Here is a 57,671-nt window from a genome sequence, read left to right as displayed (position 1 = left end):
ACTTCTTCGGCTTGCGGCGCGGATAGACCTCTACATGCTCCGGCAGCTCGACCTTCTCGCGCAGATGGCCGATGACCTCGTCCATGAGCAGGATGACAGGCGTGCGGAAGCGCTCCGCGTAATTGACGGCCATGACCGTCGCATCGTACGTCTCGCGCACGCTCCACGGCGCGAGCGCGATGATAGGATGGTCGCCGTGCGTGCCCCAGCGCGCCTGCATGACATCACCCTGCGACGGCGAGGTCGGCTGGCCCGTCGACGGGCCGACGCGCTGCACATCGACGAGCACGCACGGGATCTCCGCGCAGGCCGCGTAGCCGATGAGCTCCTGCTTGAGGGAAAAGCCCGGGCCGCTCGTCGCATCCATGACCTTGCTGCCCGCCAGCGACGCACCGAGGATGGCGCCCATGCTCGCGATCTCATCTTCCATCTGGACGAACTTGCCGCCGTGTTTCGGCAGCAGGCGCGCCATCGTCTCCGCGATTTCCGTGGACGGCGTGATCGGATAGCCGGCGAAGAAGTTGACGCCAGCTGCGATTGCACCTTCTGCGCAGGCCTCATTGCCCTGCATCAATCTCGCTTTGCTCATTGTGCTGCCTCCTTGACTCTATCCACAAAAATCGCATAATCGGGGCAGCGCAGCTCACACTGGCCGCAGCCGATGCACGCCTCCTTGTTGACGACCTGTATCTTGCCGAGCTCGCTGACCGCCAGCACGGACTTGGGGCAGAACGCCGCACAGATGCCGCAGCCCTTGCAGCGCACCGTCTTGATGGTGATCTCTGACTTCATGGTATTCCCTCCTGAAGATATCACAGCTTCATATGTGAATAATGCATAGTAACTATGTTTCTTTCGCCATATACTTTTACATCATAGCAGATAATTGCCTAAAAATCCAGCTTTATTGTAAATTTATGGTTGTATACAAGACAAATGTGCATAGAACCGAGTACAAATTCCTCTCCTATCACATCCTCTATTGGATAGTTCGCCGCCAGGAGACATTTCCCCTTCTTTTCGGCGGGCGGCAGGATTTTCCTCTACCCGTCGCCAATAATAGAGGTACACATGAGCACAATCCATGCAAGACATATACAGGGGGTTTTCTTATGCAGAGTTTTGAATTCAAGATGCCGACCGAGATCATCTTCGGCCGCCATGCTGAGGACCGCGTAGCCGAGAAGCTGCGCGCGTACGGCGCGAGCCGCGTCTACATCGTCTACGGCGGCGGCAGCGTCGTCAGGAGCGGCCTGCTCTCGCGCATCGAGTGCCAGCTGACGTCAGGCGGCCTGGCCTTCCAGGTCCTCGGCGGCGTCCAGCCGAATCCGCGCGTCGCGCTCGTGCGCGAGGGCATCCGCGAGGCGCTCGCCTTCAAGGCGAACTTCATCCTCGCTGTCGGCGGCGGCAGCGTCATCGACTCGGCCAAGGCCATCGCGCACGGCGTGGCCAACCCGGGCACGGATATCTGGGATTTCTGGAGTGGCCGCGCCAAGCTCGAGAAGACGACGCCCGTCGGCTCTGTGCTGACGCTCGCAGCGGCTGGCAGTGAGACGAGCGACTCCGCCGTTCTGACGAACGAGGACACGATGCGCAAGGTCGGCCTGAACACGCCGCTCAATCGCCCGGTCCTCGCCTTCATGAACCCGGAACTGACCTTCACCGTCCCCGAGAAGCAGCTCGTCTGCGGCGTCTCCGACATCATCATGCACACGCTCGAGCGCTACTTCACCAAGGTCAAGGAGGCCAACGTCTTCACCGACCGCGTGGCGGAAGACCTCATCAAGACCGTCATGGACGCCTCAAAGGCAGCCGTCAAGGACCGCGAGGACTACGATGCCATGAGCGAGATCATGTGGTGCGGCAGCGTCTCCCACTCCAACTTCACGGAGCTCGGCCGCGGCAAGGACTTCTCCGTCCACAAACTCGGCCACGAGCTCAGCGCCCGCTTCGACGCGACGCACGGCGCCTCGCTGACATCGCTCTGGGGCTCCTGGGCCCAGTACGTCTACCAGGATGACACGGCCCGCTTTGCGCAGTTCGCCGAGCGCATCTTCGGCATCGAGGCAAGCGCGGGCACAGAGGAAGAGCGCGCCCGCCAGGGCATCGAGAAGATGGTCGCCTACTTCAAGAGTCTCGGCATGCCCGTGAGCCTGCCGGAACTCCTCGGCACCAAGCTCAACGACAGCGAGCTCTACAGCCTCGCCGACCTCGCCACGGCCGGCGACACGAAGAAGCTCGGCACCTTCCACCCGCTCAATCGCAAGGATGTCCTCGCCATCTACAAGCTTGCCAACAGATAAGAAGCGCACATGCAAAAGCCCCGGCCCTGGATGAAAATCATCCGGGACCGGGGCTTTCTATGACTCAGGGTTATCGAATTACAGTCAGTTCAAACGAACGCGATCATTTGCCAAGAGCAGCCTGACCTTTGTCGAGGAGTTCCTTGCCGCAGTGCTTGACGACGAGGCACGCGAGCGTCATCAGGGCGATGGCGAGCACGAGCTGCAGGCCGTCGACGCCGATGAGGAACTTGCCGGCCATGAGCTTCATGATGCCGCCGTAAACGCTCATGACGAGCGCCGTCATCGTGACGATGAACATGAAGACCATCGGCACGTAGAGCATCCAGCCCTTGCGGTTCGTCATCTTGAGGAAGACGGCGAGCGAGATCAGGACGAGTGCGGAGAGCAGCTGGTTGGCTGCGCCGAACAGCGGCCAGATATTCATGTAGCCAGCGAGGCAGAGGCCATAGGCGAAGATGAGCGTGAGGATCGTGGAGACGTACTTGTCCATGAAGAACTTCTGCGCACCGCTTGCCTCGACGCCATCGCTCGGCTTGATCATCTCCTGGAAGGACATGCGGCCGATGCGGGCGACGGAGTCAATCGTCGTCATGCCGAGTGCCGATACGCACATCGTGATGAAGCAGGCAGAGAAGCCGGCCGGCAGGCCGAAGATGTTCGTGAAGAACGTGCTGATGCCAGCTGCGAAGATCTGGAACGGCGTGCCCTGTGCCATGACACCGTTCGAGGCAGCAGCGCAGGCGATGGCCAGAGCGACGACGCCGAGCATGCACTCGCAGAGCATCGCGCCATAGCCTACTGGCAGCATATCCTTCTCATTGGCGATGGCCTTCGAAGACGTGCCGGAAGATACGAGGCTGTGGAAACCGGAGACCGCGCCGCAGGCGATCGTGATGAAGAGGATCGGGAACAGCGGCTTGCCGCTGACTTCAAAACCGACAAAAGCCGGCATATTGACCGACGGGTTGGCGGCGATGACACCGATGACGCCGCCGGCGACCATGCCGAGAAGCAGGAAGGAGCTCAGGTAATCGCGCGGCTCCATGAGCAGCCACATCGGCAGGACGGCTGCGATGAAGCAGTAGCCGAAGACGATGTAGCGCCAAGTCGGCACATCGAAATAAAGCGGGAACTGCATGCCGACCGCGAACATCGCGATGACGAGCACGACGGCAACGATGAACTTCAGGACGCCGGACGGCTTGACCTTGCTGATGAAGATGCCGAAGCCCATGGCGACAACGATGTAGAGCATGGAAATCGTAGCGGCCTGTGCGCCCGGCGTGTTGAGCGTGCCGTTGGCGCCGAAGCCGTTGAACGTCTTCGCGATGATATCGGCAAAGGCTGCGATGACGAGCAGCGTGAAGAGCCAGCTGAACAGCAGGAACAGGCGGCGTCCCGTGCGGCCGACGTACTGCTCAATCAGCAGGCCCATCGACTTGCCTTCATTCTTGACCGATGCGTAGAGCGCCGTGAAATCCTGGACTGCGCCGAAGAACGCGCCGCCGATCAGGATCCAGAGGAAGGCCGGCAGCCAGCCGAACATCGCTGCGATGATTGGGCCGGTCACAGGGCCTGCGCCCGTAATGGACGAGAACTGATGTGCAAAGACCGTGAAGCGTGAGGCCGGGGAGTAATCCTGGCCATCGTTCTTGCGGACAGCCGGCGTCGGAGCCTTCGGGTCGATGCCCCAAGTCTTCGCGAGCCAGCGCCCATAGAATAAGTACGCACACGCGAACCAGACGAGTGCGATACCGACAAGCATTAATCCTGTCATATGAATCCCTCTTTCCTACCCAAATGAAGCATACAATAAATCCCGTTCGCAATGTTCGCGAACGGGACCCGTTTGTCTTCAAGCAAAATACACGCCGTCGACAAGGTCATTCGCATCGTTGCGATAGACACTTAATGGATAATTTGTATCTTAGCACTCGATTATATAGTTGTCAACTTGTAAAGGAAAGAAATAATTTTCAGAGTGTTTTCATTTTTGCGCGTTCCTTCTTCCAGACCCAGACGCAGCGGATGCCGGGGTGCATGTGCGGCAGCACGAAGCAACGGCTGCACGAGAGGCAGATGGACTTCTCGCCGCCAGAAAGCTCCTTCGTGACGAAATCCGGCTCGGCAATCAAAGCGCGGCCGAGCGAGACGCACGCGATGCCCGCCTCGATGACCGTCTCCATGTCCGCGAGCGAGCGCACGCCGCCGACGAGGCTCAGCGGCATGTCGGGCACCTCTTCGTGCAGGCGCTTGATCTGCGGCAGGTAATAGAGCGTCGCCGTCTTCGGCTGATTGATGAAGTCAACGCCCGAGAACTCGACGAGCTCGACGCCGAGTGCCTTCGCGCGCTGCAGCAGCCAGACCATGTCGCGGTGATAGCCCTCGGCATCCTCCGCCTTCGTGTCGACATTGACCTTGAGCAGCACCGGGAAGTCCTCACCACAGGCCTCTTGGATGCCGCGGATGATCTCCTCCGTCATGCGGAAGCGGTTCTCGATGGTACCGCCGTATGCGTCCTCGCGCTGGTTGAACGTCGGGTCGAGGAAGCGCGAGAGCAGGTACGAGTGGGCCGCATGGAGCTGGACGCCGTCGCAGCCAGATTGCTGCAGGCGCTTTGCCGCTTCAATGAAGCACTGCTCGATGTGGTGGATCTCCTCCACCGTCAGCGCGCGCGCATGGCGGCCCTTCTTGAGCGGGCGCGCGACGACGTCGACGAGGTCCTCGTTGTCGATGGCACGCGGGCCAGCGTGGTTGATCTGCGGGATGAAGCGCACATCGTGCGCATGGGCAATCGCGACAGCCTTGCGGAACTGGTCCGTAAAGCAGTCCTCGTAGATGTTGACCTGTTCCGGATTGGCGCGGCCCAGCGGGTCTACGCAGCAGTGGCCCGTGATGATCGTGCCGATGCCGTTCTTCGCCAGTACCTCATACATGTTGTATTCGGCCGCCGTCATGTAGCCGTCTTCCCCTGCGAGGAAACTGTGCACGGCCGAGCGGATGATCCGGTTCTTCAGGGCAAGGTGCTGCAGCTGCAGCGGCGTTTCGATGATGCTCATGATAACTCTCCTATGAATCCAAGATAAAAGAAAAGGGCTGTCGTTTGTCAACAGCCTCTTGCTTGTTTGATTACTGGTCGACGCGGCAGATGTCCGCGCCGAGGCCGACGAGCTTCTCGACGAGATTGTCGTAGCCGCGGTCGATGTGGTGAATGTAGCCGACCTGCGTCTCACCCTCCGCGACGAGGCCCGCGAGGACCATCGCTGCGCCGGCGCGCAGGTCCGTTGCCTTGACCTGGCAGCCGTAGAGCTTCTCCACGCCCTCGACGATCGAGGTGCGGCCGTCGATCTTGATCTTCGCGCCCATGCGCTTGAGCTCGTCAACGTGCATGAAGCGATTCTCGAAGACCGTCTCCGTGACGACGCCCGTGCCCTCCGAGATGGCCATCATCGCCATGAACTGGGCCTGCATGTCCGTCGGGAAGCCCGGATACGGCATCGTCTTGATGTCGACCGACTTCGTACGGCGGTCGCACGTCACGCGGATGCCGTTGACATCCTCCTCGATCGTCACGCCGGCTTCCTTGAGCTTGGCAATGACCGGCTTGAGGTGCTCGCTGATTGCGTTCTCGATGTAGACATCGCCGCGCGTCATCGCAGCAGCCACCATGTAGGTACCCGCCTCGATGCGGTCCGGGATGATCGTGTAGTCGCGGCCCGTGAGCTTCGGCACGCCGTCGATCTTGATGACATTCGTGCCGGCGCCGCGGATCTTCGCGCCCATGACGTTGAGGTAATTTGCGAGGTCCACGATCTCCGGCTCCTGGGCCGGATTCTCGAGAACCGTCTGCCCCTCGGCCATGGAAGCCGCCATGATGATATTCTCCGTCGCGCCGACGCTCGGGAAGTCGAGGTAGATCTTCGCGCCCTTGAGGCCTTCCGGAGCAGCTGCCTCGATGAAGCCGTGGCCGACGCGGATCTCTGCGCCGAGAGCCTCGAAGCCCTTGAGGTGGAGGTCGATGGGACGCGTGCCGATGGCACAGCCGCCCGGCAGGGAAATCTTGGCCTGTCCGCAGCGAGCGAGCAGCGGTCCCATGATCAGGAAGGAGGCGCGCATCTTGCGCACGAGATCGTACGGCGCCTCGCAGCTGCCGATGACCGTGCTGTCGACAAACAGCTGATGCGTCTCCTTGCGGAACTCTGCCTTGACGCCGAGTTTCTGCAGTACCTCCGTGATCGTATGCACATCTTCAAGCGCCGGCACTTCGTCGAGAAGGCTCGGCGAATCCTGTCCGAGAAGAGTTGCCGCGATAATCGGCAGTACCGCATTCTTCGCCCCGCTGATCTTGACGCGGCCCTCCAGCCGGCGTCCGCCATGTATAACCAACTTTTCCATTTAAGTCCTTTTTCCTCCTATAGCAGCACAGCCACTTCGCCCGCTGTGCTTAAAGCATCATTTTCCAGTGTATCATCATATTCACCTGCTGACAATAGGGGGCGGTCACTTTCTCTCGACCTGCAGGGTGCTATGGATGACATTGTCGATGATATAGTTCGTCGTGAATTTCGTCTCACCTGCATTCTCGTTCTTCGGCTTGTTCAGCGAGAACGAGAACTTGCGCTGCTGCGCGGCCTCGCGGGCCGCCTTGGCCGCCTCGCGTGCGGCCTTGCGCTGCTGCGCTGGCGTCATCACCTGGGCCTGTGCGCCAGGCGCGATGATGATCTCGTTATTGCGGCCCGTGCGCTTGAGGCCCTGGAGCTTGTCCTTCGTCGTCGCCGTCTTGTCTTCCTGCGCGATGAGGTCGAGGCCCGTCTGCTGCAGGAGCTTGAGCTGCGCGATCGGCGCGACACCGCCGCCGCGGATGTCGAGCGTCAGCGGCCCCTCAGGTGCCGTCACGGGCACGCGGTACGGGATGAGCAGCGTCTCCTTGTCGCGGCGGTACGGCTTGATCGTCGTCGTGAACTTGACGAGATCGCCCGGCTTGACCGTCGCCTTGTCGGGCACAGCCGAGAGGAGCGTCGCCGTCTTGCGGCCGTTCTCCATCTGCACATCGACCTGGACATCGACGATGTCCGACTCCTGTTCCGTATTCGAGCAGACGATGCTCATGGCCTGCATGAGCTCGCCGACCGCGATCTGGCCGACGTCGGCCGTGTTGTAGAACATGTTGCTGCGCTCGAACTTGCCGCCTTCTGCCGCATTCGTGCGGATGGTGAAGTGGACATTGGCCGTGCTGCCGGCCAGCGTGTCCGACGTCTTCGTCATCGCCGCATAGGCGATGCCGCCCGAGAGCTCCGGCAGGAAGTCCTCGTCATAGGCGATGCGCGCACCGTAATCATCCGTGCGGCCGAGCGTCGTATCCTTGATGCGGACCTTGACCGGCACGACTGTCGGGAAGTCGCCGATCGTGCCCGCGATGCCCGTCTCGCGGTCCTGGCTGATGCGGCCAATGATGTTGCCGATATTCGCGATCTTCATGCCATTGCTCTGGCCGCTGATCGTGCCGACGACCGTCGCGTCCGTCATGAAGTAGTTGACGTTGCCGCGATGCAGGAACGGATGGCCGAAGCCGAGGATCTTCTTGCCGTCCACAGCCGTGACCGTGCCCGTCGCGCCGACGGCGAAATCGCCGTAGACGATGGCGACGCCGACGGCACTGCCCGGCTTGAGGCTCGCGTTGTAGAGCGTATTGCCCTCGCCTTCCGTGCGGACGCCCATCGGCATGAAGGTCACATCACGACCGACCGGCACATTCTTCTGCAGGAAGTCGATGCCCGGCTGGCTGAAGCCCGAGAGGTACATGACGGCCTTGGGCTGCTTCGTCAGGGCTTTCTCATCCTTAGCCTGAGCCTTATCCTCAGCTGCCGCAGCCGTTTTCGCGGCCGCGGCGTCCTTGACCGGAGTGGACGCTTTGGCCGCCTCGTCAACTGCTGCCTTATCTTCAGCAGTCGCGGCCTCCTCGGCAGGTACATCCGCTGCCTTCTCGGCTTTGGCCGCATCCTTGGCGGCCGCTTGATCCGCCGTCTCTACAGCAGCAGACTTGGCTTTCTCAGCCTCGGCCTTTTCTTTCTCAGCCGTTTCCTTCTCGGCTGCTTCCTGCTTGGCCTTCATCTCCTGGGACGTGTCCTCAGCCTCGTGTATGACGTCCATGATGCGGTTGAGGATGGCATTGCCGCTTGTCTCGGCCTTTTTGTTCTCCTCTTCCTTCTCCTTAGCCGCCTGCTTCTTGCGCTCCTCGACGACCTTGTGCATGTTGACCGTCTTGAGGCGCGTCTTGTTCTTCGTGTCCGGCATCGTCCAGAGCTTCATCATGTCCTCGATCGGCGTGATGAAGAACGTGTATGGCGTCATCTCCTTGATGCCGGCCGCCACGGCGCCGACGAGGCGGCCGTTGACGTAGACGGGGCTGCCGCTCATGCCCTGCAGGATGCCTCCCGCTTGCTCAATCACGGGGCCGCGTGCGCGTGCCATGATCATGCGGGACGACCCCTTGCCATTGTCCATATTGCCCACGATGTCCACATCGAAGCTGCGGATCTCGCCCGAGCTGTCCACTACGGTATAGGCCGTGCCCGTCATGCCACCCTTGACATCCCGGAACGGCAGAATGGGGTCCATCGCATGGGCTGGCACAGCAGCCGTTGCGAAGCACATCGCAGCGATGCCCGTCGCGATGACCTTCTTCATGAATCTATGCAAACGTACTCACCTCGTAAACGCAAAATCAAGAATCAAATAAAATGGGAAAAATACTGTTAGTTTCCATTATAGCATACTCGTCCAGCCCTGTGCATTCCCGATTGCGAAATGTGAGCTGCTGCCAATGTCTCACTTCGCGACGAGGACCAGGGCGTCGCCGACGAGGCGCTCCTGGCCGTCCGACGGAGAGTTCTGGACCTCGCCGTTCACGACGAGGTCGGACGAGCCGCCGCCGTCGAGGTTCAGCGCATCCTGCGCGCCGAACTTCACGAGCAGCCGCGCCCAGTCCGTCAGCGTCAAGCCGACGCTGTGAGACTGGCGGCCGTCGACGACAGCCAAGAGATAGCGGCCGTCCTTCGTGATGCCGACAGCGCTGCGCGGCGCGCGGCCGATGCGGATGTCAGCCGGGAAGTCCTCCTCATCGACCGTCACATTGACGCGGCCGTTCGCGACGAGGCGCGGGCCGCAGCCGATGATGAAGTCCATCCCCTGCCAGCCGCCGCCGAGATTCTCCTCGATGGATACGGGGTCGCCGACCTGCACGCCGGCGAGCTCATCAGCCACCGTGCCGTGCACCGAGAGGACGACGCCGTCCGCGGGAATCGGCGAATCGTTCTGGCGGATGTCTGTGACGCGACCGCCGCGCACGATGTACTCGCGGCCGTACTCATTCGTACCCGTCGAAGCGCCATAAGCGCGATTGTAGATGACGAGACTGTCCGCGCCGCGCTCGCAGTCGACACCGGCCACGCTGACGCTGACGCCGCCCATCGTGACCATGCCGTCATACGAGATCTTGCCGAAGACGGGCGTGCCGTCCTTGCGCAGGCCGAAGGCCGAACGCGTGTAGTACGTCGTGCCGACCGTCTGGCCGTTCATCTGCGTGACGCCGAGGATGTCGCCGGCCGGTGCGAAGTACGAGGCATTGATGCCCGCGACGCCGCCCGCTCTCGCGACGATGCCGCTGACCGCCTCACGCCCCGGGATCCTGCCCTTGGCCAGAGCCGGCACGAGGCGGTAGCGCGCGGGGTCCGCCTCTAAGAGCCAGGCCGAGATCTTGCCGTAGTCGTCCCAGTATACATACGTGTGTTCCGTAAGGCCCGGCGCGATCTCCTGCACGTAGTCGCCGTCGATGGCCCCCGGCATGCCAGAGGCATTGCCCGAAGCAGGCTTGCCCAAAGATGGCTTGCTGGTGGTCGTCTTACTCGAAGCAGTCTTGTGCGAAGGCATGCTCACCGCCGTATCCGGCACGACATCGACGAAGATCCGCGTCGGGTTCTTCAGCGTGCGGACCCGATACGTGAGGCCCGCCTTGAGCTTCATCGTGACGATGAGGTGCTTGCCCTTTTTATTGTAGGCAATCGACTCGATGCGGCTGCCCTTGGCCGGCACGGCCGCAAAGCCCTTGTACGAAGTGTCGGCGAGGTCGAGCGTCAGCGTGCGGCCGTCAGCCGAGACGGCAGTCGTGTAGGCCGGCAAATCCGTGAATTCGTAGACCACGCGGTCGTGCTCGCTGCCGCTGTGGAAGCGCATCGAGGTCAGCCCCGCCGCCATCGCGAAGCTCTGCCCCAGAAACAGCGCCGCAGCCGCAAACACAGCCGCGCGCCGAAGAATCCTGTTCATCATAGTACCCCTTCCCATATAAAAAACCTTCCTCGCACGGCGCAGATGCGCAGATGCGGGGAAGGAAAGCACAGCCTTTATTTCCCGATCTTGAGGTTCATGGCCTTGCCGTCGAACTTCGAGAACGTGTCGAGCGCCTTGCCGCAGCCGAGTGCGACGCAGGAGAGCGGGTCATCCGCAAGTGCCGTCGGGATATCCGTCTCGCGGCGGATGAGCTCGTCGAGGCCGAAGAGCAGCGCGCCGCCGCCCGTCAGGATGATGCCGCGGTCCATGATGTCCGCCGAGAGCTCCGGCGGCGTCTCCTCGAGGACCTTCTTGACGCACTCGACGATGCGCGAGACAGAAGCGCCGATGGCCTCTGCCACCTGCTTCGTCGTGATCTGCACCGTCTTCGGCAGGCCCGTCAGGAGATCGCGGCCGCGGATGTCGAGCGTCTCATCGCGCGCCTCAGGATACGCAGCGCCGACCTTGAACTTGATGTCCTCCGCCGTGCGCTCGCCGATCATGAGGTTGAACGCGCGCTTGACATAGGCGATGATGTCCGAGTCGAACTTGTCGCCGGCGATGCGCAGCGACTCGCTGTTGACGATGCCGCCGAGGCTGATGACCGCGATGTCCGTCGTGCCGCCGCCGATGTCGACGATCATCGAGCCGCACGGCTCCACGATGTCGAGACCGGCGCCGAGCGCTGCCGCGAGCGGCTCCTCAATGAGCTGCGTGTGGCGCGCGCCGGCCTGCTCAGCAGCTTCCTGCACCGCGCGCTGCTCGACCATCGTGCAGCCCGACGGGATGCAGATCATGATGCGCGGGCGGAAGACGAAGCTGCGGCCGACGACCTTCTCGATGAAGTGGCGCAGCATGCTCTCCGTGATGTCGTAGTCCGCGATGACGCCCTCGCGCAGCGGGCGGATGGCGACGATGTTGCCCGGCGTGCGGCCGATCATGCGGCGCGCCTCCTCGCCGATGGCCAGCACACGGTTCGTGTCCTTGTCCACCGCGACGACGGACGGCTCGCGCAGCACGATGCCCTTGCCCTTCACATAGACCAGCACGTTGGCTGTGCCAAGGTCGATGCCGATATCCATTGACATACCAAACATTTTATTGAAATCCCCTTCCAACCGATAAAAGAATGATATCATACCTTCTGAAAAGATTATGGCAGAACTGACTGAAAAGCAGCGGGAAATGCAGCCGCCGCACCATGAACGCCCTCTTTTCTATTGATATACTATATAATAATTCGCGTGCTTTTACAATGGGTGAAATGGTCGAAAAAGCCAGAAATGTGACCATTTGCGGCAGGCGCAGCACTAATTTGCAAAATTTCATGTTATTTACGATAACTTATTTATCGTTTGCCTCTTCATGAGACGCATTGACAACGCTGAAACAGGATGATACGATAAACTCGACTTAGTAAAATTTTATTAGGAGACTTATTCATGAAAAAAGCAATTGCCATCCTGCTCATCATCGTCGCGGCCTTTCTCGGCACGCTGCTCTACTTCCACGCGCACGACACGCGCACGGCCGACAGTCTCTCGGCCTATGCGCGCATCGAGTTCACGGGCCTGCGCGGCTCTGACGGCTCAGCGACGAGCGCTCACTTCACCGTCTGGGATACGCGCTACGACGGCGCCAAGGCCGACTCCAAGGTCACGCTCGTGACCGACTCCAAGGAGTGGCCGCTGATCGCCTCCGTCAAGCAGAAGGACGCTGGCTCCTTCCAGAAAGAGAACGAGATCTCCGTCTTCCTGCCGGCCGCCACGCTCGACGACATCAAGAAGGCCACGACCGTCCGCTTCCGTTACAGCTACAAGGACGGCCAGACGATCGACCTGCCGCTCAATGACGCCGACCTCGCCTACTGGAAGGGCCAGGTCGAGTAAGCCATCGGCTGCATACATGACATAAAAAGAGCATCCCCGCAGTGGGATGCTCTTTTTGCATGCAGTCCATCAGCAATCAGCCTTTATAGACGCGCGGCACGCGCGGCGAGATCAGGCAGGTGACCTCGTAGTTGATGGTATTGAGCCACTTGGCCGCCGTGTCGGCCGTGACCGTCTCATCGCCGAACAGGACGGCCGTGTCGCCCTCCTTGACATCCGGCAGGTCCGTGACGTCGACCATGACCTGGTCCATGCAGACGCGGCCCGCGATCGGCGCCTTGCGGCCGCCGAACGAGACGTAGCCGCCGTTGCCGTAGGCGCGGATGTAGCCGTCGGCATAGCCGATGGGCAGCGTCGCGATGCGGCTCTCGCGCGCGGCGATGAACTGGCGGCCGTAGCCGATGCTCTCGCCCGGGTGCAGGGTCTTCATGAAGACGACCTTGGCGCAGACCTTCATGACCGGGCGGATGTCAATCGGATGCGTGACCTCGTCCGACGGCCACATGCCGTACTGGATGACGCCGGCGCGCACCATGTCATAGTGCGCCTCCGGTATCTCGAGGATGGCCGCCGACTCCGCGATGTGGCGGATCTTGAGCGTCACACCAGCCGCCTCGACCGCCTTCAACGCCTGCTCAAACTTCACGAGCTGGCCCTTCGTGTACGTCTTGTCCTTGCTGTCCGCCATCGCAAAGTGGGAGAACATGCCCTCGATCTCGATGTTCGGCAGCTGCTTGACCGCCGCGGCCAGGGCGCCGATCTCCTCGGGGCGGATGCCGATGCGACCCATGCCCGTCTCAACCTTGAGATGGACCTTTGCCACCTTGTGCTGGCGCACGGCCTCACGCGAGATGGCCTCTGCGAGCGGCAGCTCACAGACGACCTGCGAGACATCGTAGTCGACGATGTCGCGCGCCTCGTCCGGCAGCACCAGGCCGAGGAGCAGGATCGGCGTCGTGAAGCCCGCCTCGCGCAACTCGATGGCCTCGCCGAGCGTCGCCACCGCGAGGTACGAGGCCCCCGCCTCCACCGCGACGCGCGCGACGGCCAGAGCGCCGTGACCGTAGGCGTCTGCCTTGACGACCGCACAGAGCTTCGCCCCGCCGCGAATGTTCTTCTTGATTTCTTCGTAATTATGTCTCAGAGCGCGAAGATCGATCTCCGCCCAGGCTGCACGGTTTGGCATGAAATATCCCCTTTTCTCGTACCGAGTCAGATTCTCTTTTCAGTTTACTACACACCCTAAAAATGTCAAGCATGTTAGTAGTTTGCAAGACTACCGGCAGTGTGTTATAATGAAGTCGAAAAGGAAGCAACGCCGTCATCTGTCTGGATACGGCACTGAAACAGCCCTTGTCAACATGGTGTGGTGACCACTTGACAAGGGCTGTTTTGTCATCCATGAGTGGTGAATCATGGTGACAGTTTAGGCATCGTCGCGACGAGAAATCTTAGCGTAAAGCCAGTTGGAAACAATACCGGCCAGAACGCTGACAAAAAAGGATAGCAACAAATCTGTCATGAAAAACGGCACCTCCCCTCTGGTCGGTTTGCCATTTCACAGGCGCGACATTACTATTATAAGGGAAAGGTATGTCTGTGGCAACAAAAAAGGCCTCCGCCGAAGCGGAGGTCTTTTGTATGCGAGTAAGGTCTGCTAATCGAAGGATTAGAAGAACATCTCGATGCGGCCGAAGAGGTTCTCAATCTTGGTATCGTTCCAGAGATCCTTGCCGTTGCCATAGCGCAGCGTTGCAACAACGTTCTTGAACGGAGCGTAGTTAGCGCCGACTTCCCAGCCCTTCTGGCCAGCAAGCAGAGCATCGTACGTGGAGAACAGTGCCGTGTTGTCGCCGAGGTAGCGATACGCTGCCCAAGCACCCCAGGTGCCCTTGTTCTCAGCCTGTGCGCCCTTGTAGTCGTACTCAGCGCTCCAAGCCTTGTCGAAATCATCAGCCGACGTGTTGTTGGCATAGAAGCCGTTCAGGGCATTCGTCTTGTCGAAGCGATAAGCAGCCTTTGCGAGCCAGATGTTGGCATTATCTTCAACATTGCCCTTCGTTGCGTTGCGATCAACAACATAATCGAACGAATCAGCATTCAGATGATGGTAGTCAACGCCGCCGACGAACTTGCCATCTGCATAGCCGAGGCCAGCATACTGGTAGTTAGCTGCCGAATCCGTCGTAAGATCTTTACGTACAGTCTTCAGATCATCAAGACCGGAGAGACGGCCAGCACCAGCCGTGAACGTTACCTTGTTGCCAAAAGCAACCTGTGCACCGGAGAAGTTCGTATCGAAGATGCTGTCATCATCAATCGGAGCGAACTTGCCGAGTTTGACCTGGAACTTGTTGTAGTCGCCCTGAGCCCAGATACGCTTGAGCGTAACATCCGTGTCCTGGCTATTGCCATGCTTGCCAAGAGCATCAGAGCTATCCGTTGCGAGGTCCGTCGTAGCATCGAGACGAGCCTTTACATGCCAGTTGCTGTTGACTTCAGCCGTCGGCTCGAGACGGAACAGGAGCTGGTCGTCATTTGCCTTCGTGTGCTCGTCCTTGTTGCGGTTGCTCGTGTACGTGTACTCAGCCTTGCCGTTCCACTTAACCATGTCGGCATTGCGCTCGAGGTTGCTTACGCGGACGCCGAGGTTGTTGAGCTCATCGGAGAACTCAGCAGCGAGTTTGTCGATCAGGGCCTTATCAGCAGCGGAGACATCCGTCTTGGCCATAGCCTTTGCGATCATCTGAGCCATCTCATAACGCGTGATGTTCTGGTTGCCACGGAACGTCGTGTCGCCATAGCCTTCGATGACGCCATCAGCTGCGAGCTGGGATACAGCGTCATAAGCCCAATGGTCAGCCGGTACATCAGAGAACGGGTTTGCAGCAGCAAACGTCGTGCTAGCAGCGCCAACAACGAGAGCCGTCGTCAGAGCAGATACGAGAGTCTTTTTCATAAAGAACTCCTCCTTCAAAAAATAGAATGAAACGTTACGTCCTAGTTCTATCGGAGGATTCCTCATGAGTGTCCATGTTTCCTCAGTCTCATCCTTCGACTTCCCTTCGGACGTGATTATTATAGCACATGTTTTTCCTGAAAGTCAAATTAGGTGATGCTGAAAATTATCTGGAGGCCCTGCAAAGCCAGTCACGCCAAGGCTTCCAGAAGTTATTTTTTTTATTTTCCTGCACGTATCCGTAGAACTTCGCGACCATATCCGCCTTCTGGTTGTAGTAGGCTGCCTTCCAGTCACCGGCCTGCGGCTCAGCTACGCGGTAGGCGACGTAATTGCCGCCGAGAAGGTACTGGCGCGAGAGAATGGTCGTGAGCGGCAGGTCAGGGTTCTTCATCATGTCGTACATCGCCATATAGGCCGTCGTGCGCCCCTCGCCTGCCTGACAGTGGAAGTGCAGCCAGGCATCCTTCGGCAGCTTGCGCACGAAGCGGATGAATGCGTCGATATTCTCAGCCGACGGCCAAACGTGGTCTGTCGCCGCAATGCGGAAATAGCGCAGGCCGCGCGACTTGACGAGCTGTTCTTCCTGCATGACCGACTCTGCCTTGACTGTCACCGGGTCCACCGGCTTCTTCGCCTTACCGAGCTTGGCCATCGTGACATCTTTGCCCCGGACGACCTTGAGGCGCGACTTCTCATCGCGCAGCGCAGCTCTCTTGCTCTTGCCGAGATTGCCCCAGTCGCGCTCGCCGTACCAGCTGACCGCCGTGCCGTTGATGAGTCCATGCGATTCCTGCCGGAGATCCACGATGTAGATGGGCCCCTTCGCCTGCGCTTTGAGCACCGGCACCATCTTGTCGAACTCCTTCGCCGAGAACTCCGCACTGCCCGAAGCGTAGAGCGTCGCGAGCCCCTTGCGCGAAGGATTCGCCTCGAACCCTTCGCCCGCCTTCTTCGGGTCGGCATCCTTTCGGTAGGCAGAATTCGCCGTGCGGAAATTGCGCGGCAGCTTGTCCTTGTCCTTTGAGTCAATGCGCCAGATGAAGCCCGCGTATTTCGCCGGGTCTTCCCGAGATAGCAGCGGATTCGCCGCCGCATCCCCAGCCGTCTGTACTGACACAGGTGCCTTGGCCGCAAAAACCGATTGCGGCAAAAATCCCCCGCCGAGCAAAGCCGCTGCTACCAGCGAGCACACCATCTTTTTGTTGAACACATGCATCTAGATCACTCCTCAATGGTTGAATCATAAAATACGCGCTCTATTATAGACCCTTCTGGCGCAAAATGATACCCGCAACGCACCGTTGAGCGACAAAAAACAGGCCGGCCATCTCCAACATATGGAGATGACCGGCCTGCTTATCGACAGACCATCGGCATCGGGATGCTGATGAGTCATGCAGCTAAATTAGAAGAATACTTCCACACGACCGAAGAAGATTTTATCCTTCAGATCATTGTTATAGAGGTTCTTCGTGTCGCCATAGCGGAGCGTGCCGACAACATTCTTGAACGGCGTGTAGTTTGCGCCGACTTCCCAACCTTTATAGCCTTCATGGATGCCATCATAAGTCGGTTTGACCGACGTCAGAGCACCGAGGTAACGATAAGCGACCCACATGCCCCACGTACCAGCATTCTGTTTCTGAGCGCCTTTGTAATCGAGCTCAAACGCATACGATTTGTCCTGACCGTCATCTTCCTTGAGCGTCGAATCATAATCCGTCAGGCTGCGGTTCGACTTTGCATACGATGCATCAAAGGCCACATTCTTGTCAAAACGGTAGTTCGCACCAACCGACCAGATGCCAGCATCATCATTGTCAACATCATCAACGTTCCAGTCAAAATGCTGATAACCAGCACGGCCCGTCAGCTTGCTGCCATTGTCATAGGCAAGACCGACACCCTGATAGCTGGCAGTTTTATCAATAACGTCGCCCAGCGTATCACTCAATTCACCACTACCAACACGGCCGGCTTCCAGCGTTGCCTTCAGATCCTTGCCGAACGTCACAGCTGCGCCAGAATACGGATTATCGAATACGAGCGTGTTGTTGATCGTACTACCAAATTTACCGAGCTTGACCTGGAAGTTATTGTAGTCGCCCTGTGCCCATACACGTTTCAGCGAAACATTGCCGTTATCACCCTCATCGGTTTTGAGGTCTGTCTTCGCTTCGAGACGTGCCTTTACATGCCAATGGCTATTGACCTCAGCCGACGGCTCAAGACGGAGAAGGAGCTTATCCGTTTTTTCTTTATCCTTCTGCCCCTGATACTCGTACTTATCCTGCGTGTACGTGTAACGTGCCATGCCGTTCCACTTGACCATGTCGGCATTGCGCTCGAGGTTGCTGACGCGGACGCCGAGGTTGTTGAGCTCATCGGAGAACTCAGCAGCGAGTTTGTCGATCAGGGCCTTATCAGCAGCGGAGACATCCGTCTTTGCCATAGCCTTTGCGATCATCTGAGCCATCTCATAGCGCGTGATGTTCTGGTTGCCGCGGAACGTCGTGTCGCCATAGCCTTCGATGACGCCGTCAGCTGCGAGCTGGGTTACGGCATCGTAAGCCCAATGGTCAGCCGGTACATCGGAGAACGGGTTTGCTGCTGCAAACGTCGTGCTTGCTGCGCCGACGACGAGAGCCGTCGTCAGAGCGGATACGAGAGTCTTCTTCATGAGAAACTCCTCCTTCTGTATGGTTAAGAAGTGATTTTCTCAAAGCCGATCCAATCGCGACGCAGAGCATCCATGTTTCCTCTATCTGTCGCTTTTTTGAACGCGCTTTGATTAAGCTTAGTGTATCATACCCGGCTGCCCTCCGCAATAGGCTTACTAAAGAAAATTCTAAGAATTAACAATTTATCGTAGAAACTTCTCTAGAAAATAACAAAAAAGCAGCATCCGTGGGCGCAAGCGGTTTACGCACAACAAGAGCAGCGCCCCCGAAGGGACGCTGCTCTCGTTCATTTGATTCATATAGAGAGAAGTGGGATTCGCGTATATCAGAAGTGGAATTCGACGCGGCCGAAGAGCTTCTCGGCATCCTTGCCGTTGTCGATGTTCTCGCCGTTGAAGTACTTGACGCTTGCGACAGTGTTCTTGAAGAGCGTGTAGTCCGTACCGACTTCCCAGCCCTTCGTGCCGGCCCAGGCGCCGTCGTACGACGGATCGAAGGCTACGTTCTGGCCGAGGTAGCGGTAGGCGGCATAGGCGCCCCAGGTGCCCTTGTTCGCAGGCTCTGCGCCCTTGTAGTCGAGCTCGACCGTGCCGGCCTTCTTGTAGTCGTCGGCCTTCGTGTTCTCGGCATAGGCACCGCCGAGGGCGACGTTCTTGTCAAAGGCATAGTGGAGATTTGCGCTCCAGATGTCGGCACTGTCTTCATCCTGCGTGGACTTGTAGCTCGTGCCCATCTTCGTGAACGTATCGCTGTTCAGATGATGGTAGCCGGCGCCGAGGCTGAGCTTGTCTTTGCCGTACTGCAGGCCGACGCTCTGCATATTGGCCGTGTCGTCTTTCTCCGAAGCAGCTTTGTTGACAGCGTTGTTGTTCGTATCACCATTGAGGTCGAAGCGGCCTGCCTGCAGCGTGACCTTGAGGTCCTTGCCCGTCGTGATGGCGGCGCCGGAGATCTCATCATCGAAGAGCAGGTTGCTGTCGAGCTGCATCGGCAGCTTGCCGACCTTGATGTTGGTCGTGCCGTACTGGCCATCTGCCCAGAGACGCTGCAGCGTCACATCCGTGTCCTGCGAAGCGCCGTGGTCATCGTTGCCGCTGTCCTTGGCAAGATCCGTGGACGCATCGAGGCGGGCGTTGACATGCCAGTTGCGGTTGACCTCAGCCGACGGCTCGAGGCGCAGCAGCAGCTCATCGTCATTCGTCTTATCCTTGGAGCCCGTCTCATTCTCCGTGCGCTTGCTCGTGTAGGTGTAGCGGGCCTCGCCGTTCCATTTCACCTTGTCGGCATTGCGCTCGAGGTTGCTGACGCGGACGCCGAGCGTATTGAGCTCATCGGCGAACTCAGCAGCGAGCTTGTCAATGAGGGCCTTGTCGGATGCGGAGACATCCGTCTTAGCCATGGCCTTCGCGATCATCTGCGCCATCTCATAGCGCGTGATGTTCTGGTTGCCGCGAAACGTCGTGTCGCCGTAGCCTTCGATGACGCCATCAGCTGCGAGCTGGGATACAGCGTCGTATGCCCAGTGGTCAGCCGGCACATCGGAGAACGGGTTCGTTGCGGCAAATGTCGTGGATGCAGCGCCAACTACGAGCGCCGTCGTGAGTGCAGATACAAGAGTCTTTTTCATGATGAATTCCTCCCATCTTCCTTCTATGGCTCCTCGCCGATATAGAAGGCATCAAGTCAGTCGAGGCAAGTGCCCCGCGCCGCCTTTGCGGCCATTGTCGGGAAAGGGAGTGGGAGGATCGCGAGTCTCCATGTTTCCTCTGACGTCCCTCGCCCTTTCCTTTTGACACCATCATTATATTACTTGACTGAGTCAATTACAATTACACAGCCGTTAGAAGTCCATTACACTTCACTTAGAATAGTTTGCTCGCTCAACTATCAATGTCATTGAGAATCCGCGTACAAAAAAGCCCTCCGCTGGCATTTGCCAGTGGAAGGCTTTTTCTATAGATATGGGAGCAACCGAGGCTGCGTTATCAGAACCAGAAGTTCACGCGGCCGAAGAGCAGCTCTGCATCATTGTTGTTGTCCAGCTTCTTGCCGTTGAAGTAGTAAGCGGCAGCCGTGACATTCGTGAACGGAACGTATTCCGTGCCGACTTCCCAGCCCTTGACGTTGTTGACGCCGCAGTTGAGGAACGTCTCGTACGTCGGAGCAAAGGCGACATTGCCCCCCATGTAGCGATAAGCCGTGTAAGCACCCCAGGAACCCTTATTGGCTTTCTGAGCGCCCTTGTAGTTGAGCTGGATGTTGTGGGCCGTGCCGAAGCGGTCAGCCTTCTCGTTCTTGGCATAGCCACCGTTGAGGTTCCAGTTCTTGTCGAACGTGTAGCCAGCGCCGACGGACCAGATATCAGCCTCATCCGTGTTTGCTTTGTAGCCCTTGTAGCTCTTTTCAACCTCGTTGACATGCTTGAAGAGGTCGCTCTGGAAGTGACGATAAGCAGCGCCGCCGTAGAGTTTACCTGCCGTGCCATTCAGGCCAATGCCCTGGTAGCTGGCAGCATCGTCACCATAAAGGAGATTATCAGCCGCCTTGTAGATTGCCGACTGATTGATGGCATTGTTGAGGTTCCAGCGGCCAGCCTCAGCCGTGAGCTTGAGCTGATTGCCGAACGTGACCTGAGCGCCGGAGAACTGGTTATCGAGCAGCATGCCAGCCGTCTCCGTGGAGTAGAACGGCAGCTTGCCGAGCTTGACCTGGAAATTCTTGTAGTCGCCCTGTGCCCATACGCGTACGAGCTTGACCGTAGCGTCCGTATCCTTGCTCGGATCCGTGAAGGCATCGATACGGGCCTTTACATGCCAGTTCTGGTTGACTTCAGCGCTCGGCTCGAGGCGGAAGTTCATCTGGTCCGTGTTCTTCTTATCTTTCGAGCCCTTCTCGTTCTCATAGCGCTGGCTCCAGTAACGGTAACGGGCCTGGCCGTTCCACTTTACGTTGTCGGCATTGCGCTCGAGGTTGCTGACGCGGACCCCGAGGTTGTTGAGCTCATCGGAGAACTCAGCAGCGAGTTTGTCAATCAGGGCCTTGTCGGCAGCGGAGACATCCGTCTTGGCCATGGCCTTGGCGATCATCTGAGCCATCTCATAGCGCGTGATGTTCTGGTTGCCGCGGAACGTCGTATCGCCGTAGCCTTCGATGACGCCGTCAGCTGCGAGCTGGGATACAGCGTCATAAGCCCAGTGGTCAGCCGGGACATCGGAGAACGGGTTAGCAGCAGCAAACGTCGTGCTGGCAGCGCCGACAACGAGAGCTGTCGTCAATGCAGATACAAGAGTCTTTTTCATATGGACTACTCCTTTATCAAATCAAGTGGTCATTCTTGGCCGATTTCACAAAGAAAGTGTTCATGAGTGTCCATGTTTCCTCAGTTCTTTTCTTTATGGCCTCGTGCCAATTGGTTATCAGTGTAACACAATCCTGTTCAAATTACAAATTATCCCTAATATGTTTCTATGTTGGCAATCAAATCTATCCTGTCAATTTTCTGTATCTTATGTTCACCAAAAAGACCGCTCCCGAAGGAACGGTCTTTTTATTGCAGAAACATAGATGCCTGACGCTGTAAAGCTGTCTTTCTTGGTATGCCGTTTGACAACATTTCTTTCATGCAGTTGGACAATGTCAATTACGCGGCAGCAGGCATCATGCTATAATTGTAACAGGGCGCGCCCTCACTGCTCTTTCGGGCGGACGGCGCGGACCATCTTCTCGAATTTCGTGCGCGGCATCATGACGAGATGGCCGCATCCCTGGCACTTGAGCCGGAAGTCCATGCCGGTGCGCAGGACTTCCCATTCGCTTGAGCCGCACGGGTGCGTTTTCTTCATGCGCACGATGTCACCGACGGCATATTGTTGTTTTTCCATCATGGTATTTGGAGGCCTCCTATGAAAATCTCGATCCTGCAGATGCCGGTCGCTTTCGCCCGGCCCGATGAAAATATCCAGACGCTGCGCCGCATGGTCGAAGCGTCCATGCGCGAGGAGCCGGATGTGCTCGTGCTGCCCGAGCTCTGGCGGCTCGGCTTCTACCCGCAGCCGATTGCCGTGCACGCGGACCTCGACGGCCAGCAGTCGCGCGCCGTGCTCGCAGAGCTCGCGCGCAAGAACGGCGTGAACATCGTCGGCGGCACAGTGGCCAACCGGCGCGAAGGCAAGGTCTACAACACATGCTACATCTTCGACCGCACGGGTACGGAAGTCGCCTCGTACGACAAGGCGCACCTGTTCTCGCCGAGCGGCGAGAGCGCGGACTTCGCAGCGGGCGATAATGCCGTGACCTTCCGGCTCGACGGTGTGCTCTGCGGCGTCGCCGTCTGCTATGACATGCGCTTCCCCGAATTCATCCGCAAGCTCGCACTCGAGGACATCTCTGTCCTCTTCCTGCCCGCCGCCTGGCCCGCCAGCCGCCTGAGCCACTGGCAGATCCTCACGCGCGCCCGCGCCATCGAGAACCAGCTCTATGTCATCGCGGCCAACGAGGCCGGCACCGACGAGCAGGGCAACCACCTCGCCGGCCACTCAGCCATTCTCGACCCCTGGGGCGAGGCCATCGCCGAAGCGGATGAAGGCGAAGCCATCCTGACTGCCCGCCTGCGCCCCGGCCTGCGCCAGCATATCCGCGAGACGCTCAACGTCTACGCCGACCGCCGCCCCGAGCTTTACTGAACACGGCTATCAAAAAGACTGTCGCAAACGCGGCAGTCTTTTTTCTCTCGTATTGCGGAATCAGATACCGGGTAAACCCCGATGTGCGCAGCACGAGGGGCCAAGAACCTCACCTACCACACAGCAGCGGGCCATGTAAAACGCACCAACTGCGCCCCCATGTAAACCGAACTGGTCAAGAGGGAGTGGGCCTGCATTTCGCCTGCAGGAGTGCAGTGACTGCCCGCAGGGCTGGTCCCCAAACGCCAAGCAAGATCCGTCCGCAATGTCAGGACACCGCGGCAGGCGGCGAAGCGCCAACGATGCGATACAAAATCATGGGGACCATTCAACGGAGCGACGAAGCCGAAATGCAGGCCCCCTCCTGCGCGACGAACGAAACCAGCCCCCACGGCCTAGCATCACACGTTGAAGCGGAAGTTGACGACGTCGCCATCCTGCATGACGTAGTCCTTGCCCTCGACGCGGACCTGGCCTTTCTCGCGGGCGGCGGCGACGCTGCCTGCGGCGATGAGGTCGTCGTAGTTGACGATCTCGGCGCGGATGAAGCCGCGCTCGAAGTCCGTGTGGATCTTGCCGGCGGCTTTCGGTGCCGTCGTGCCCTTGACGATGGTCCAGGCACGGCACTCATCCGGGCCGGCCGTCAGGAAGGTCTGGAGGCCCAGGAGGTCGAAGGCTGCCTTGATCAGGCGGTCGAGGCCGCTCTCCGTCTCGCCGAGGTCTTCGAGGAAGGCCTTGGCCTCTTCTTCGTCGAGCTCAGCGATTTCCGACTCGACTTTTGCCGAGATGGCGACGACTTCGGCGCCCTCTTTGGCCGCGTATTCCTTGACCTGCTGGACGTACGGGTTCTCGTCGTAGGCCGTGGCGACTTCATCCTCGGCGACGTTCGTGACGTAGAGCGTCGGCTTGAGCGTCAGGAGTTTCATCTCCTTGATGATCTCGAGGTCATCCTCGGAGAGGTCGACCTGGCGCGCCGGCGTTCCCTCGTCGAGCGCGGCCTTGATGCGGCGCAGGATCTCGTCCTCGACCTTCGCCTCTTTGTTGCCGGACTTCGCGATCTTGGCGAGCTTCATGATGCGCTTCTCGACGATCTCGAGGTCTGCGAGGCAGAGCTCTGTCTGGATGATGTCGATGTCGCGCAGCGGGTCGATGCCGCCCTCGACATGCGTGATGTTTGGGTCGACAAAGCAGCGCACGACATGGGCGACGGCGTCGACCTGGCGGATGTGCTCGAGGAATTTATTGCCGAGGCCCTCGCCCTTGGATGCGCCCTTGACGAGACCGGCGATGTCGACGAAGCGCACGGTAGCCGGCGTCGTCTTCTTCGACTTGTAGAGCTCATGCAGGACCTTGAGGCGCGGATCCGGTACGGCGACGACGCCGACATTCGGCTCGATCGTGCAGAACGGGAAGTTTGCGGCCTCAGCGCCGGCTTTCGTGATGGCATTGAAAAGCGTGCTCTTGCCGACATTCGGCAGGCCGACAATACCAACTTCTAAATTACTCAAAATGAATTTCTCCCTTACTTACAGTTGATTACAGTGTGCCAAAGATGCGGTCGCCTGCATCGCCGAGGCCCGGTACGATGTAGCCCTTCTCGTTGAGCTTCTCGTCGATGGCGGCGACGTAGAGCGGCACATCCGGATGGTCGTGGTTGATGACGCGGACGCCCTCCGGCGCTGCGACGAGGCACATGAGGATGATGTGCTTCGCGCCCTTCTCCTTGAGCAGCGAGAGCGCGGCCGACGAGCTGCCGCCCGTGGCGAGCATCGGATCGACGACGATGAGCGTGCGCTCGGCGACATCGCCCGGCAGCTTGCAGTAATACTCGACTGGCTTCAGCGTCTTCGGGTCACGGTACATGCCGACGTGGCCGACGCGGGCCGCCGGGATCATGTTGACGACGCCGTTGAGCATGCCGAGGCCGGCGCGCAGGATCGGCACGACGCCGACTTTCTTGCCCGCAAGCATCTTCTCCTTGCACTTGCAGATTGGCGTCTCGATCTCGACATCCTTGAGCGGGAAGTCGCGCGTGATCTCATAGGCCATGAGCATCGAGATCTCCTCGAGCAGCTCGCGGAAGTCCTTCGTACCAGTCTCTTTCATGCGCATGATCGTGAGCTTGTGCTGGATCAGCGGGTGGTCGATGACGTGGACATTCATTGGTTCAGCCATAAAAGATACCCCTTTCTACACATTACAGAGCCCCGCAGAGCGGGGCCATGTCAGATATGGTTCACATGTTATTCACAGTGCTTATTCATAGAGCGGATATTTCGCGCAGAGGGCGGCGACGCGGCGGCGTGCCTCCTCTTTCTTTTCTTCGTTCTGCGGGTCATTCAAGACGAGCGCGATGATATTGCCGACTTCGCGCATGTCGTCTTCCTTGAAGCCGCGCGTCGTCAGGGCCGGGCTGCCGAGGCGGATACCGCTCGTGACGAACGGGGAGCGCGGCTCGAACGGGATCGTGTTGCGGTTCGAGGTGATGTTGACCTCGTCGAGGACGTTCTGCGCCTCTTTGCCCGTGATGTCCTTGCTCGTGAGGTCGACGAGCATCAGGTGGTTGTCCGTGCCGCCCGAGACGATGCGGAAGCCGTCCTGCTGCAGCGTTTCAGCGAGTGCCTTGGCGTTCTTGATGGTCTGCGCTGCGTACTCCTTGAACTCGGGGCGCAGTGCCTCGCCGAGGGCGACGGCCTTGGCGGCGATGACGTGCATGAGCGGTCCGCCCTGGATGCCGGGGAAGACGGCCTTGTTGAACTGCTTGCCGAATTCCGCATCCTTGCAGAGGATCATGCCGCCGCGCGGGCCGCGCAGCGTCTTGTGGGTCGTCGTCGTGACGACGTCGGCGTACGGGACCGGGCTCGGATGGAGGCCGGCGGCGACGAGGCCGGCGATGTGCGCGATGTCGACCATGAGGTAGGCACCGACTTTGTGGGCGATCTCCGCGAGGCGCGGGAAGTCGATGATGCGCGCATAGGCGGAGGCGCCGGCGACAATCAGCTTCGGCTTGCACTCTTCAGCCTGCTTCTCGAGTGCGTCGTAGTCGATGCGCTCCGTCTCCTTGTCGACACCGTACGGCACGATCTTGAAGTACTTGCCGCTCATGTTGACCGGGCTGCCGTGCGTCAGGTGACCGCCGTCCGTGAGGTTCATGCCCATGACCGTGTCACCCGGCGTCAAGAGGGAGAAGAACACAGCCATGTTGGCCTGTGCGCCGGAATGCGGCTGGACGTTGGCATAGGCTGCGCCGAAGAGCTTCTTCGCACGGTCGATGGCCAGCTGCTCGACGACGTCGACGTACTCGCAGCCACCGTAGTAGCGCTTGCCGGGGTAGCCTTCGGCGTATTTATTCGTCAGCACGCTGCCCTGTGCTTCCATCACGACTTTGGAGACGATGTTCTCCGACGCGATGAGCTCGAGCTTCGTGCGTTGGCGATTGAGCTCCAGGTCAATCTCTTTCGCGATTTCCGGGTCCGACTGTTTCAGGGTGTCCATCAGGCTCATGGGTTTCCTCCTATTCTGCTGCTCTTGCAGCATGCCCTATTGTGTGGATGACAGATGGCTGGGAGCTTACTGCTGCTCGATTGCCATGATCTTGTTGACACGGCGCGCATGGCGGCCGCCCTCGAACGAGCTCTCGACGAACGCGCGGACAATCTCGCCTGCCGGGCCGAAGCCGAGCACGCGGCCGCCCATCGCGAGGACGTTGGCGTTGTTGTGCTCACGCGCCTTCTTGGCCGAGTAGACATCGTTGCAGAGGGCGCAGCGGATGCCCTTGACCTTGTTGGCCGCGATCGAGATGCCGATGCCCGTGCCGCAGAGCACGATGCCGAGGTCGGCCTTGCCGCTCGTCACATCTGCGCAGACTTTCTCGGCGATATCCGGGTAGTCGACGGACTCCGTGCCGAAGGTGCCGACATCCGTCACCTTGATGTCTTCGTACTCTTTCAGGACCATCTTGACTTCGTCCTTGAGTGCCACAGCGCCGTGGTCACTGCCAATCGTAATGTTCATGGATTCTCCACCTTTCTTACATGCTCTTTCTTATTCTATCACACATGCGCGCCAAAAAAAACACATCAAGTGGCCGATCATCCCTGGAAAAGCGCGCGGATCTCTTCTTCGGTGAGCTTGGCGAGGAAATTCTCGCCGGGCTGTATCATCTGGTCGATCAGGGACTTCTTCTTTTCCTGCAGCTCGTAGATCTTCTCCTCGACCGTCCCCTTCATGATGAGCTTGAAGACCTGGACGTTGCTGCGCTGGCCGAGGCGGTAGGCGCGGTCGGTCGCCTGGTCCTCGACGGCGGGGTTCCACCACGGGTCGAAGTGGACGACCATGTCGGCGCCCGTGAGGTTGAGGCCCGTGCCGCCCGCCTTGAGTGAGATCAGGAAGACCGGCACAGCGCCCCTGTTGAACTCCCGCACGAGCTTCATGCGCGTCAGGACCGGCGTCGCGCCGTCGAGGTAGAAGTGCGCGAGCCCCCTCCTTCGCAGGTGCTCGGCGATGCGCGAGAGCATCGTCGTGAACTGCGAGAAGATCAGCAGGCGATGGCCGCCCTCGTGCGCCTCCGCGATGAGCTCATCGAGCATGTCGAGCTTGCCTGAGCCGCCGTGGTAGCTCTCGAGAAAGAGCGAGGGGTCGCAGGCAATCTGGCGCAGGCGCGTGAGGATAGCGAGGATCTTGATGCGCTGCTCTCCGGGGCTCGCGAGGCTGACCTCGCGCAGGAAGTCGCGCTGGCTCTTCATGAAGTAGGCCCGGTAGACTTTCGCCTGCTGCGGCGTCATCTCGCCGACGAGCTTGCGCTCGACCTTGTCGGGCAGCTCCTTTAAGACATCCTTCTTCATGCGGCGCAGGATGAAGGGCATGACGCGCTGCCGCAATGCCTTGGCAGCCTTCTTGTCTTCGGCGCGCACGATGGGAAGCTCGAAGCGCTGCTTGAACTTCGACTGGCTGCCGAGGTAGCCCGGCATCAGGAAGTCAAAGATGGACCAGAGCTCCGTCAGCGTGTTCTCGATGGGCGTGCCCGTCAGCGCAAAGCAGGTGTCGGCCGACAGTTTCTTGACGGCGCGCGCACTCTGCGTCGCGGGGTTCTTGATGTGCTGCGCCTCGTCGAGGAAGATGCTGGCAAAGCGGCGCTGCGCGTAGAGGTCGACGTCGCGCTTGAGCGTGTCGTACGTCGTCACGATGACGTCGACGCCGCCCGCCTGCTCGAGCAGAGCGCGGCGCTCCGCCTTCGATCCCGCCACGGCCACCGCCTGAAGCGCGGGCGCAAAGCGGGCAATCTCCTCGAGCCAGTTGTAGAGCAGCGAAGTCGGCGCAACGACGAGCGCAGGTGGCGCCTCGGGCGCTTTCCTGGCGAGCAGGAAGGTGATGACCTGCAGCGTCTTGCCAAGGCCCATGTCATCTGCGAGGATGCCGCCGAGATGATGGTCCGCAAGGCCTGAGAGCCAGTTGAAGCCTGTGACCTGGTAGTCGCGCAGCACGGGCTTCAGCGAAGTCGGCACCTCGTAGTCGGCCTCCTGTGGCTGGCGGATGCCGCGCACGATCTCGCGGAAGCGGCGGCTGCGCGTGAACTGCAATCCCCCGTCGTCGCGCGCGAGTCCGTCGAGGTACATGGCCTCCGAGAGCGGCAGCTCTATCTTGCCGCCCGCGAGGTCCCTCTTCTTGAGGCCCGCGTTCTCCACGAGCGAGGCGATGGCGCGCAGCTGCTGGTCGCCGAGCGTCACGAAGCTCCTGTCCTTCATGCGGTGATAGCGCTTCTTCTGGCGGTAGGAGTCGAGGATGTCGACGAGTTCTTGATAGTCGACATCCTTCATGTTGAACGTGACCTCCAGGAGGTCCATGTCGTTGACACTGACGCCGGCCGTGACCTTCGGCATGGGGCGCACGGGCCGGCGCTCGAAGCTCGCCTCGTAGAAGATCTCGACGCGCTCTGGCAGCTCCTCGAGCCCCTGCGTGAGGAAGTCGTAGCTCTTCTCTTCGTCGAGCTGGACGAACTGGTCGCGCTTCTTCACGAAGCCATAACGCGCAAAGACGGCGAGCACCGCCTGTTCCGCCTCGCTGTCGCGCACGAGCAGGTGACCCTCATCGGCCTCCGGCGCCGCCTGCACGACGGGATTGAAGCGGATGTGGTCGTAGACGAAGACGGGTTTCACGGCGATGCCCTCGCCCTCGTAGTCGAGGTAGAGCTCTGCCGTGAGCGGCACGAGCAGGAATTCCTCCTCGAAGCCCGCGTCGACATCGACGTCCGCGACCTGCTCGACGGCCGGCAGGATGCTGCTGAAGAACGGCGTCATGTCGCCATGCGAGAGCTGCACGCTCGTCGCGCGCGCAAACGCCTGCCAGAGCGGCTGCAGCGCGCGGCCGAACGCATCCGCCACCCGATAGATGGCCTCGTGCTGGTAGAGGATGCGGCAGTCCTCCGAGAGCGGCGTGAGGTCTCCGTCCTCCAGCGTGATGCGGCCGCTCCTGTCAGCGAGGCGGCTGACCTCCAGATGGATGGCAGGCTTTCCCTCGCGCAGATGGGCCGCGATGGCCTCGCTGCCGTCGATGTGCAGCTCGATGGATGTCTCCCCCATGATGGCGAGGAAGTCCTCGAGCAGGCTCGGCGTCAGGTGCATCATCTTGTGCTCAAAGACCGTGCTCTTCTGCAGCGCGTGCATGTAAGAGAGCGCCGGCTGGTGGCGCAGCAGACTCTTCTCGTCGCGGTACGCCTGCTGCATGAAGGCCCAGAGCCTCTCGGAGACGCCGTCGGCCCAGCGCAGCGATGCCGTGTGTATCACATTATTGCGGCCAAGCGAGTAGTCCTCCCCCGCCATCACGCACTGCAAGAGCTCCATGACATTGCGCACGACGTAGAGGCGGCTCATGCCGATGCGGAACTCGAGCCAGTTCTCGACCCTGCCTGGCGCACTCTCGACGAAGAGGCGCGGGATGAGGTAGACGGGCTCCTGCAGCGGAGCAGATGGCAGCTGCGCCGCCAACTGGAAGCCCTGCAGCAGGCGGCGGCCGCCCGCATCCGTTCCCTGAGAGGAACAGCCTGCCATGGATTGCTGCTGGACGGTCTTGAGCACGGCGACGACATGCTTGCAGGCGCCGAGGTACTGCGCCGCGGCCGGGCAGTCGCAGTGGAACGACTCGACTTCATCGCCCACCTCCGTCAGGCTGATGCGGACATGATATGCCTCCGTTCCCTCGACGACGGCCGTGTAGCTCCTGCCATCCTCCTGCCGCTCCAGATGCCCGACGGCGCCGCGCCTGAAATAGCGGACACCGCGCTTGTAGGCGGCATCCGTCGCCACTGCCCGGATCTGCTCCTCATCGATCACCGTATTCCCGCCTTTCTTCTGCTTCTCAACTATGCTAAGATAAAGTAGATTTCATTCCTTTCATCTTAACATATTTCACTCACTGCGAACAGAAAAGAGAGCATCATGAACGAACAAAAACTTCCGCACGGCGCGCGCATCCTCGTCGTGCGCCTCAGCGCCATCGGCGACGTGCTGCACTCGACGGCCGTCGTTCACAACCTCAAGCGGCTCGTGCCGGACTGCCATGTGACCTGGCTCGTGAGCCCGCCGGCGAGCATCCTGCTCGAGAACAACCCCGACATCGACCGCCTGCTCGTCTGGGACCGCCGGACGTTCGACAAGGCGGCAGCGCATCTCGACCTGCGCACCATCCGTCAGACACTCCGGGAGGCCAAGGCGCTGCTGCACCAGTACGAATTCGACATCGCGCTTGACATCCAGGGGCTCTTCCTCTCGGGCATCCTGACGCGCATGAGCCGCGCGCCGCGCCGCATCGGCATCCACGAGCGCCACGAGGGCAACTTCCTCTTCATGACCGAGATGGCACCGGACATCCCCGAACGCCACAAGATCCGCCGCTACATGACGGCACTCGCGCCGCTCGGCATCGGCCCCGAGGACTTCATGCCCGGCCTCGTGCTCAAGCTGCCCGACACCTACGATGGCTTCGCCGAGACGTTCTTCGCGGATAAGAAGGTCACGCTGCACGACCCGCAGCAACCGCTTCTGCTCGTCAACACGCGCACGACATGGCCCGACAAGAACTGGCCGCCCGAATTCTTCGGCCGCGCGCTCGCCAACCTGCCCGAGAACATCCAGATCGTCTTCACCGGCGCGCCGTCCGACCAAATCTACATCGAGCGCGCCCAGCAGGAGATGGAAGGCCGCGCCTCCCTCTCGATTGCCGGCCAGACGAGTCTCCTGGAGCTCGCCGCAATCTTCCGCGAGTCCGACCTGCTGCTGACCGGCGACACCGGCCCGCTCTACATCGCCGAAGCCGTCGGACTGCCGACCCTCTCCCTCTGGGGCCCGACCCATCCGGGCATCTACGGACCGCTGACAAAAGGTCACCACTTCATCCTCTCCCCCCACGAGTGCACCGCCTGCTGCAAGACAAAGTGCCGCCACAAATCAAACGCCTGCATGAACGCCATCAAGCCCGGCACCGTGACAAAAGCCCTGCTCGAACTGCTCTACCACTAAAAAGACCTGTCCTCATCGTGCAGATGACCATGAGGACAGGACCAAAATGAAAATTGACGTTTGTAAATCGCTATTGTATAATATAGACAGATAAAAAGAGCGAACCACTAAGATGGTCAGCTTGGCATATTGTAAGGTGAAAAATATTTCGGCCATACAAACAGCGCCGCTAACGCTGATGGCCACCGTACATCCGAAGAAACCGTCCTTGCCGGGGCGGTTTTTTCACATCTGGATGTACGTCGAAGGTTATTTTCGGAATGCGCGGAGCAGTTCCAGCAGGAACTTACCGTCAATGACGCCGAAGGAAGCCAGCACGACCAAGGCAAGAAAGACCAGTGCAAAAGCACCGCCAATCCACAAGCCGTGGCTACGGTGACCTCCGACGAGAAGAACGCTTCCATAGAAGCAGGCATCCGTTGCGTGATACCAAAGGCATCACGTCCCTTTCTGTCCGGATTTATGCCAAGCACGACGACTCGACTACCGATGACCAGCATATTGCATCGTAGATGACAGCAACATGCTGTGTTCGCTCTTAGGGATATCCCCTGACACAGTATATCAAGAAACGAGAACCCCATCAAGATATCTATCTTGATGGGGTTCTCGCCTTATATTTGCAGATTTACGCTCCTATTGGCCTTAGTCTTTTACATTGCGGAAGGCCAGTGAGTACACCAGGACTACAGCAAAGCAGAAGGCCGGCAGGTAGAACGCCGAACGGATAGCCGTCTGTTCGGCGTTAAAGCCACTGACGAGGAATGCCAGCGTGCTGTTATCGACCAATGCACCCATCATCGGCGTGATGATTGCACCGCCAAGAATTGCCATAATCAAGCCAGCCGCACCGAACTTGACCCCGGGGCCGAGGCCACGCAGGGCAATGCCATAAATCGTCGGGAACATCAGCGACATGCATCCAGAGATGCCAATCAGGCAGTAAATCGAGACATCGATTGGCAGGTAGATCGTGCCGAAACAACAGAGAATGCCACCCAGTGCAAAGACTGCCATCATCTTAGCGGGGGTGATGTACTTCATGAGCCACGTGCAAATCCAGCGGCAGCCGATGAAAAGAAAAATCGAGTAAATGTAGAAATTCGCGGCCTCAGCTTCAATGACATGCAGATTTACCATCGCGTACTTGATGGTCCAGGTCCAGACGGCAATCTGTACGCCAACATAGAAGAACTGCGTCACGACACCGAATGCATAGCGCGGCAGATGGATGAGGCGCGAGAGGGCTTCTTTGACGGTCATCTCTTCGCCAGCGTCCTTATCGTTCAGCTTGCTGCGGAAGAAAGCGCACCAAATAATAAAGGCAATGAGAATCAAGCCGACATACGGCACGCAGACCCAGAAGAGCTCGACATCGCGCACAGCGGCGAGCTGATCCGGCGTCATGGCCAGGCGGTCCTCCAGCGTTGCCGGATTCAAATGCGAGAGAATGACATACTTTGCCAGGAACAGCCCCGCCATCGAGCCTAGCGGATTGAATGCCTGAGCAAAATTCAGGCGACGGACACTCGTAGATTCATCGCCGAGAGAGAGGACAAAAGGATTACACGTTGTCTCGAGGACCGACAGGCCGCCGGCCAGAACGAAGATTGAAACGAGGAACAGATTATAGCTTTGCAGGATGGCCGCTGGGATATAGCCAAAAGCGCCGACCATGTAAAATCCTAGACCGACCAAGACACCGACGCGGTAAGAGTACCGTTTGATGATAAAGGCTGCTGGCAAAGCTAACACAGCATAAGCTCCATAGAAAGCGACCTGTACTAAGGATGAGTCTACCGCTTTTATCATGAATATCTTCGCAAATGACGGCACGAGATTATCCGTCATATTATTGAGCAGGCCCCAAAGTGCAAAGCACGTGACAAGCAGGCCGAAGTACAACCGGTATTCCTTTGGTACCACAGGCGCAGATGCCTCCTGGATGTCTGACTGCACAGCAGTTGCAAAGCCTTCTTCTTTCATATTAGCCCTCCTTTTAGAAATGACTGCCTGAGATTCAGGCAATCATTTTCTTGATTTGCTCTATCGCTATCTCTTCAATTTCACATTCCCATCTAGTCCTGATTATGCTCCTTCAATCTTTGGCATAATGGCGATATCCAGGATGGCGCCCCGTTACTCCGTAATAACTGCGGAGCTTGATCAGCTTATCGATATTATCTTTCGATATCTCCTTCGGTCCCCCGAGCTGGTACGCTACGAGATTAATCTTCGCAAAGAGCTCGACTGTCTCCATTTTGTAATACGCACTGATGAGGTCAGCCCCCATCGTCAGCGCACCGTGATTTTCCAACAGCACAGCATCATGATTCTGGATATATGGAGCAATGGCTTCTGGTACCTCATAAGTAGACGGCGTACCATACGGCGTAATCGGGATAGACCCCAATGAAACGACCGTCTCAATCATATCGTAACGATCGAGTGGAATATGCGCCACGGCAAAGCCCGTAGCCGTGGGCGGATGCGCGTGCAGCACGGCGCCGACATCATCACGATCCTTGTAGCAGCGCATGTGCATCTTGATCTCGGAAGATGGACGATAGCCCTCCTTGGCCTCGAGCACCTTGCCTTCCGCATCAATCCGCACGAGCTTTTCCGGTGTGATGAAGCTCTTGCTGATTCCTGTCGGCGTAGCAAGAAATGTCCCATCCTCCAACTTGACTGTCACATTGCCATCATTTGCTGCTACCCAGCCAAGCTGCCACATTTTATGGCAAACATCACAGATTTCTGCTTTGATATCTTCGTAACTCACGTAATTTCCTCCTCAATCCTGTACGACACCCTTTTGTAGCATGACATTTGCATAGACGGCACTCTCACCCGTTGTCACAATGGCATATGCCGTACTGGCCTCTTTGTAAAACGCAAACCTCTCGATTGTCCCCACAGCTTCAGCACCACGTAGGTCATGATTTGCTATGATGTCCTTATACGTATCCCATATCGGGGTCTTGACAGGATCACCTTTCATGACTTCCATGAGACTGACAGGTTTTTCGACATAGGCATCGAGTGGCATGACCTGCAAGATAGCATCTAAGAGTTCTGGCACACCATGACCATCACAGCGTACAACCTTGCAATTTTTACCGACCGATTCCGCAGGGAAATTGCCATCGCCAATGACAATACGATCGCTGTGGCCCATCTCGCATAGCACCTTGAGTAATTCCGGCGATAAAATATGGGGGATACCCTTTAACATGATGTGACTGCCTCCCATCTCTGATATTCTTCCTGCCAACGTTCAGATTCTTTTGGCCGATACGTCTGGATAGACTCGGAATCCCTGATGATTCGCCGTGCATCGCGCAAATTCCTGATATCACCTGCCGAAAGCAGTTGCATGGCAATATTGCCAAGCACCGTAGCCTCGACGGGGCCAGCCAAGATTTTCTTACCGCAAGCATCTGCCGTCATCTGGCAAAGCAACCGGCTCTGAATTCCGCCGCCAATCATATGCAAGCACGAATACGTGCGGTCTAAGCACCTTTCCAGTTCCATGGCCGCCTGATGATAACGCATGGCCAGGCTCTCATCGATGCAGCGGACAATGGCACCAATGGACTCCGGTACAGGCTGACTTGTCCTGCGGCAGTAGTCACGAATCTGTTCCGGCATATTACCGCTCGGCACGAATTCTGGCGCATCGGGATGAATGAAGGATTGAAAGGGTTCAGCAACCCTAGCCATTTGCTCGAGTTCCCCGAAAGAATACTCATGTCCTTCTCGCATCCATTGACGACGACATTCCTGGATCAACCATAAACCAATGATATTCTTGAGGAACGATGCCTTGCCGCCATAGCCTCCTTCATTTGTGATGTTGGCCCGCTCAGATGCTTCATTGATGACAGGCTCAGCAAGTTCTGTGCCGAGCAGGGACCATGTGCCACAAGAAAGAAACAGAAATTCCTGCTGCTCTGTCGGCACAGCCGCCATGGCACTCTGCGTATCGTGTCCGGCCACAGCGATGACTTCAGCTGGGCCAAGGCCAAGTTCCTTGCAAAGTGCTGTATCAAGCGTTCCGATGCGTGTTCCCGTCGGGATGATCTCAGGCAAGATATGATCTGGCAAAGCCAGGGATTCTAGGAGCTGCTTTGACCAGCATTTTTGCCTGGCATCGAGCATCTGGCTTGTCGAGGCAATCGAATATTCTGCTCTGCATACGCCAGACAGAAAGTAATTCAGGAGATCTGGCATGAACAGCAATGTCTCCGCCCGCTCCAGGATCTCTGGACGCTGCTCCTTCAGCGAAAGCATCTGGAACAGGGTATTGATTGGCATAATCTGATTGCCGGTAATTCCATAGAGTTCTTCTCGCGAGATATGGAGAAATGCCTTCTCTACCATGCCAGCAGTACGCTGGTCCCGATAATGAACGGGATTCTCAAGCAAATTCCCACGTTTATCCAGCAAGCCAAAATCCACACCCCAGGTATCAATACCGATACTTGCAATCGGTCCAGATAAGTGAGCCTTTGTCATGCCTTGCTTGATTTCATGAAACAAACGCAAGACATCCCAATACATCGTGCCGCGAACCATGACGGGATCATTGGCAAAACGGTGTACCTCTTCCATGTGGATGGTGCGGCCATCGAATGTACCGACAACCGCCCTGCCACTGGAAGCACCGAAGTCAAAGGCGAGTACGCGTTTTTCTTCGGTCATCTTATCTCCTCCAACTTACAATTCATATCCGAGGCTCATCACTTATACATCGGGCCATATGCCTTGCATGCGCGATAATCCTGTCCTTCTTTATCCATGCCAAATGCATTCCAGGCTGCCGGGCGGAAAATTTCCTCCTCCGGCACATTGTGCATGCAAACGGGGATGCGCAGGATTGAGCAGAGCGTGATTAGGTCAGCACCGATATGCCCGTACGTGATGGCACCGTGGTTAGCACCCCAATTATTCATGACATCATACGCCGACTTAAAAGCGCCCTTACCCGTGAGTCGTGGCGTGAACCACGTGCACGGCCAGGTGTAATCCGTGCGTTTCCAGATTTTATCCGATACTTCATCCGGCAGATTGACCGTATAGCCCTCTACAAGCTGCAGGACAGGTCCAACACCCTTGACGATATTAACGCGAACCATTGTGGCGGGCATTTCGCCGCGAGTCAGGTAACGAGACGAGAAGCCACCACCACGGAAATAGCCATTGTCTGCGGGACACCACTCAGTGGCATCCAAGCATGCCTTCTGATCGCTCTCCGTCATTTCCCAGAACGGCTTGATGACCGAATTGCCATCGCCGTCCTTGACTTCACCACAGGCATCAAGGCAAGCTGCACCGGAATTGATGAGATGCAGGAATCCCTTGCCTTCTTTAGCCTTGCCTTCGAGTTCATAGCCTGTTGCCTTCTTAACAGCTTCAGGGCTCCAATACGTCCGGACATCAGCAAAAATCTGTGCGCGATTTGTCAAGAGCTTGTTGAAGAGCATCGCCACACCATTAAGCGTATCGTTCTCCGTTGCCAGAATATAGCTTTCACGTGCGCCTTCCCAGTCAAACGACGAGTTCATGAGTGCTTCAGCAAAATCACCATTGGGATAGAAATCCGTCCACTGACGCTGCCCCTGGAAACCACCAGCAATTGCATTATGGCCAACAGCCTCTTCCTCACAGCCCTTTGGCAGGTTTGGATTGCCGTTGTAGAGATCTTTCATGATGCACATCATCTTGACGACAAATTCCCAAGCTTCTTTCTTCTGCTCATCCGTCTTGCGCGCAAAGTCTGGGTTCTTGTCGAAACCTTCCTTACAATGCTTTTTCGTCCAAGCCAGAGCCTTCTCATACTCTTTCTGGTCATAAATGCCTTCTGTCATGCGGCGGATGATTTCAACCTCATCAACCGATTCAATACGCATGCCAAGGTATTCCTCAAAAAATTCCGGGTTGATGATAGATCCTCCGATGCCCATCGTGATGGAGCCAATCTGCAAGTAAGATTTACCTCGCATCGTCGCTGCTGCTACCGCAGCACGGCCAAAGCGAAGAAGCTTTTCCTTAACATCCTCGGGGATCTCCGTTGCATCAGCTTCCTGAACGTCGTGTCCGTAAATACCAAATGCAGGCAACCCCTTTTGTGCATGGCTAGCGAGCACCGAAGCCAGATAGACGGCACCTGGACGTTCTGTGCCATTAAAGCCCCAAATGCCCTTGATTGTCATCGGATCCATATCCATCGTTTCCGATCCGTAGCACCAGCACGGTGTAACAGTCAGCGTGATATCAACACCAGCCTTTTTGAACTGATCTGCGCAAGCCGCTGCTTCCGCCACACGGCCAATAGTGGTATTGGCAATGATAACCTTCACCGGCTCACCGTTTGTATAGCAAAGGTTCTCCTCGAACAATTTCTTGGCAGCCTGAGCCATACCCATGGTCTGCTCCTCTAATGAGCCACGTACATTGAGTACGCCACGACGCCCATCAATTGTCGGACGGATACCAATTACTGGATAATCACCAATCAATCTGCTCTTTGCCATATCTGCTTCCTCCCAATCCATTATCTGAAGATTTCTTTATCTTGATTACACGTTAAGTATATCATTAGGAAGCACTTCATTCTTGTTTTATCTTATGGTATAATAAGATAATATTATCTTTTGTGTATTTTTTATATTCTAAAAAATTATTCCCCCAAAATTACAAAATAGTAAAATAAAAACGGATTTTTACTCACATAGTACAATAATAGCTTTTTTTATAACAATATTATCTTTATGAGAAAGGAGCCACCTATTTTATGCAGCACGATGGATATAATGAATTTCGTCAACGCGGGCGATTTGACTTCCCTATCGAATTCCACCATGTCGATTGCCACCATCCACGTTTCTACATGCCATATCACTGGCACATGGAGTACGAGATTGATTTGGTCATACAAGGAACACTGACTCTTTCCCTGAATGAGACACAGATTCATGCTCATGCAGACGATATCGTCTTCATCCGCGATGGCATCGTTCATGGGGGTCGCCCAGAATCTTCTGATACTATCTATGACTGCATTGTCTTTGATATGAAAAAAATGCTCACTGGCAGTCATTCGTTCCAAGACCAGATTGATGACATTCTCAAGCACATCACACTGATCAGCAAATACATCCCTTCGACCACTCCAGATATCCCCAAAATCATGCAATTCCTCTTCCGTAGCATGGAAGAAGAATATCCAGGATATGAATTGGTCGTTACCGGACTCCTCTACTCATTCCTCGGGCTCATCAGACGGCATGGTCTCTATCATCAAGCAGACCCTCTGGCTCTGCGGGAGCATAAGCGTAAGCGTATTACTCAGCTCAAACAAACTTTCAATCTTATTGACTCTAAATATCAGCAACCGTTGACGCTTGCTGACCTCGCAAATGCTGCCAATTTATCCCCTAACTATTTCTGCCGCTTCTTCCAGAAAATCACACATCACTCTCCTATTGATTATCTCAATCGCTATCGTGTTGAGATGGCCTGCCTCAAGCTTGCGCATACCAATGATTCCGTTACGGATATCGCGCTCTCTTGCGGGTTTAACGATGTAAGCTATTTTATCAAACTCTTTCAGCGCTATAAAAAGACTTCTCCACTCAAGTACAAGCAGCTCATAAAATCGCACAGCAAATAAAACAGTGAGGACCACATATCCCAGGATATGTGGTCCTCACTCATCAGTAAGATGTTCTCATATTACACTGTCATCGTCATTGTGACTTGAACTGCACGGTCACGGTTGTCCCCTTGTCGACCAGTGTATTCGGAGCGATGCTCTGGCTGACGGCGTAGCCGGAGCCGTCGGGGTCGCAGTTCAGACCGCGGTCGGCGGCGAGCTGGGCGGCTTCGCGCATGCTCTTGCCGGAGAAGTCGGGCACGACGACCTTGCCGTCGGGCACGGTGCCGGAATACGACTTCTGCGTCTTAGCCGAGGGCTTCGCCTTCGACTCCATGCCGGCGAACGGGTCGCTCGACGGCTCGATGTGCAGGTAGCGGAAGAGCTGCGTGAAGATGCGGCTGGCCACCGGCGCGGCGATCTGGCCGCCGTAGTAATTGCCCGTGCCGGGGTCGTCGATCATGACGAGCACGGTGAGCTGCGGGTCCTCGACGGGAGCGAAGCCGCAGAACGAGGCGATGTAGTGGCCTTCCATGTAGCCGGAGCCGTCGGGGCGTATCTTCTGGGCCGTGCCCGTCTTGCCGGCGATGCGGTAGCCCTTGACGGCTGCCTTCTTGCCGCCGCCGCTCGCGACGACCTGCTCGAGCAGTCCGACGAGCGTCTTGTCGGTGGCCGACTCAATCGTGCGGCGCACCTCTGTCGTGCCCTTCTCCTCGTAGATGGAGCCGTCGACATTCGTGATGGTCTTGACGATGTGCGGCTTTAAGAGCACGCCGTCGTTGGCGATGGCCGACATGGCCGTCACGAGCTGCAGCGGCGTCACAGCGATACTCTGGCCGATGGCCATCGTCGCGACGTCCGAGTCGCGCATGTCATCCGGGTTGAAGAGCAGGCCGCCCTCCTCGCCCGGCAGCTCGATGCCCGTCGGCGAGCCAAAGCCAAAGAGCTTTGCGTAATCCGTGAGCTTCTGTGCGCCGAGGCGCAGGCCGACCTGGGCAAAGCCCGTGTTGAGCGACTGCTTGACGACGTCGGTGAAGGTGACGGTGCCGAAGCTCGTGCCGCTCCAGTTCTGGATGCGGCGGCCCGAAACCATGACGTAGCCCGGGTCGACGAAGACCTGGTTCGGCGAGACGACTTTCTCCTGCAGGGCGGCCGCGGCGACGACCGACTTGAAGGTCGAACCCGGCTCGTAGATGAAGGAGACGGCGCGGTTCTTCCAGACCTCTGGCGAGTAGTCGTAGAAGCTGTTCGGGTTGTACGACGGACGCGAGGCCATCGCGAGGACCTCGCCCGTCTTCGGGTTCATGACGACGCAGGTGATGGCCTGCGGATTGTTCTCAGCCATCGCGCGGTCAAGCTCCTGCTCGACGATGAACTGGATGCCGGCATCGAGCGTGAGCTCGACGTTCTTGCAGTACTCGCCCTTGTACTGGCGCTGGCTCGAGAAGATCGAGTCGAGGATCGGCCTGTTCTGGCGGTCCGTCGTCAGGTACTTCTCCTTGACCTCTCCCTTCAGCAGACCGTCGAGGCCCTGCTCGATGCCGTCGAGTCCCTTGTCGTCCGTGCCGACAAAGCCGAGGACGTTGGCCCCGAGGATGTCGTTGGGGTAGTAGCGCTTGGCCTCGTCGCGGAAGCCGACGCAGTCCGTGTACGACTTCTCGCGGACCATCTTGCGCACAGCCTCGTACTCGTCGTGCTCCATGCGCCGCTTGACCCAGACGAAGCCGCCGCCTGCCGAGATATCATCGAGGATCTCCTGCTCGGGCATGTTGATGAGCGGCGCGAGGTCCGAGGCAAGTGCATCGGGATCCGAGACGTGATTCGGGTCGATGTACAGCGACTTCGTCATGAGGCTCACGGCCATCTCGCGGCCATTGCGGTCGGTGATCGTGCCGCGCGGGGACTGTATGGCCAGGTCGTACCCGACCTGGCTGCGCATGCGCTCCGACAGCTCATCTCCCGCTACGAGCTGCAGCCAGGCGTAACGCAGCACCATGACACCAAAAAGGATGCCCATCACGTACACCATCGCCAGGATGTGCTTCTGCAGCCAAACACGTCTATCCATCTTCATCTCATTCGTTCACTCCAACTAGCCGGGATCACCGCCTGATGGCAATCCGCCTCTCGTTTTTTCTCATCCCTGTATTGTACCACATTTTTCACGGCTTCGCCTGACCAGCTTCACTCTGACCACTCCTGCCGCTGTGGCGTAAGAGTGTCTCGCGCAGACGGTCTTCGATGGAGGCGAGCTCTTTCTCGGCAGCCTGGCGCTTGGCGCGTCCTTCCTGCTGGATGCGCACCGTGTCCTCGATCGTCTGGATGAGCTTCTCGTTGACTTCGCGCACCGTCTCGACATCGACAATGCTGCGCTCGTTTTCCTTCGCCGTTTCGATGGAATTCTGCTTGAGCAACTCTGCATTGCGCTTCAGGAGCTCGTTCGTCGTGTTGTTGACGGCCTGCTGCATGCGCAGGACTTTCTGCTGGGCCGAGAGGCCGAGCGCGATGACGAGCTGGTTCTTCCAGAGCGGGATTGTCGAGTAGATGGCTGTTTGCACGCGGTCGATCAGCGCCTTGTCGTTGTTCTGGATCAGGCGGATCTGCGGTGCCGTCTGGATGGCGATCGTCTTGCTGATCTTGAGGTCGTGCAGCTTCTTCTCGAAGCGGTTGACGCCCGCCTCGAAGTCCGCGACGACCTGCACGGCCATCGGGTCGTTGGCCGCGGCTGCCTGCGCGTGGAGCTTCGGCAGCGTCTCCGTGCGCATCTCCTCGAGCTTCTCCTCACCGGCCCGGATGTAGAGCTGCAGCTCCTTGAAGTAGGCAAAGTTCTCGTCGTAGAGGCGGTCGAAGAGCACGACATCCTTCATCATCTTGAGGCGCGACTGCTCGAGCGCGCCGGCGATGCGCTCGACCTGCACCGAGAGCTTCTCGTAGCCCTGCTTGATGTTGTCCGTCTTATTGACGAGGCTGCCGAGAATCGGCACCTTGCGCAGGAAGCCGCCCTGGCTCTTCTCGTCGTACTCCTTGACCTCTGTCACGAGACTGCCGAGCAATTGGCCGACCTCGCCGCTGTCCTTCGTGCGCACCTGCGCGAGGACGCTGTCGGAGAACGCCGCGATCTTCTTCTGTGCGGGCGCGCCGTACGTCAAGAGGGCCTCGGAGTCGGTCATGTCGATGCTGTCCTTGATCTGCTCGACTTTCTCCAGTTCCTCCGGTGAGAGCGCATCCACAGCCGCCTCGACCTCGCGCTCGACTTTCTCCGGCACGATGGCCTTCGTCGTGGTGCCCTGCTCTGCCTGATGGCGCGTCATGAGATCCGAAAGATCAATATCCTTTGCCATAAAAATCACCGCCTGTTGCCTTGGTAGTACATATCATAGAAATCATCCATCGACATGAAGAGATAGCGCATGCCCTCGAAGAAGCCGACGATGCCGGGGATGGCCGTCCACCAGAAGAGCAGGTAGAGGATACCCCACTTCGTCTTGCCCTGATAGAACTTGTGGGCGCCGATGCAGCCGCCGAAGATGGCGAGCGCGCTCATGATGAGCTTGTCCTTGAGGACGCTGCCGCGCAGTTCTTCCGGCATCGTGACGTGGAACGTGCTGGCCGCGCGGAAGGCGCGGCGGCGCGGATGCTTGCGGCCGCCGCGGTTCTGGAGGCCCGTTCCCTTGTGCACGACTGGCTCCTGCTTGTCGAAGAAGCGGCGCACATCCGCGAGGACGGTCGTCTTCTCCATCTCATTCTCCTGCACTGATGCCGCCGTCTTCTTCTCCTCATGACTTGGCAGGTTCTCGATGCCGTCAGCGGCCATCGTCTTCCGCAGGACGGAAAGCTCGGCGTCCATGTCGAGTAGCTTGTCGCTGAGGACGCGCTCGAATTCCTTCTCATACGCTTCGTCGAAGGAAGCGAGCGTATCTTTGATGTTCTCGCGCGTCTCGGCGACCTGCTCCGTATCGAGGCCCGTCTTCTCGAGCTCGCGGTACTCCTCGGCGAGTCGCGCCGCCCTGTCCTGGTACGTGTCGATGAAGCGGCGGGCAGCCGGAATGGCCTTCGGGTGCTTCTCGAGGTAGTCGAGCAAGTTCGCAGCGACCTGCTGCATCACGGCGAGCTGTTCGCGCAGCTCGCCGTCGCGTATCGTCCTGCGCGCCGCATCGACGCGCGCGTAGTCGCCCACGGCCTTCTGCCAACTCGTCTCGATGAGCTGTGCCTCGTCCTCTGAATACTCCTTGAGCTCGAGCTTGTGGTGGCGGTCAATGGCCTGACCGCTGTACGTCTTCGCCTTGTAGCCGAAGTAGACGCAGAGGACGAGAGAGATGGCCGTCATGCCGGCCGGCAGGAAAACGTAGTCCGGATTCTTGAGCAGATAGTCGATGCTGCCGCAGCCGAACAAGAAGAACACGGCGCTCCAGAACCACAAAAAGCCTTTCATACTGTCACCGCCTTTCACCAGTGGTACTTCTCACCGCGGTTGATCTTGAACGCGCGGTAGATCTGCTCGACGAGCAGCAGGCGCACCATCTGGTGCGTGAAGGTCATCGGGGAGAAACTGATGCGCACGTCAGCTTTTGCGCGCACTTCCTTCGAGAGACCGAAGGCCCCGCCGATCAGGAAGGTGATGCTGCTCCTGCCGCGCAGGCCGAGCGCATTGATTTCCTCGGCGAGCTGCTCGGAGGACTTGAGCGCGCCGTAGACGTCGAGCACATAGAGGTAGCTGCCGCCCGGCACGAGCTTCAGAAGCTTCTCGCCCTCTCGCGCGAGCACCTGCTCCTTCTCCGCAGGCGACGGATCCTCTGGCATCTTCTCCTCGTGTATCTCGCGGATCTCCACCTGTGCATATGGCTTGAGCCGCTTGAGGAACTCTGCGATGCCGACACTCAAATACTTCTCCTTGATCTTGCCGGCGCAGACAATCGTTATCTTCATGTTATCTCTTCTTATCCTGCGGCATCTCGTCGAGCGTGACGTCGACCGTGCGCTCATGGTCGTTGCGGTCGATTGTCAGCGTGATGGTGTCGCCAACCTTGTGGGCACTGACCTTGGCGCGCAGGTCCGAGACGCTGTTGACCTCCTCGCCGTCTGCCTTGAGGATGATGTCGCCGCGCTGCAGCCCTGCCTTGTCACTCGGGCCGCCGAGCACGAGCTTGAAGATATAGACGCCCTTATCGATGTCGAGCGAGTAGCCGAAGCGGGCTGCCGTCTCGGGGTCAAAGACCGAGACGCCGAGATACGGGCGCGCGACGTAGCCCTTGTCCATGAGCTCCTTGATGACGGACTGGACCGTATTGCTTGGGATGGCAAAGCCCATGCCCTCGACGCCGCTGGCCGCGAGCTTGACGCTGTTGATGCCGATGACCTCACCGTCGGCGTTGACGAGAGCACCGCCCGAATTGCCGGGGTTGATGGCCGCATCCGTCTGCAGCAGCTTGACGCGGCTGTCACTGTTGTCAAGCGTGCGGTTGAGCGCGCTGACCACGCCGCTCGTCACGCTGCCCTTGAACTCGAGGCCCATCGGGTTGCCGATGGCGATGGCGGGCTCGCCGACGACGATCTGGTCGGAGTCGGCGAATTCAGCCGTCGGCAGGTCCTTGGCGTCAATCTTGACAACGGCAAGGTCCGTGACCTCATCGGCGCCGATGACCTTGCCGCGCATCGTGCGGCCGTCAGACAGCGAGACGATGAGCTCCTTGGCGCCGTTGATGACGTGGTTGTTGGTGACGATGTAACCGTCGCTCTTGAAGATGACGCCCGAGCCGACGCCCTCCGTCTCGACGGGATTGTCGAACCAGTCGCGGGCAACGGCCTTGTTGGTGATGCCGACGACAGCCGGGCCGACCATCTTGGCCGCGCGCACGGCAGGCGTGTTGCGCGCGCTCGAGATGTTCTCCGTCGCAGCCTGCGCGGCGGTCTGGGCGGCAGACTGCTCGGCAGCGCTCGAGACGGCCGAGCTGCCGGCAAACGAGATGGCCGAAGCGGCAAATGCCGCGGCTACGAGCAGGGCGATGCGTTTATGGTTCTGATGGCCAAGTTTCGAAACAATGCTCTTCATTTTGAGATTCCTCCGTTACCATGTTGTGCAATATGCGATCTATGATGATGCCTCAGTGAAGGCGGACGGTCCTGTCCTGCGCCGTCATGCAGATGGGGATATCGAGGCCCTGGCGGTGCAGGATTTCCTCCACCGTGTTCTCTGCAAGCTCCGGCGTGTTGTTCTTCTCCGAGAGATGGGCGAGAAAGACGTGCGCAGGGCGCTTCTTCATGCGTACGAGCGCCCAGGCGGCATCGGCGTTGGCCAGGTGGCCGCGGTTCGACAGGATGCGCCGCTTGAGCGGCCACGGGTAGTCGCCGTGCTTGAGCACCTCGGGGTCGTGATTGGCCTCGAGGACGAGCACGTCGGCCCCGTCGATGGCCTCCTGCACACTCGCGGTCACGAAGCCGAGGTCCGTCGCGAGCGTGCAGCGCGAGGAGCCCGTGATGCGGTAGCCCACCGGGTCCGCCGCATCGTGCGGGATGTTGAACGGGGCAATCGTCAAATCCCCGATGCGAAAGGCTCCCTCGATGGCGTGGAAGCGCTCGGCGGGGATGGCGCTGCGGCAGCTCATGTGCTCGATGGTCGCGCGCCGCGTGAAAATCGGCAGCTCATACCACTTCGAGAGCGTCACGAGGCCCGCGATGTGATCGCGGTGCTCGTGCGTGATGAGCACACCGTCGAGCGTGGAGGCGTCAACACCTTCTGCCGCCAGCCCCTTCTTGATGCGCGTCGCGCTGATGCCCGCGTCGATCAGGAGACGCACGCCGTCCATTTCCACATAGACGGCATTGCCCCTGCTGCCGCTGGCGAGTACCGATACCTGCATGTCTCTTCCCCTATCTTAGATCAAAATCCTGTAAACGGCCTGCAATCGCTAGCAGGCCAATTCTTATTATACACTATCACGGATAGAAAGGGTAGCAATGGGAGACTACTGCCTGCCGATGCAGAGCAAGTGTGTTATACTGGATTATACTGATTCTGGAACCTAGAGAAAGAGGTGTTTCCATGCTGGAAAAAGACATATATCCGCTGATTGCGTCTGAGCTCAAGGCACAGACGCACCAGGTCGAGGCGGCGGCCAAGCTGCTCGACGAGGGCAATACCGTGCCGTTCATCGCGCGCTACCGCAAGGAGGCGACGGGGTCGCTCGAGGACGAGCAGCTGCGCGAGCTCGAAGAGCGCCTCGCCTACCTGCGCGGCCTCGTCAAGCGCCAGGAAGAAGTCCTTGCCAAGATTGAGGAGCAGGGCAAGCTGACAGACGAGCTGCGCCAGTCCATCGAGAAGACGCGCAAGCTGCAGGAACTCGAAGACCTCTACCTGCCCTACAAGCAGAAGAAGCGCACGCGCGCGCAGATTGCCCGCGAACGCGGCCTCGAGCCACTGGCGAACCGCATGCTGCTCGCCAGCGACCAGCAGGGCAGTCCGGAGGCGATTGCGGCCACCTTCTGCGGGGAAGACAAGGGTGTCAAAACTGCCGAGGACGCCCTGCAGGGCGCGCGGGACATCGTCGCAGAGACCGTCATGGAGGAGGCAAAGGTCCGCCAGTCCATGCGCGAGCACATCGCGCGGACGGGCAGCCTGCAGACGGAGCTTGCCAAAGACGCCCCTGAGGAGAGCTGCCAGATCTTCCACATGTACGAGTCGTACGAGGAGCCTGTCCACCGCCTGCCGCCGCACCGCATCCTCGCCATCAACCGCGGCGAAAAGCTCGGCTGCCTCAAGGTCACGCTGCTGACAGACCACGAGGCGAACTGCCAGCGCATCGAGCGCCAGCTGCACCGCCCGAAGTCCATCTGGTCGGAGCACCTGCAGCTCGCCATTGAGGACGGCTACAAGCGCCTGCTGCTTCCTTCCCTGACACGCGAGATCCGCGCAGAGCTGACGGAGAAGGCCGAGAAGCACGCCATCCACCTCTTCGGCGTCAACCTGCGCCAACTGCTGCTGCAGGCGCCGCTCGCCGGGCACACGGTCATGGGCCTAGATCCCGGCTACCGCAACGGCTGCAAGATGGCTGTCGTCGATCCGACAGGCCGCGTGCTCGACTACGGCGTCCTGCAGATCACGCAGAGCGACCGCGCGCGCAAGGCGGCTGCCGAGACAGTCCTGCGCTCCATCAAGGAGAACGGCGTGACCCTGCTCTCGATCGGCAACGGCACGGCCTCGTACGAGACGGAGCAGTTCGCCGCCGCGCTCATCCGCGACAACAAGCTCAGGGATGTCCACTACCTCATCACCAACGAGGCCGGCGCCTCTGTCTACTCGGCCTCCAAGCTCGCCAAGGAAGAACTGCCCGAGTACGACGTCGTCATCCGCGGCGCCGTCTCCATCGCGCGCCGCGTGCAAGACCCGCTGGCCGAGCTCGTCAAGATCGACCCGCAGGCCATCGGTGTCGGCCAGTACCAGCACGACGTCAACCAGAAGGAACTCGCGAGCACGCTCGACGCGACGATCGAGGCGGCCGTCAACCACGTCGGCGTCGACCTCAACACGGCCTCTGCCGCCCTGCTGCGCCACATCGCCGGCATCAATGCAACAACAGCCAAGAACATCATCGCCTACCGCAACGAGCACGGCGTCTTCACGAGCCGGCGCGAGCTCTTGAAAGTCCCGCGCCTCGGTCCGGCGGCCTTCACACAGTGCGCAGGCTTCCTGCGCATCCACGGCGGCAAGTCGCCGCTCGACAACACGCCCGTCCATCCCGAGTCGTACGCGCTTGCCGAGAAAATCCTGCAGAAGCTCGGCTTTGCGCTCAAGGATCTCAACGATCCCGATAAGCTCACCATCATGAAAGCCAAGCGCCGCCTCTTAGATGAGCGCCGCGAGCGCGAGCTCGCCGCATCTCTTCAGGCCGGCCTGCCGACGGTCCACGACATCCTCGACGCCCTCGCGAGCCCAGGGCGCGACCCGCGCGCCGACCTGCCGGCCCCGCTGACGCGCCAGGCCATCGTCAAGCTCTCCGACCTCAAGCCGGGCACCATCCTGCGCGGCACCGTCCGCAACATCACGGACTTCGGTGCCTTCGTCGACATCGGCCTGCACGACGACGGCCTCATCCACATCTCTGAGCTCTCGAAGCGGCGCGTCAAGCACCCGCTCGAAGTCGTCTCCATCGGCCAGGTCCTGCGCGTCATGGTCATCAGCGTCGACGAGAAGCGCGGCCGCATCGGCCTCTCCCTCAAGCAGGTGCCACAGGAGGCGAGCGTATGAATCTGTTGCAAGACCGCCTCGCCGGCCTCTCCCTCGAAGATGTCCTGACCCGGATAGAGGCCCCGGGCCATGCGATCTCGCGCGAGGCGCGCCCGCTCCTCGATGCGTACCTCGCGAGCATGGGAGCTACGGCAGAGGACCTCGGCCAGCTCGCGCCCCTCTTCCTGCGCTGGCTCGACATCAGCGGCACGATAGACCCTAAGCCGCCGCGCAAGGCCGTCGTCATCTGCTGCGCCGACCACGGCGTCGCGGCGGAGGGCGTCAGCGCCTACCCGCAGGAGACGACGCTCGAGATGATTCGCAACTACACAGTGCGCCAGGGCGGTGCGGCCAACGCCTTTGCCGCCTACGCCGGCGCCCACCTCCTCATCGACGACATGGGCATCGCCGCCGACACGGGCGACCTGCCGGGCCTCTTCCTGACGCGCATCGCCAGCGGCACGAGAAACATGGCCAAAGGCCCCGCCATGACGCGTGAGCAGGCCGCTGACTCCATCAAGGTCGGCCTGGTCATCGCGAAGTCCCTGGCCGAGCAGGGCTTCGACTGGTTCCTGCCCGGCGAGATGGGCATCGCCAACACGACGGCGAGCGCCGCAATCGCCGCTGTCTGCTGCCAGGAATCGCCCGAGGAAGTCACGGGCCGCGGCACGAATATCTCCGACGCGCGCCTCCAGAAGAAAGTCGAGGTCGTGCGCCGCGCCCTGCAGGTCAATCGGCCCGACCCAGACGACGCCATCGACATCCTCGCCAAGGTCGGCGGCTTCGAGTTCGGCTGCATGGCCGGCCTCATCCTCGGCGCAGCGCTCCACCGAAAGCTCGTCATATTAGACGGCGCCAACTGCGGCGCGGCCGCCCTGCTCGCCCAGAAGCTCGCTCCGGCCTCCATCGCCTACACGATGGCCTCACACCTCGGCTCCGAGAAGTCCCACCGCTTCATGCTCGAATCGCTCGGGCTCCAACCCATCCTTCACCTCGACCTGCGCCTCGGCGAGGCCATCGGCTCCTCCATCGCGAGCAACATCCTCGAGGGCATGATCGCCAGCTGGCAGGCGCTTCTCCGAGAGAAGTCAGGCACTGACAGCCCTGCCAGCGACCACTGCGAGATGCGCGAAGAAGAAGTGAAGCTGACCGACAAGACCTTTGACTTCTACCTCACGACGATGCCCACGCCCGACAGGGAAGCCATGGAATCCTGCAAGCTGCGCATCGACAACCTGACGAAGCCAGTTGACAGCCTCGGCTGCCTCGAGCAGATTGCCGCAGAGCTGGCCGGCTGCTCGGGCAATGAGCGCCCTGATATCGAGACGAGCCGCATGGCCATGATCTGCTTCACAGCGCAGGACTCTGTGCCGCCCGCTATGGAAGAGACGATGGCCGCGCAGGCAGACCTGATCGGCGCGCGTCTCGCCATCGCCCAGCTGTCCCCGGGCAAGCGCGCAGCGGCCGCCTTTGACTTCGGACGCGAGGAGGGCGAGCGCTATGCCGTCATGAACGAGGTCATCGCCCTCTCGGCCACCGACGGCGAGGGCGAGCCTTGCGGCGCGATGAGCAGCGCCCTGCGCCAAGCGCTGCTGACCGAAAGCGGCGCGCTGCGCTTCAGAGGCGACGACTTCCTCGGCCATGTTCCCCCGCGCTATCAGGGCATCGTCTCTTCGCTGCTCGGCGCGATGATCGCTGCCGCCCACAACGGCGCCATGATCGTGCTCGACAGCGAGGCCGTGCAGATTGTCGCGCGCTACGCCGCGAAGATTGTGCCCGAGCTGCGCAGTTTCCTGCTGCCCGTCGAGCCCCCACTCACCGGCATCGGCGCGCAGCTGCCGGGCCTGACAGCCGCCTGCGGCCTCCAGATTGTCAGGGCCTCACTCTTCATGCTCAACGAGATGAAGACCTTCGACGAAGTCAATGTCTCGACCGCGAGCGACGGCCCCGGCGCCAAGCGCCAGCACCGCTGAGCCCCTTCATCAAGAGAATCCAGATACAAGAAAAGCTATGGCCTCGTGCATCTGCACCGCCATAGCTTTTCTTGTATAGGACCGTATCTTCAGAAGCCCAGCTCTTCTTTATGTGCCTGCATGCCGTCGATGCAGCACTGCATGACCTCGCCTGCCTCCATGCCGAGCATCTCGAAGCCCTGCTTGATGATGTCACGGCTGCACTTCGCGGCGAAGCGCTTGTCCTTGAATTTCTTCTTAAGGCTCTTGACCGCCATGCCATCGAGGCCTTCGGGGCGCATGAGCGCGTAGGCCTGCACGATGCCCGTAAGCTCATCGACCGCAAAGAGGCTCTTCTCCATGTCCGTCTCCGGCTTCACTTCCTGCGTCGTGATGCCGTAGCCATGCGAGATGATGGCGCGGATGTCCTCTTCAGGCACGCCCTCCGGCTCCAGGAGCTCGCGGACGTGCAGGCAGTGCTCATCCGGGTACTTCTCGTAGTCGACATCGTGGAGATAACCGACGGCCTCCCAGTGCTCCTTGTCGGCGCTGAAGTGGTCTGCCATCGCGCCCATGGCAGCGCTGACCGCCGCCGCATGCGTGAAGAGATGCGCCTCCGTCGTGTGCTTTGCCAATATCTGTCTTGCCTGTTCCAGTGTCAATTCGCTCATGAGAAAACCTCCATCTGTAAGTTGCTGTACTTCCTATTGTAACCATCTGTCCGCGAACATGCAACCATTTCGCCCGCCCGACTTATCCACATTGTGCACAGACTTTCCTGTGGATACTGTGGATAAATCGTTACCATGCGCAATATGCATCGTTGCTGCTCCCCAGATGCTGTGGATAACCTTGTGGAACAAAAAAGAGGGGCTGAAATCCCCTCTCTTCATCCGATACAGTCAGCACGTATGGCACTTATCGTACAGGCCGTGCTCCTTGAGTGTCTTGACGACCGTCTCACCGATGTGGGCGACCGTGTCGGCCACATCGATGCCGACCGCGTGGAGTGCCTCGATCTTGTCGGCAGCCGTGCCCTTGCCGCCTGAGATGATGGCACCGGCATGACCCATGCGCTTGCCCGGAGGCGCCTGACGGCCGGCGATGAAGGCCGCAACCGGCTTATCCGGCATGTTCTGTGCGATCCACTTTGCCGCGTCTTCCTCGGCCGTGCCGCCAATCTCGCCAATCATGAGTACAGCGAGCGTCTCGGGATCTTCCTTGAAGAGCTTCAGCGCATCGATGAAGTCCGTGCCCTTGACGGGGTCACCGCCGATGCCGATGGCCGTTGTCTGGCCGATGCCAGCGGCCGTTAGCTGGAACGTTGCCTCATACGTCAGCGTGCCCGAGCGGGAAATGACGCCGACATGGCCCTTGCGGTGGATGTAGCCCGGGATGATGCCGAGCTTGCACTCATCGGCCGTCAGGATGCCCGGGCAGTTCGGCCCGATGAGCTGCGTCCTGTGACCTTCCATGTAGCGGCGCACTTTGATCATGTCCTGGACAGGGATGTGCTCTGAGATGCAGACGACGACTTCGAGGTCGGCATCGACGGCCTCCATGATGGAGTCCGCCGCAAAGCGTGCCGGCACATAGATGACAGAGGCCGTGGCCCCCGTCGCCTCGACGGCCTCGCGCACCGTATTGAAGACGGGCACGCCACAGGCGACCTGGCCGCCCTTGCCCGGCGTCACGCCGCCCACGATCTTCGTGCCGTAGTCGAGCATCTGCTGCGTGTGGAACGCCGCTGCCTTGCCCGTGATGCCCTGAACGATGACCTTTGTGTCTTTATGAACTAAGATTCCCATCTTGCGACCTCCTCATGCTCTCTCGTCGGCTTCTCGGACGAGCCGGACAATCGTTTCGGCGCCGCCCTCCATCGTCGGGGCCATGATGACGTTGGCGATCGGCGTATCCTGGAGGATCTCGCGGCCGCGCTCCACATTCGTGCCCTCGAGGCGCACGACGACGGGGACCGGCAGGGAACGGCCGTCCTCAGAGATCATCTTGGCCGCGTCGACAATGCCCTCCGCGACGAGGTCGCACTTGTTGATGCCGCCGAAGATATTGACGAAGATACCCTTGGCCTGGCCGCCGTCGAGCATGATGCGGAAGGCCTCCGCGATCTTCTCCGGCGTCGAGTCGCCGCCGACATCGAGGAAGTTCGCCGGCTCGCCGCCATAGTACTTGATGATGTCGACCGTGGCCATCGCCAGGCCCGCGCCATTGACCATGCAGGCGACGTCGCCGCCGAGGTTGACGTAATTGAGGCCGGCCTTGGCCGCGCGGCGCTCCTTCGGGTCCTCCTCCGTCTCATCGCGCAGCTCTTCGATGTCCGGATGGCGGAAGAGCGCACTGTCGTCGAAGTTGAGCTTGGCGTCGAGTGCCATGACATCGTCATCTTCGGTGACAACGAGCGGATTGATCTCCGCGAGGCTGCAGTCCTTGCCGACAAAGGCCCGGTAGAGGTTCATCATGAGCTTCGTGACCTTGCGAACGGCATCGTGCGGGAAGTGCATCCCGTAGGCCATGCGGCTCGCCTGGAACGGCAGCAGTCCGACGGCCGGGTCGATGTACTCCTTGAGGATCTTGTCCGGCATCTCAGCGGCGACCTTCTCGATCTCCATGCCGCCCTCCTCCGAGCCCATCATGACGATGCGCGCCGTCTGGCGGTCGATGACGAAAGAGAGATAGTATTCCCTCTTGATGGCCGCTCCGGCCTCGATGAGCAGGCGGTTGACGCGCTTGCCGGCAGGGCCCGTCTGATGCGTGACGAGGACCTTGCCGAGGAGCTCCTCCGCCGCTTTCTCGACGGCTTCAAGCGAGTGGACAACCTTGACGCCGCCCGCCTTGCCGCGGCCGCCCGCATGGATCTGCGCCTTGACGACGACGACATCCGTGCCGAGCTCTCTCGCATTCTCCACGGCCTCCTCAACAGAGAACGCCGGCTTGCCCTCAGGGACATTGACGCCGTACGAGCGCAGGATAGCCTTGCTCTGGTATTCGTGGATATTCATATGCTATCTCCTATTCCTGTTCGCTGTGATACGCCTCGAGTTTCTCGGCTGCTTCATGCAGCATGTCCTGCGTGACCTTGTAAGGCATGATGCGCACATCCTGCTTCTTCTCGGTCGCGCGGAAGACGCGCTGGATTTCCGTCTCGCTCGCACCTGTCGCCTTGCGGCTGGTCGGCAGTCCGATGCTCTGGCAGAAGGCGTAGAAACGCCGGAACTCCTCTTCCTGCCCGTCACAGAGCAGCAGGAGCAGGATGCCGTAGGCGACGAGGCCGCCGTGCTGGCGGCACTGCTCCGAAGTCGGCAGGTCCGAGAGCTCCACGAAGAGCTGGTGCGCGATGTGACCGTTGAATTCCGGTGCGGCGAAATTCGAGACGAGGCCACTCGTCATGACGATGGAAAGGATGACCTCTTCAAACGCGGGGCTGACGACATGGCGGCGGTTATCTGCCACGGCCTGTTCGCCGTACGCGTAGAGCGGGTCCACGCACATGCGCGAGAGTGCGATGCCCATGCCGTCGCGGTGCTGGAGCTTGCGGCCGCGCGAGGCAATCGACGCCTCGTAGTACTTGGCCATCGTATCGACGATGCCGCGCAGCAGGTACTCGACGGGTGCCTGTGCCATGATGCGGCTGCAAAGGAATACGTGGATTGGTGGGATGTTCGAATACAGGTAATTCTGGAACTTGCCGTCCTCTGTGTAGATCGTCGCGATGCTGGCCGCTGCCGCGCAGCTACCGGCGACCGTCGGGAACGTGAAGTACGGCTTGTGCTGGCGGTGCGCCACGGCCTTGGCCGTGTCGATGGCCTTGCCGCCGCCCACGGCGAAGATCATATCGGCCTCCTCAACGGCCGAATCCTCGCTGATGCGCTCGATGTTCGCAAGCGAACTCTGCCCACCAGCATGGATGAAGCCCGTGAACTCAAGGCCCACGCCCTCGACGGCGCGCACCATCTTCTCCTGAGCCGCCTCGATGCCGCGGCGGCCGCCGATGACGACAACACTCTTGCCGTAGCGCGGGCAGATCTCGCGGATCTTCTCATACGCCTCGACGCCGATCGTGTAATCTGGAAAAATCATCGTGTAGCGATCATTCATCTCTATTCCCCCTTCCCGGGATGAGTTGCTCAACGCTCAGTCCTTCTGGCCGAGAACGTAGACCGTCTGTGCCTTCCACGTATCGCCCTTCTTGAGGATCGGCTGCGGGAAGTTCGGATTGGCAAAGGCATTCGGGAAGTACTGCGTCTCGAGGCAGAAGCCCGTGCGGCGCTGGAACTCGACGCCATCCTTGCCCGGCAGGCCACCGTTCAAGAAGTTGCCCGTGTAGAACTGGACACCCGGCTGCGTCGTGTAGCAGGTCAGCGTGAAGCCCGACTGGTCCGACTCCGCATAAGCCGCCTTCTTGAGGCCGCCGCCTACATAGTCGATCGGGCAGCTCGGATCGGAGCCGAACATGCCCGTCTTCATCTCGACGACCGGCTTCTCGTCGCGGATGACCCAGTTGTGGTCGTAGCCCTTGCCCATGACGAGCTCATCGAAATCATCGTCGATGTGTTCGCCGATGCGCGTCGGCTGGCGCAGGTCCATCGGCGTGCCGGCGACATCGAGGATGCGGCCGTCCGGCAGGGATTCTGCATCGGCCCAGGTGTACTTGTCGGCAAAGATCTGGATTTTCTGGTTGAGCACCGGGCCCGAAGCGAAGCCGTTGAGGTTGAAGTAAGCGTGGTTCGTGAGATTGCAGACCGTGTCGGCATCCGAGACGGCCTCGTAGCGGATCGAGAGCTCATTGTCGTTCGACAGCGAGTAGAGCACGTGTACCGTCATATTGCCGGGGTAGCCGCCCTCACCATCGGCTGCGTGATAGGTGAACTTCACGCCCTGATCCGTCTCCTCCGCCGTCCAGAGTTTCTGATGGAAGCCTTGGAAGCCGCCGTGGATGTGGTTCTGGTCGTGCGAGCCCGTATTGAGGTCGAGCTGATACGTCTTGCCGTCAATCGTCACCTTGCCGCTGGCAATGCGGTTGGCATGGCGGCCGACGAGGCCGCCCATGCTCGTATCATCCTTCTCATAGGATGCGCCGTCCGCGTAGCCGAGCACGATATCCGTGCGCTCGTGATCCTTCCCGAAGGCACTCCATGCCACGAGCCTTGCCCCGTACGTCGTGACCTTGACTTCCGTCCCCTTTGTATTGCACAGCGTGTAGAGCTCGACCTCTCTGCCATCGCTCAGCTTGCCAAACGATTCCTTTTTGATTGTAGCCATGAAGCATACCTCCCGAAATAAATTGATATCGCCGAATTGATAATGATTTCGGACAATTTCATACGACTCTACTTTACTATTTCTGCATCTTTTTGTCAAATTCCTGTTCGCACCAAACCATTTTATGGGACTTCGTTCCTTTTATCTCGTTCGAATTAAACAAATTTCCTCAAGTATGCTATAATTATGCTGTCATGCAATCCCGCATTTATGCGAGGGGATTGCCGCTATCTTATACTTTTTGAGGGGGAATCACGATGAAAGAGAAGAACGCCTTTATCTTCTTCAACTGCGATGAGGAGAAGAGCCAGAAATCCATGAATGTATTCTACAACAAAGAGATTTTCCGCGATCTGAAGGTCTCCCGCAAGGCTCTCTTTGCCAAGATTGAAGAGGAGCTCGCTTCCGGGCGCATCCATGCCAAAGAAGAGGACATCCCGGCCATCCGCGATGCCATCCTGAACGGCAACCCGACGGATGCCAGCTCGTACATCCAGTACGGCACGATCCTTTCCTTTCCGATTGTCTGAGCACTTCATCGCATCAGGACCGCTCGGTCCGGAACGCAAAAAGCGTCACTCCCACATGGAAGTGACGCTTTTTTGTTGCAATCTTATACAGGGACCTCACTGAGGTGATTGACGATGGTATCGGCCAGGGAGAGGTCCTGCTCCCCAGAGTGGGGGCTGCGGAAGCCGATGCAGTGCATGCCCGCGCGCTTTGCGGCGAGCACACCGGCCGCCGTGTCCTCGAGGACGAAGCAGTCCTTGGGCACCACGCCGAGGCGCTCAGCGCTCAGGAGGTAGATGGCCGGATCCGGCTTGCTCTTCGGCAGTGTACTGCCCGAGAGGACCGACTGGAAGTACGGCCGTATCTTGAACGCATCGAGCACTGTATCCATGACGCGCTCCCACGATGATGTCGCCAATGCCAGAGGGATGCCCTCGTCATAGAGATGGCGGATAAGCTCTACAGCGCCTTCAATCGGCTCGATCGTGCCGCTCTGCAGCACCTCGAGATAGTGTTCGTGCTTGTAGCGCACGAGATCCTCTACCTGAAGATCATGGCGGCCTTCCTTCGCGATGACCTCGCCAAAAATCTCATTGCTCGTCCTGCCCATGTAGTGGATGAGGTCCGCCTCCTCAAACGGCAGGCCGAAGTGATGGAATGTATCCATCTTCACACGCGAATGAATGGGCTCGCTGTCGATGATGACGCCATCCATGTCAAAGATAAATGCTGCCGGCTTCAAGTTCATTCCCCCTTGCTGTTGTCTCTCCATCCATTACGTTATATTTATTATAAACACCAAATAATGATATTCGTATTTTTAATAAATTTCGCTGTTCACTCTTTCTCGCATCAGGCACAGTCGGAGCCGCGGCGAGCGCTCATCGAAAGAGTTACTACAGCTGGGCGTAACGCTACACCCTCTATCCCGTCTGCGTTCACATTCGGGAATACTTTTCGCATGATCTGGTAGGCACCATTGACATCGGCATTGATTTTCCGGCCATCACTTGTCCTGAACAGGCCGCGATGAACACGGCGCGATTTGTCATAGCAGGCTTTGACCGGTGCCTCGTCATCCAAGAAGGAAGTGCCACTCGTATAGCTCTCCTCAGTCAGCACAACCTTCATGCCGATTGACTCGGCCTTGTACTGGAGCATCTGGATGAAGCGGGCGAAAGGCAGCTGCACAAAGCTCTGGTTGAGCTTGTGGCCGAGGTTCGCTTCCTGTTTCCAGCCCTTGTTCTTGCCGATGACCAGTACCGACACGTCCTGCCCCGCGCACAAGTCAATGACCTTGCGACTCGCTTTGTGCAGGTAATCCTCGACCTTGCGGTCCCGCTTCACTGTGAGCCGCGCGATTCGCTTAGATGAATGGCGTCCATTCATCCGCTCACAGATGCTTCTGCGCTTGGCCATCTGCTTGTTGTAGTACTGGTTGACCGACTTGAGCGGCGTCCCCTTGAGCAGGACAGGTCGCTCGCCTGTGTTCCAGGCCAGTGCCGCGAGATTGTTGACGCCAATGTCGATGGCAGCGTATCTTCCATTGTCCGCTTTCTCCTCGACCTCTGGAATCTCATAGACGAGTTCCAGATCGATTTCCCCGCCATGCGGGATGATGCGTGCCTGCTTGAACACAGCATCGGGCTGACTAGAGAAGATGGCCTTTACCGTGAATCCTTGAAAGACTCTTGGAA

General features: G+C 59.0%; 46 protein-coding genes (1 of these 46 running past the window's edge). 8 read left to right on the top strand and 38 right to left on the bottom strand.

The window, feature by feature from the left end; translation table 11 throughout:
* Positions 1-589: the 5' portion of a 2-oxoacid:acceptor oxidoreductase subunit alpha gene (locus B2X55_RS00230; protein ID WP_286820396.1), read on the bottom strand. 554 nt of this gene lie to the left of the window's left edge; 589 of the gene's 1,143 nt are visible here — the first part of the coding sequence; its start codon is at positions 587-589; its stop codon lies off the left edge, out of view.
* Entirely contained in the window at positions 586-792 is a 207-nt protein-coding gene (locus B2X55_RS00225) for a 4Fe-4S binding protein (RefSeq protein ID WP_036378476.1), read from the bottom strand. Before B2X55_RS00225 ends, B2X55_RS00230 begins: the two co-directional genes overlap by 4 nt.
* A 320-nt stretch (positions 793-1,112) precedes the next feature.
* Here B2X55_RS00225 and B2X55_RS00220 point away from each other — a divergent pair, with 320 nt between their 5' ends.
* Positions 1,113-2,303, top strand: a complete 1,191-nt coding sequence (locus B2X55_RS00220; protein ID WP_286820395.1) for an iron-containing alcohol dehydrogenase — start codon at positions 1,113-1,115, stop codon at positions 2,301-2,303.
* 103 nt (positions 2,304-2,406) lie between these two features.
* Here B2X55_RS00220 and B2X55_RS00215 read toward each other — a convergent pair whose 3' ends face one another.
* The 6 genes from B2X55_RS00215 to B2X55_RS00190 all read right to left on the bottom strand — a co-directional run bounded on the left by B2X55_RS00215 (position 2,407) and on the right by B2X55_RS00190 (position 11,728).
* Positions 2,407-4,083, bottom strand: coding sequence for a carbon starvation CstA family protein (locus B2X55_RS00215; RefSeq protein WP_036378474.1), 1,677 nt, complete (start codon positions 4,081-4,083; stop codon positions 2,407-2,409).
* A gap of 199 nt (positions 4,084-4,282) precedes the next feature.
* Positions 4,283-5,365: an NADH:flavin oxidoreductase gene (locus tag B2X55_RS00210; RefSeq protein ID WP_055162765.1), complete on the bottom strand. Its 1,083-nt coding sequence runs from the start codon at positions 5,363-5,365 to the stop codon at positions 4,283-4,285.
* Positions 5,366-5,435: 70 nt separating this feature from the next.
* Positions 5,436-6,701 carry a UDP-N-acetylglucosamine 1-carboxyvinyltransferase gene (gene murA, locus B2X55_RS00205; RefSeq protein WP_036378472.1) on the bottom strand — a complete coding sequence of 422 codons (1,266 nt, stop codon included), beginning with the start codon at positions 6,699-6,701 and terminating at the stop codon, positions 5,436-5,438.
* Positions 6,702-6,806: 105 nt separating this feature from the next.
* Positions 6,807-8,993 (bottom strand): SpoIVB peptidase S55 domain-containing protein, encoded by a 2,187-nt coding sequence (locus tag B2X55_RS00200; protein ID WP_414683470.1) that lies wholly within the window; start codon positions 8,991-8,993, stop codon positions 6,807-6,809.
* Between the two features lie 141 nt (positions 8,994-9,134).
* A complete protein-coding gene (locus B2X55_RS00195) occupies positions 9,135-10,628 on the bottom strand; it encodes a phosphodiester glycosidase family protein (RefSeq protein ID WP_286820391.1) in 1,494 nt (497 codons plus the stop codon).
* A 77-nt stretch (positions 10,629-10,705) separates the two neighbouring features.
* Positions 10,706-11,728: a rod shape-determining protein gene (locus tag B2X55_RS00190; protein ID WP_036378469.1), complete on the bottom strand. Its 1,023-nt coding sequence runs from the start codon at positions 11,726-11,728 to the stop codon at positions 10,706-10,708.
* Between the two features lie 345 nt (positions 11,729-12,073).
* On the opposite strand from B2X55_RS00190, the gene B2X55_RS00185 reads away from it, so the two are divergent.
* Positions 12,074-12,520 carry a hypothetical protein gene (locus B2X55_RS00185; protein ID WP_055162772.1) on the top strand — a complete coding sequence of 149 codons (447 nt, stop codon included), beginning with the start codon at positions 12,074-12,076 and terminating at the stop codon, positions 12,518-12,520.
* 76 nt (positions 12,521-12,596) lie between these two features.
* Here B2X55_RS00185 and alr read toward each other — a convergent pair whose 3' ends face one another.
* The 7 genes from alr to B2X55_RS00150 form a co-directional block, all read right to left on the bottom strand.
* Positions 12,597-13,706 (bottom strand): alanine racemase, encoded by a 1,110-nt coding sequence (gene alr / locus B2X55_RS00180; RefSeq protein WP_286820389.1) that lies wholly within the window; start codon positions 13,704-13,706, stop codon positions 12,597-12,599.
* Positions 13,707-14,189: 483 nt separating this feature from the next.
* Positions 14,190-15,479 carry an S-layer homology domain-containing protein gene (locus tag B2X55_RS00175; RefSeq protein ID WP_286820388.1) on the bottom strand — a complete coding sequence of 430 codons (1,290 nt, stop codon included), beginning with the start codon at positions 15,477-15,479 and terminating at the stop codon, positions 14,190-14,192.
* A gap of 166 nt (positions 15,480-15,645) precedes the next feature.
* Positions 15,646-16,698 carry a protein tyrosine phosphatase gene (locus tag B2X55_RS00170; RefSeq protein ID WP_286820387.1) on the bottom strand — a complete coding sequence of 351 codons (1,053 nt, stop codon included), beginning with the start codon at positions 16,696-16,698 and terminating at the stop codon, positions 15,646-15,648.
* A 189-nt stretch (positions 16,699-16,887) separates the two neighbouring features.
* Positions 16,888-18,162, bottom strand: coding sequence for a putative porin (locus tag B2X55_RS00165; protein ID WP_286820386.1), 1,275 nt, complete (start codon positions 18,160-18,162; stop codon positions 16,888-16,890).
* 326 nt (positions 18,163-18,488) lie between these two features.
* On the bottom strand, positions 18,489-19,790 hold the full coding sequence (locus tag B2X55_RS00160) for an S-layer homology domain-containing protein (RefSeq protein WP_286820385.1): 1,302 nt from the start codon (positions 19,788-19,790) through the stop codon (positions 18,489-18,491).
* Between the two features lie 358 nt (positions 19,791-20,148).
* The gene (locus B2X55_RS00155) at positions 20,149-21,462 is read right to left on the bottom strand and encodes an S-layer homology domain-containing protein (protein WP_286820384.1); all 1,314 of its coding nucleotides are present in this window, start codon (positions 21,460-21,462) and stop codon (positions 20,149-20,151) included.
* 387 nt (positions 21,463-21,849) lie between these two features.
* On the bottom strand, positions 21,850-22,047 hold the full coding sequence (locus B2X55_RS00150) for a DUF951 domain-containing protein (RefSeq protein WP_286820383.1): 198 nt from the start codon (positions 22,045-22,047) through the stop codon (positions 21,850-21,852).
* Positions 22,048-22,065: 18 nt separating this feature from the next.
* Between B2X55_RS00150 and B2X55_RS00145 the strand changes: the two genes are divergently transcribed.
* Positions 22,066-22,845: a carbon-nitrogen family hydrolase gene (locus B2X55_RS00145; RefSeq protein ID WP_286820382.1), complete on the top strand. Its 780-nt coding sequence runs from the start codon at positions 22,066-22,068 to the stop codon at positions 22,843-22,845.
* A gap of 401 nt (positions 22,846-23,246) precedes the next feature.
* Here the strand turns inward: B2X55_RS00145 and ychF are convergent, their stop codons facing one another.
* From ychF to B2X55_RS00120, 5 genes are all read right to left on the bottom strand, one after another.
* Positions 23,247-24,353: a redox-regulated ATPase YchF gene (ychF, locus tag B2X55_RS00140; RefSeq protein WP_286820381.1), complete on the bottom strand. Its 1,107-nt coding sequence runs from the start codon at positions 24,351-24,353 to the stop codon at positions 23,247-23,249.
* Positions 24,354-24,381: 28 nt separating this feature from the next.
* Positions 24,382-25,008 carry a uracil phosphoribosyltransferase gene (upp, locus tag B2X55_RS00135; RefSeq protein ID WP_155948159.1) on the bottom strand — a complete coding sequence of 209 codons (627 nt, stop codon included), beginning with the start codon at positions 25,006-25,008 and terminating at the stop codon, positions 24,382-24,384.
* A gap of 93 nt (positions 25,009-25,101) precedes the next feature.
* Positions 25,102-26,349, bottom strand: a complete 1,248-nt coding sequence (gene glyA / locus B2X55_RS00130) for a serine hydroxymethyltransferase (protein WP_286820380.1) — start codon at positions 26,347-26,349, stop codon at positions 25,102-25,104.
* Between the two features lie 66 nt (positions 26,350-26,415).
* The gene (rpiB, locus tag B2X55_RS00125; RefSeq protein ID WP_036378665.1) at positions 26,416-26,859 is read right to left on the bottom strand and encodes a ribose 5-phosphate isomerase B; all 444 of its coding nucleotides are present in this window, start codon (positions 26,857-26,859) and stop codon (positions 26,416-26,418) included.
* A gap of 77 nt (positions 26,860-26,936) precedes the next feature.
* On the bottom strand, positions 26,937-30,173 hold the full coding sequence (locus B2X55_RS00120) for a DEAD/DEAH box helicase (RefSeq protein ID WP_286820379.1): 3,237 nt from the start codon (positions 30,171-30,173) through the stop codon (positions 26,937-26,939).
* A gap of 105 nt (positions 30,174-30,278) precedes the next feature.
* Between B2X55_RS00120 and B2X55_RS00115 the strand changes: the two genes are divergently transcribed.
* Positions 30,279-31,358, top strand: coding sequence for a glycosyltransferase family 9 protein (locus B2X55_RS00115; RefSeq protein ID WP_286820377.1), 1,080 nt, complete (start codon positions 30,279-30,281; stop codon positions 31,356-31,358).
* Positions 31,359-32,003: 645 nt separating this feature from the next.
* Here the strand turns inward: B2X55_RS00115 and fucP are convergent.
* The 5 genes from fucP to B2X55_RS00090 form a co-directional block, all read right to left on the bottom strand.
* The gene (gene fucP, locus B2X55_RS00110) at positions 32,004-33,344 is read right to left on the bottom strand and encodes an L-fucose:H+ symporter permease (RefSeq protein WP_286820376.1); all 1,341 of its coding nucleotides are present in this window, start codon (positions 33,342-33,344) and stop codon (positions 32,004-32,006) included.
* 112 nt (positions 33,345-33,456) lie between these two features.
* Positions 33,457-34,140 carry a class II aldolase/adducin family protein gene (locus B2X55_RS00105; protein WP_278822614.1) on the bottom strand — a complete coding sequence of 228 codons (684 nt, stop codon included), beginning with the start codon at positions 34,138-34,140 and terminating at the stop codon, positions 33,457-33,459.
* A 12-nt stretch (positions 34,141-34,152) separates the two neighbouring features.
* A complete protein-coding gene (locus B2X55_RS00100; protein ID WP_286820375.1) occupies positions 34,153-34,593 on the bottom strand; it encodes an RbsD/FucU family protein in 441 nt (146 codons plus the stop codon).
* Complete coding sequence (locus B2X55_RS00095) at positions 34,587-36,062, bottom strand: rhamnulokinase (RefSeq protein WP_286820374.1); 1,476 nt, start codon at positions 36,060-36,062, stop codon at positions 34,587-34,589. The genes B2X55_RS00100 and B2X55_RS00095 overlap by 7 nt, the downstream gene beginning before the upstream one ends.
* A 38-nt stretch (positions 36,063-36,100) precedes the next feature.
* A complete protein-coding gene (locus B2X55_RS00090) occupies positions 36,101-37,894 on the bottom strand; it encodes an L-fucose isomerase (RefSeq protein WP_286820372.1) in 1,794 nt (597 codons plus the stop codon).
* Positions 37,895-38,154: 260 nt separating this feature from the next.
* Between B2X55_RS00090 and B2X55_RS00085 the strand changes: the two genes are divergently transcribed.
* Positions 38,155-39,033 carry a helix-turn-helix transcriptional regulator gene (locus tag B2X55_RS00085; RefSeq protein ID WP_286820371.1) on the top strand — a complete coding sequence of 293 codons (879 nt, stop codon included), beginning with the start codon at positions 38,155-38,157 and terminating at the stop codon, positions 39,031-39,033.
* Between the two features lie 76 nt (positions 39,034-39,109).
* Here B2X55_RS00085 and B2X55_RS00080 read toward each other — a convergent pair whose 3' ends face one another.
* The 6 genes from B2X55_RS00080 to B2X55_RS00055 all read right to left on the bottom strand — a co-directional run bounded on the left by B2X55_RS00080 (position 39,110) and on the right by B2X55_RS00055 (position 45,872).
* Positions 39,110-41,044 (bottom strand): penicillin-binding protein, encoded by a 1,935-nt coding sequence (locus tag B2X55_RS00080; protein ID WP_414683469.1) that lies wholly within the window; start codon positions 41,042-41,044, stop codon positions 39,110-39,112.
* Between the two features lie 133 nt (positions 41,045-41,177).
* Positions 41,178-42,356 carry a toxic anion resistance protein gene (locus B2X55_RS00075; RefSeq protein WP_286820368.1) on the bottom strand — a complete coding sequence of 393 codons (1,179 nt, stop codon included), beginning with the start codon at positions 42,354-42,356 and terminating at the stop codon, positions 41,178-41,180.
* Positions 42,357-42,361: 5 nt separating this feature from the next.
* Complete coding sequence (locus tag B2X55_RS00070) at positions 42,362-43,447, bottom strand: 5-bromo-4-chloroindolyl phosphate hydrolysis family protein (RefSeq protein WP_286820367.1); 1,086 nt, start codon at positions 43,445-43,447, stop codon at positions 42,362-42,364.
* Positions 43,448-43,461: 14 nt separating this feature from the next.
* Positions 43,462-43,941 (bottom strand): 23S rRNA (pseudouridine(1915)-N(3))-methyltransferase RlmH, encoded by a 480-nt coding sequence (gene rlmH, locus B2X55_RS00065; protein WP_286820366.1) that lies wholly within the window; start codon positions 43,939-43,941, stop codon positions 43,462-43,464.
* A gap of 1 nt (position 43,942) precedes the next feature.
* Positions 43,943-45,064 carry a S1C family serine protease gene (locus B2X55_RS00060; protein ID WP_286820365.1) on the bottom strand — a complete coding sequence of 374 codons (1,122 nt, stop codon included), beginning with the start codon at positions 45,062-45,064 and terminating at the stop codon, positions 43,943-43,945.
* Positions 45,065-45,116: 52 nt separating this feature from the next.
* Entirely contained in the window at positions 45,117-45,872 is a 756-nt protein-coding gene (locus B2X55_RS00055; protein WP_286820364.1) for an MBL fold metallo-hydrolase, read from the bottom strand.
* A 182-nt stretch (positions 45,873-46,054) separates the two neighbouring features.
* On the opposite strand from B2X55_RS00055, the gene B2X55_RS00050 reads away from it, so the two are divergent.
* Positions 46,055-48,256 (top strand): Tex family protein, encoded by a 2,202-nt coding sequence (locus tag B2X55_RS00050; RefSeq protein WP_286820362.1) that lies wholly within the window; start codon positions 46,055-46,057, stop codon positions 48,254-48,256.
* On the top strand, positions 48,253-50,208 hold the full coding sequence (gene cobT, locus B2X55_RS00045) for a nicotinate-nucleotide--dimethylbenzimidazole phosphoribosyltransferase (protein ID WP_286820360.1): 1,956 nt from the start codon (positions 48,253-48,255) through the stop codon (positions 50,206-50,208). Before B2X55_RS00050 ends, cobT begins: the two co-directional genes overlap by 4 nt.
* Positions 50,209-50,297: 89 nt before the next feature.
* Here the strand turns inward: cobT and B2X55_RS00040 are convergent, their stop codons facing one another.
* The 5 genes from B2X55_RS00040 to B2X55_RS00020 form a co-directional block, all read right to left on the bottom strand.
* Complete coding sequence (locus B2X55_RS00040; RefSeq protein ID WP_286820358.1) at positions 50,298-50,858, bottom strand: HD domain-containing protein; 561 nt, start codon at positions 50,856-50,858, stop codon at positions 50,298-50,300.
* Between the two features lie 231 nt (positions 50,859-51,089).
* Positions 51,090-51,995: a succinate--CoA ligase subunit alpha gene (sucD, locus tag B2X55_RS00035; RefSeq protein ID WP_286820356.1), complete on the bottom strand. Its 906-nt coding sequence runs from the start codon at positions 51,993-51,995 to the stop codon at positions 51,090-51,092.
* Positions 51,996-52,007: 12 nt separating this feature from the next.
* Positions 52,008-53,204 (bottom strand): ADP-forming succinate--CoA ligase subunit beta, encoded by a 1,197-nt coding sequence (sucC, locus tag B2X55_RS00030; RefSeq protein ID WP_286820355.1) that lies wholly within the window; start codon positions 53,202-53,204, stop codon positions 52,008-52,010.
* Between the two features lie 10 nt (positions 53,205-53,214).
* Positions 53,215-54,300, bottom strand: coding sequence for an iron-containing alcohol dehydrogenase family protein (locus B2X55_RS00025; RefSeq protein ID WP_286820354.1), 1,086 nt, complete (start codon positions 54,298-54,300; stop codon positions 53,215-53,217).
* A 36-nt stretch (positions 54,301-54,336) separates the two neighbouring features.
* Positions 54,337-55,464, bottom strand: coding sequence for an aldose epimerase family protein (locus B2X55_RS00020; protein ID WP_286820353.1), 1,128 nt, complete (start codon positions 55,462-55,464; stop codon positions 54,337-54,339).
* A 257-nt stretch (positions 55,465-55,721) separates the two neighbouring features.
* Between B2X55_RS00020 and B2X55_RS00015 the strand changes: the two genes are divergently transcribed.
* Complete coding sequence (locus B2X55_RS00015) at positions 55,722-55,994, top strand: hypothetical protein (RefSeq protein ID WP_226867978.1); 273 nt, start codon at positions 55,722-55,724, stop codon at positions 55,992-55,994.
* An 83-nt stretch (positions 55,995-56,077) separates the two neighbouring features.
* Here the strand turns inward: B2X55_RS00015 and B2X55_RS00010 are convergent, their stop codons facing one another.
* Both B2X55_RS00010 and B2X55_RS00005 read right to left on the bottom strand, forming a co-directional pair.
* Positions 56,078-56,722, bottom strand: coding sequence for an HAD family hydrolase (locus B2X55_RS00010; RefSeq protein ID WP_286820352.1), 645 nt, complete (start codon positions 56,720-56,722; stop codon positions 56,078-56,080).
* 104 nt (positions 56,723-56,826) lie between these two features.
* Positions 56,827-57,671, bottom strand: an 845-nt coding sequence (locus tag B2X55_RS00005; RefSeq protein ID WP_286820350.1) for an RNA-guided endonuclease InsQ/TnpB family protein, incomplete at its 5' end; no start/stop codon positions are given.

The sequence above is a fragment of the Mitsuokella sp. UBA4253 genome, from assembly GCF_002395285.1.
GTDB lineage: Bacteria > Bacillota > Negativicutes > Selenomonadales > Selenomonadaceae > Mitsuokella > Mitsuokella jalaludinii.
This window is presented reverse-complemented; position numbering and strand designations above follow the sequence as displayed.

Bases quoted from the DNA above. Each gene is read 5' to 3' on its own strand.
- B2X55_RS00225 (WP_036378476.1), bottom strand. From the start codon at position 792: ATGAAGTCAGAGATCACCATCAAGACGGTGCGCTGCAAGGGCTGCGGC.
- B2X55_RS00220 (WP_286820395.1), top strand. From the start codon at position 1,113: ATGCAGAGTTTTGAATTCAAGATGCCGACCGAGATCATCTTCGGCCGC.
- B2X55_RS00215 (WP_036378474.1), bottom strand. From the start codon at position 4,083: ATGACAGGATTAATGCTTGTCGGTATCGCACTCGTCTGGTTCGCGTGT.
- B2X55_RS00210 (WP_055162765.1), bottom strand. From the start codon at position 5,365: ATGAGCATCATCGAAACGCCGCTGCAGCTGCAGCACCTTGCCCTGAAG.
- murA (WP_036378472.1), bottom strand. From the start codon at position 6,701: ATGGAAAAGTTGGTTATACATGGCGGACGCCGGCTGGAGGGCCGCGTC.
- B2X55_RS00200 (WP_414683470.1), bottom strand. From the start codon at position 8,993: ATGAAGAAGGTCATCGCGACGGGCATCGCTGCGATGTGCTTCGCAACG.
- B2X55_RS00195 (WP_286820391.1), bottom strand. From the start codon at position 10,628: ATGAACAGGATTCTTCGGCGCGCGGCTGTGTTTGCGGCTGCGGCGCTG.
- B2X55_RS00190 (WP_036378469.1), bottom strand. From the start codon at position 11,728: ATGTTTGGTATGTCAATGGATATCGGCATCGACCTTGGCACAGCCAAC.
- B2X55_RS00185 (WP_055162772.1), top strand. From the start codon at position 12,074: ATGAAAAAAGCAATTGCCATCCTGCTCATCATCGTCGCGGCCTTTCTC.
- alr (WP_286820389.1), bottom strand. From the start codon at position 13,706: ATGCCAAACCGTGCAGCCTGGGCGGAGATCGATCTTCGCGCTCTGAGA.
- B2X55_RS00175 (WP_286820388.1), bottom strand. From the start codon at position 15,479: ATGAAAAAGACTCTCGTATCTGCTCTGACGACGGCTCTCGTTGTTGGC.
- B2X55_RS00170 (WP_286820387.1), bottom strand. From the start codon at position 16,698: ATGCATGTGTTCAACAAAAAGATGGTGTGCTCGCTGGTAGCAGCGGCT.
- B2X55_RS00165 (WP_286820386.1), bottom strand. From the start codon at position 18,162: ATGAAGAAGACTCTCGTATCCGCTCTGACGACGGCTCTCGTCGTCGGC.
- B2X55_RS00160 (WP_286820385.1), bottom strand. From the start codon at position 19,790: ATGAAAAAGACTCTTGTATCTGCACTCACGACGGCGCTCGTAGTTGGC.
- B2X55_RS00155 (WP_286820384.1), bottom strand. From the start codon at position 21,462: ATGAAAAAGACTCTTGTATCTGCATTGACGACAGCTCTCGTTGTCGGC.
- B2X55_RS00150 (WP_286820383.1), bottom strand. From the start codon at position 22,047: ATGATGGAAAAACAACAATATGCCGTCGGTGACATCGTGCGCATGAAG.
- B2X55_RS00145 (WP_286820382.1), top strand. From the start codon at position 22,066: ATGAAAATCTCGATCCTGCAGATGCCGGTCGCTTTCGCCCGGCCCGAT.
- upp (WP_155948159.1), bottom strand. From the start codon at position 25,008: ATGAATGTCCACGTCATCGACCACCCGCTGATCCAGCACAAGCTCACG.
- glyA (WP_286820380.1), bottom strand. From the start codon at position 26,349: ATGAGCCTGATGGACACCCTGAAACAGTCGGACCCGGAAATCGCGAAA.
- rpiB (WP_036378665.1), bottom strand. From the start codon at position 26,859: ATGAACATTACGATTGGCAGTGACCACGGCGCTGTGGCACTCAAGGAC.
- B2X55_RS00115 (WP_286820377.1), top strand. From the start codon at position 30,279: ATGAACGAACAAAAACTTCCGCACGGCGCGCGCATCCTCGTCGTGCGC.
- fucP (WP_286820376.1), bottom strand. From the start codon at position 33,344: ATGAAAGAAGAAGGCTTTGCAACTGCTGTGCAGTCAGACATCCAGGAG.
- B2X55_RS00100 (WP_286820375.1), bottom strand. From the start codon at position 34,593: ATGTTAAAGGGTATCCCCCATATTTTATCGCCGGAATTACTCAAGGTG.
- B2X55_RS00095 (WP_286820374.1), bottom strand. From the start codon at position 36,062: ATGACCGAAGAAAAACGCGTACTCGCCTTTGACTTCGGTGCTTCCAGT.
- B2X55_RS00090 (WP_286820372.1), bottom strand. From the start codon at position 37,894: ATGGCAAAGAGCAGATTGATTGGTGATTATCCAGTAATTGGTATCCGT.
- B2X55_RS00085 (WP_286820371.1), top strand. From the start codon at position 38,155: ATGCAGCACGATGGATATAATGAATTTCGTCAACGCGGGCGATTTGAC.
- B2X55_RS00080 (WP_414683469.1), bottom strand. From the start codon at position 41,044: ATGGTGTACGTGATGGGCATCCTTTTTGGTGTCATGGTGCTGCGTTAC.
- B2X55_RS00075 (WP_286820368.1), bottom strand. From the start codon at position 42,356: ATGGCAAAGGATATTGATCTTTCGGATCTCATGACGCGCCATCAGGCA.
- B2X55_RS00070 (WP_286820367.1), bottom strand. From the start codon at position 43,447: ATGAAAGGCTTTTTGTGGTTCTGGAGCGCCGTGTTCTTCTTGTTCGGC.
- rlmH (WP_286820366.1), bottom strand. From the start codon at position 43,941: ATGAAGATAACGATTGTCTGCGCCGGCAAGATCAAGGAGAAGTATTTG.
- B2X55_RS00060 (WP_286820365.1), bottom strand. From the start codon at position 45,064: ATGAAGAGCATTGTTTCGAAACTTGGCCATCAGAACCATAAACGCATC.
- B2X55_RS00055 (WP_286820364.1), bottom strand. From the start codon at position 45,872: ATGCAGGTATCGGTACTCGCCAGCGGCAGCAGGGGCAATGCCGTCTAT.
- B2X55_RS00050 (WP_286820362.1), top strand. From the start codon at position 46,055: ATGCTGGAAAAAGACATATATCCGCTGATTGCGTCTGAGCTCAAGGCA.
- cobT (WP_286820360.1), top strand. From the start codon at position 48,253: ATGAATCTGTTGCAAGACCGCCTCGCCGGCCTCTCCCTCGAAGATGTC.
- B2X55_RS00040 (WP_286820358.1), bottom strand. From the start codon at position 50,858: ATGAGCGAATTGACACTGGAACAGGCAAGACAGATATTGGCAAAGCAC.
- sucD (WP_286820356.1), bottom strand. From the start codon at position 51,995: ATGGGAATCTTAGTTCATAAAGACACAAAGGTCATCGTTCAGGGCATC.
- sucC (WP_286820355.1), bottom strand. From the start codon at position 53,204: ATGAATATCCACGAATACCAGAGCAAGGCTATCCTGCGCTCGTACGGC.
- B2X55_RS00025 (WP_286820354.1), bottom strand. From the start codon at position 54,300: ATGAATGATCGCTACACGATGATTTTTCCAGATTACACGATCGGCGTC.
- B2X55_RS00020 (WP_286820353.1), bottom strand. From the start codon at position 55,464: ATGGCTACAATCAAAAAGGAATCGTTTGGCAAGCTGAGCGATGGCAGA.
- B2X55_RS00015 (WP_226867978.1), top strand. From the start codon at position 55,722: ATGAAAGAGAAGAACGCCTTTATCTTCTTCAACTGCGATGAGGAGAAG.
- B2X55_RS00010 (WP_286820352.1), bottom strand. From the start codon at position 56,722: ATGAACTTGAAGCCGGCAGCATTTATCTTTGACATGGATGGCGTCATC.